Here is a 57,671-nt window from a genome sequence, read left to right on the forward strand (position 1 = left end):
ACCGTTTCAAATCCACGAGGATGTCTATATGACACCAGAATTAGGAAACACACTAGCCGAGAGACCAGAAGATGGAGTGGTGGGCCCGGCCGGGATTGAACCGGCGACCTTCGCCTTGTAAGGGCGACGTCATAACCACTAGACCACGAGCCCGCGATATGCCGTAGATGGACATCGTATATAACAGAATCCACAGACGCCGATGCACCGCCCACCCTCCGGCTCGAAGCCCCGTCATTAAATAGAAGAATGACATGGAGGGGACTGCGCGATTGTAGTCCAGCGGTTAGGACGGGAGCTTCCCAAGCTTCTGACCCGGGTTCGATTCCCGGCAATCGCACCATCCTTTCTCCAATCCACTGCATCCCGCCCGTATGGCGTTTATAAGGAAAACCCTAAAAGACAGGTCGCCTATCGTCCGCCCATGGATATGCTCGAGATAGACGGTTCCCGCGGAGAGGGCGGTGGACAGATGGTCCGCACATCGGTGGCCATGTCCACGGTCACGGGCATACCCGTACATCTGACCCGCATCAGGGAGAACAGGCCCACCAACGGACTGTCCAAACAGCATGTGGCCGCGGTACGTGCGGTCGCACAGATGGCCGGATCGGAGATAGAGGGGTGCACGATGGGGTCCGGAGACCTCCTGTTCTACCCCGGAACCCAACACGAGTACGACATAAACGTCAACATCAGCTCGGCAGGGAGCATCAGCCTCGTGCTTCAGGCGATGCTGCTGGCCGCACGCGGGCACAAGAAGCGCCTCACCGTCGACATATGCGGAGGGACCAACGTCATGTGGGCACCCCCGATAGACTCGTACTCCACCCTGCTCTTCCCGATGATGAGGAAGATGGGCATCGCCGCCGACGTGAAGATCATAGAGAGAGGATTCTATCCTCAGGGCGGAGGACGCGTGATCGCCGGACTCGATCCCATCGGGGACATATCCCCTCTCCAGCTGGACACCCTGGGTGACCTCAAGGCGGTGCGCGGGGTGTGCTTCTGCCAGCGCCTCTCGGACTGGATCCCGGACGCGATGGTCAAGAGCTGCACCCAGATGATCTCGCCTGTGGCCGACATAGACATAGACATACAGTACACCGAGGGGGATTCCCGCGGGGCCGGCATTGTCCTCGTCGCGGAATACGAGAACGGCATGCTGGGCAGCAATGCCCTGTCCGCCAGAGGCCAGTCCCCCGAGAGGAGCGGGCGCGATGCCGCGAAGGACCTGCTCAGCGAGATGAGGAGCGGTGCCACCATGGACGTGCACACCGCCGACCAGCTCCTGCCCTACATGGCCATGGCCCAGGGGGAGAGCTCGTTCAACGTCTCCAGGATCAGCAGACATCTCCTGAGCCAGATGGACACCCTCGAATCGTTCCTGGATGTGAAGTTCGGGGTCGAGAGGATACAGGACGTGTACCGTTTCACGGTCACACCGGGGGCGAGGCGATGAGGCCGTTCGTCCATGTCAACTGCGCCATGTCCGCCGACGGGAAGATCGCGGGCGCGGACAGGACCCAGGTGTCGATATCCTCTGACGAGGACAAGTCACGTGCGAAGAACCTGAGGAGGAAGTACGATGCCATCCTGGTCGGGGTCGGGACCGTCGTTGCCGACAACCCCCACCTCACCCTGAAGGACCTCGACTACGACACCAACCCCATCAGGGTCGTCCTGGACCCGCACGGAAGGACTCCAGACGATGCACTCGTCCTCGACGACAGGGCCCCGACCATCATGGTCACCCTGGAGTCCTGCGACCGCGAATGGGATTGCGAGGAGACGCTCCGTGCAGGGAAGGACTCCATCGACCTGGAGGCGGTCCTGGAGGAACTGGCCGACATGGGCATAGAGAATGTGCTCGTGGAGGGCGGAGGGAAGACGATATCGTCGTTCTTCAGAGCAGGGCTCGTGGACAAGTACACGGTATTCGTCGGCGGCCTGGTCATAGGCGGCCGTGACTCCCCCACACCGTGCGACGGCGACGGATGGGCATCGGAGGGAGGCATCAGGCTGAGGCTCGCATCCTGCGACGTCCTCGGGAACGGTGCGCTCCTGACGTTCGAGCCCGAGTGACTTCAGTTCTTGACCGATGGTTCCAGAGTGAAGCGGAAATAATTGTTCTCGGTCCCGAACACCTCGTCCGAGGTCACCGAATACACCTTCCCGGTGGCATCCTCGAGTATCTTGCAGAAGAACCCGGTCGCATAGTATCCGAGCGACCTGGCGGAATCGGGAGTGAACGGCAGGTCGTCCTTTATGATGATGGAGAGCGGACTGAGCGAGTACACGCTTGCCTCCCCCAGGCCCATCTTCTTGTAATAGTCCCGCCCGTTGGCAACGGTCTCCTCCAGATTCTTCCCAGTGAGCTTGCCGTTAAGCGCCATGGCGTGGATCGCGCCCAGGATGGTCGCCATGGGCCCGACCGAGAGCCCCATGCCGTCGAATCCAAGAAATATGAATCTGGACAGGGCGTCACGCGTACGGACCGGATCGTCCGCCACCTCCGAAAGGGCATGCATGGCCAGGGTCATGGCCTCATCGGAAGGGGGTTTGGAATATGCGAGCATGACGGAGACCAGGGAGTAGACCTTCCTCCTGCTGTCCTCAGGGTCGTCATGCACCGCGATGAGGTTCTCGCCAACCATCTTGTCCAGATGCACGGACAGTGTGGACTGTGCCTTTCCCGTGAGCTTCGCGAGCTCCGTGAGTGACAGGTTGCGATCCTCCAGCTCATGCAGGATCTGACGTCTGACATCGTTGGTAACCTGCACCAATCCGGTCTTGGTGTAGTACAGCTCAAAATCTATCAGAGGTCCATCCGTCATGGTATGCGGGCAGACATGCCGATACTCATTAAATAAATACTGTCTGAGCCCACGGACCGACACCGTCCGGCGGCAGACGTTTGGAAAGTGACAATCAGGTTAATAACATCCCCGTCGATGCGTCTGGCATTATGAAAGCTGTCGTAGACGGTGTGAGGAAGGACATCAAGGCTGTCTGGTATGAGGACGGAAAGGTGATGATGATCGATCAGAGGGAGCTGCCCTCCAGGCTCGCCATCGTAGGGTTCACCGACCACGCGGACGTGGCCGAGGCGATCCGCAACATGACCACCCGCGGCGCACCGTCCATAGGCGCCTCCGCCGCATACGGGATGTGCCTCGCCGCACTGAACGGATACGACCTGACGAAGGCCGCTGAGGAGATCAAGTCCGCCAGGCCCACCGCGTACGACCTGTTCCACGCAGTGGACTGGATGTGCGAGAGGCTGGAGAGCGGCGAGGATCCCGTGAGGTCCGCGGACTCATACGCACAGCTGACCATCGACAAATGCAGGCTGATCGGGCAGCATGGCATGAAGCTCATCGAGGATGACATGAGGCTGATGACGCACTGCAACGCCGGTGCGCTGGCCACCGTCGATGTCGGCACTGCGCTGGCTCCCATGAGGGCGGCCCATGACGCAGGGAAGAGGTTCTTCGTCTACGTGTCCGAGACCAGGCCTCGCCTCCAGGGCATGCAGCTCACCGCCTGGGAGCTCGGTCAGGAGGGCATCGACCACAGGATTATCCCCGACGGGGCCTCCGCATACTATATGAGCCAGGGCGTGGACTTCATAATCACCGGCGCGGACCGCATCGCGGCGAACGGCGACTTCGCCAACAAGATCGGTACGTTCGACAAGGCCATAGCGGCCAAGCACTTCGGCATCCCGTTCTACGTCGCCGCACCGGTCTCCACCTTCGACCTGAACATGGGGTCTGGGAAGGAGATCGTCATCGAACAGAGGTCCCAGGACGAGGTCAACGTCGTGGCGGGACACAGGATCGCCCCCGAGGGGTCCCAGGCGCTCAACCCCGCCTTCGACGTGACCCCCGCTGACCTGGTGACCGGATTCATCACCGAGAAGGGCATCCTCAGACCCGACGAGGTCGGCGTCATGAGGGATTGACATGGACGAGCTATCGATGAGGACGGAGCTCGTCGAGACCTGTGCCAGACTCTACGACAGGGGCCTGACGGTATCCGCCGGGGGGAACATGAGCGTCAGGATAGACGATGCGATCCTGATCACCCCGTCCGGCAGGAACAAGGGTCTGCTGAGACAGGAGGACCTGGTGAAGGTCTCGATGGATGGCAAGGTCATATCCGGCCCGAAACCTTCCATCGAGACGGGGTTCCACCTGGCGCTGTACAACGCGAACCCGGGGACGAATGCCGTGGTCCACTGCCACCCCCTGAACTGCGTAGCCCTGACCACCCGCGGGGAGAGGCTCAGATGCAACCTCACTCCCGAAGGGGCCCTGCTCCTGGGGAAGGTGCCCCTGATACCGTACGTGACGCCCGGCACACAGGACCTCGTCGATGCCGTCAGGGCGCATTCCGGGGCGGATGCCATGCTCATGGCGCGCCACGGGGCGCTGACGCAGGGCAGGAACCTGGAGGAGGCGTACAACAGGATGGAGGAGCTGGAGTTCCAGGCACGCCTGCAAATGATGTGCGGCGATGCGGAGGACCTTCCGGAGTCCGAACTGAAGAGACTTGGAGTGATCTGATGGTAATACTTGTGACGAAATGGTTCGGCTCGTTCATCCTGGACGAGAAGTCCGGGAGGATCCTGGACAAGAGGCTCATGCCGAAGGACGCACAGGAGGCGGCGGAGAAGCTGGCCCTGATGCAGAGGGGCGGGATCCTCGACGAGGAGAGGGAACTGGTGGCCGGAAAGGAGAAGCCCAACGTGTCCGACCGCAGACAGTCCGAGCTCGGAAGGCCCATGATGTTCGACTCCTCGTTCATCAAGGCGTCGGACTACGGGTTCGATGACAGGTTCATGCACGATGTTATGGTCGGCCTCGGGAAACTGAGGACGTCAGAACCGGTGCCGAGGGACAGGAACCTCGTACAGGCAATCAGGAGCCTGGACGACCAGATCTCTACCATCAACCTGTACAGCGAGAGGCTCCACGAGTGGTACGGCATGCACTTCCCCGAGCTTGCGGACTATGCCCATGACAAGAAGTACGCCGAACTGGTGGCCAGGTTCGGGGACAGGGACTCCATCAAGGAGGAGCTCGGCATAGACATCGAATCCATCGGTGCCGACCTCGACGACGAGGACCTCAGGGCCATAATGGACCTTGCCGACACCCTCGACCGCCTGTACGACGACGAGCTCCGCACGGAGGCGTACATCCAAGGGATAGTCGAGCAGACATGCCCCAACATGTGCGCGATGCTGGGCGGCCCCCTCGCTGCCAGGATGGTGTCCCTGGCGGGAGGCCTGGAGAGGCTCGCGTCCCTCCCATCGTCGACCGTCCAGCTGCTGGGCGCCGAGAAGGCCATGTTCAGAGCGATGAGGTCCGGGAAGCGCGGCCCGAAGCATGGGATCATCTATCAGCACCCCGACATCCACCGCGCGCCGTACTGGCAACGCGGCAAGATCGCGAGGGCGCTGGCAGGGAAGGTCCTGATCGCGGCGAAGATCGACCAGTACCACGGCGAGTTCGCAGGGGACAGGCTCAACGAGGAGCTCCGCGTCAGGGTCGCCGAGATCAAGAAGAGGTATCCCGACCCGCCCAAGAAGCCACAGAAGCCCAAGGGCGGAAAGCCAAGGAACAGAGGTGGGAAGGGCAGGCCCGGCGGAAAGCCGCACAGGCACTGAACCCCCGATGAAACGGCGACAGGATGGTTTCGAGAGACATCCTGCCGCCATTCCCCCGCCATGTATGACGGTGGTGTCCGCACCACATGCTGGCTATTTCTGTCCGCCTCCGTCCCAGAAGGGTTCTGCTACGAAAAACCCCATAAAAAATGCGGGTTTCACACAATATTAATATGCCGAATGTCCCTAAGGGGAGCCAGATAGCATGACAGCTACAAACATGCATATCGACGCTTCCTTTACGGGGGTGAACTTCCGGCCTTGAAGGCCAGGAAGCCATTCAACAGAAGAGTGTGATTCCAATGTGGGAGATGAAAGAGATCAGGGAACTGAAAGAGGGCAGATACGTCAACATCGACGACGAGCCCTGCAAGATCATCAAGATCACGACCTCCAAGCCCGGTAAGCACGGATCCGCGAAAGCGAACGTGGATGCTGCCAGCATCTTCACCGGTGCCAAGAAGTCCATCGTCGGACCTGTCAGCACCAAGGTCCAGGTACCCGTCATCGACAAGAGGAAGGGACAGATCCTCACCCTCAGCGACGACGAGGCCCTCATCATGGACCTGGAGACCTTCGAGCAGATCTCAATCCCCATCAATGCGGACCACGAGCAGCCTCTGGCCGAGGGCGGAGAGATCCTGTATCTCGAGGCCATGGGCAGATACAAGATCATGTGAGGCGTGAAAAGATGTCATACGGGATCGCATACGCCGGCGCGGAGTCCGAATACAACGATGCTGAGGCAGTCATCTTCGGAATCCCGTATGACCACACCGCCTGTTTCAAGGCAGGCGCAAGGGAGGGACCCACCGCCATAAGGCGGGCCTCCTACAATTTTGAGGAGATCCACTTCGAGCACGGCCTCGACCAGAGGCAACTGGAAGTGTGCGACTATGGCAACTGCGACGATTTCATCCTCCCAGAGGACATGTTCGCAGAGGTCGATTTCGCGGTCGGTCCGGCCATAAGGGACGGAAAGTTCACAGTCGCGATCGGCGGGGAGCACTCCATAAACATCCCCATAATCAGGGCGTTCCCCGAGGGGAGCATCGCCCTCATATCCATCGATGCCCACCTGGACTCCAGGGACGAGTACCTGGGGACCCCCAACAGCCACGCATGCGTGATGAGACGCGCCGCGGACCATCTCGGTCTTGACAACGTCTTCGTCCTTGGTGCAAGGGCGATCGGTGCGGAAGAGCTTGACAGGGACGATCCCGTGCCCTTCATCAGCTCCTTCGACATCATGGACATGGGCATCGCGAAGGCCGTCGAGAAGGCCCTGGACTCCGTGAAGGCCGAAAAGGTCTACCTCACGCTGGACATAGACGGCATAGACCCGGCGTACGCCCCCGGGACCGGTACTCCCGAGCCCTTCGGACTGACGCCCATGGACGTCAAGAGGACCATCAACATGATCGGAGACAGACTCATCGGATTCGATGTCAACGAGGTCTGTCCTCCGGCCGACCCTTCAGGGATAACATCCATCCTCGCGGCGAGGATGATCAACGAGGTCCTAGCTGTTCACGCGAAGAGCCTTGAGTGAAGCTCCCGATGAAATCGGTCACCTTCTCCTCCACCTGGCGGACGCGATCCTCCGAGATCTGCGGGTCCGAGGAATCGGCATAGATCCTGAAAAGCTGCTCCGTCGTCGACGCTCTCAGAAGGACCCATCCGTCGTCACAGTACACCTTGAGCCCGTCCGTGGTGTCGATTTTGTAATGCCCCCCGTCCAGCTCCTTGTAGAACCAGTCCAACAGCGGAGCCTTCGCCTCATCCGGACAAGGGACCTTGTGCTTCACGGTGTAATATCTCGGCAGCGATGAGACGAGGGCATTCAGAGGGCCCTCCTTGGCGACGATCTGAAGCATCATCGCCAACGACATGCCTCCATCCCTGCAGAACTGGTGCTCCGGGAATATCATGCCCCCGTGCTCCTCCACGCCCAGGACGGTCGTGCTCTCGAGCATCCTGTGCACGATCGCGTGGGACCCTACCTCGGTGTATCTGACCTGCCCTCCGGACGACTCGACCGTATCCTCCAGGACCATGGACGAGCTCACCGGGGTCACGACCCAGCCCTTCCCGCCGCCGAGCATGCTCCTGGCGACGATGGAACCGGACACGTCCCCGCTCAGGTAGTTCCCATCGCAGTCGACGAAGACGGAGCGGCCCCCGTCACCGTCATGGCCCACGCCCAGGTCCGCATGTACGACCGGAGTGACCGCCATCAGGTCCGCGAGGTTCTCCCTTGTGGGATCGCTCTCCCTGCTCGGGGCACCGGCGGTATCGCATCCCAATGCGACGACCTTCACGCCCAGACGCTTCAGGATCAGCGGCGTGGTCAGGCTGGCCGCCCCGCCGGCACAGTCCACGCACACCGTGAGGCCCGAGGCACGGATGGCGTCCGCGTCCACCTGGGACACGACCGCATCGACATAGTGCGGTATCGCGGAATCGTCCGCCCTCATGCGTCCGTGATCGGACGGAGATACAGGGTCGATGCTGCGTGTGAAGAAGGTCTCCAACGACAGCTCGTCCTCTCTCGTGGCCTCGATACCGTCCTGGAGGATCATCTTGATCCCGTTGTACTCGCTCGTGTTATGGGAGGCGGTGATCATTATCCCGCCGGACATATCGGGGTTGTCCCTCATGTACAGCTGAAGGGCGGGCGTCGGGACCACTCCGAGGTCCACGACATCCGTCCCGACGGCCATCAGCCCTGCCAGGAACGCTATCTTGACGGCATCCGCGGAGTCCCTGACATCGGTGGCCACGGCGACCTCCCCCGGGAACGTGCGTCCCACAGCCTTTCCTAGCTGGAGGGCCACCTCCGGGGTGAGGTCGCGGTTTATCACACCACGGACGCCATTGGCTCCGAAGAGGGACGTGCTCACACCTTCTTCGCAAAATGAAGGATGGCCACCGTGTCAGAACAGCCCTTGCAGGTGTCTGCGGCCATCTCGATCGCTTCGACGATGCGGGACATCATGATTATGGAAGGACTGTCCATGTCCGACTTGAATATAGCCTTCGTGATGTCGAAGTACGAACGGTCTATGGTCCTCTCAAGGTCCCTGACCCCGCGGACGCACTCCATGACGTCTGCGCCTTCGACCCCCATGATGCTGACCGCGTTCGAGAGGTTCCTCACCTCGGACTCGAGGTCCGACACGACCTGTGCAAGCATGTCCCAGATCTCGCGGGGGACCTCCAGTCCGATCTCCTCGACCAGCTTGACGGAGATCGCTGCCTCCTTGCTCCAGTTGGCTATCTTATCGGTCTTGCGTATGAAGTGCATAAGGTCCTCCCTCTCCTGCGCACCGAGCTCCCCGAGACTGATCTGGTTGCAGAGCTCATCCTCCTGCGCATCGGCCTCGTGCTCACATTGGAACAGTCTCTCGATGGCTTTCTGTGCAGATGCAGGGTCGGAATCCCCCATGGCGCGCATGGCGAGACCCAGTTCGGTCACACAGTCCTGAACGGACAGGAACATAGCGCGGAGACCGTCATTGACGACCCCCTCCTTTCTCTTTCCAAACCAACCCAAAAGGCTTGCAGCATCCTTACTCAAGTCTAATCTCCTCCTCTATCCCGCCCTCGGGACGGGGGAACACCACGGTCATCTTCTTGTTGAACACCAGGCGGACCTCGTCGCCCACCTTCGGCACCTCGTCCTCTGCAGGCACGTTGTACTCAATAAAATCACTGCTCTCCGCCATGGTCCTGACACGCCAATACGTGCCGCCGAACACGACGGAACGGACCTTCGCGACCATCCCGTCATTCGCGGGATACACGTGCTCGGGCCTAACGGAGATCACGACGGGGTCGCCAACGCGGAAATCGGTCTTGGACACACGGACCTCATGTCCGCCGCGGAGCCTGACCTTCGTCTTCCCGCTCTTCGACCAATCGGAGACCGTCGCATCCATGAGATTCGTCTCCCCGATGAAGTTGGCGGCGAATACGGACTTCGGGCGACGGTATATCTCCAGAGGGGACCCGGTCTCCGCTATCGCCCCATAACGCATCAAAACTATGCGGTCCGACACGGACATCGCCTCCTCCTGGTCGTGCGTGACATGGAGCACGGTGATCCCGAGCTTCTTGACTATCCTGCGGAGCTCGTACCTCAGCTCCACGCGGACACGGGCATCCAGGGCGGACAGGGGCTCGTCCAGCATGAGCATCTTCGATCCGGATGCCAGCGCACGCGCGATGGCCACCTTCTGCTGCTCGCCTCCCGAGAGCTCCTCCGGCAGGAGTCCTGCCCTCTGGAACATGCCCACCAGCGTGAGGTACTCCTCGGACAGCTCCTCCATCCTCTCCTTGCCCTGGTCCTTGACCCTCGGGCTGTACTCCACATTGTCCTTCAGGTTCATGTGTGGGAACAGGGCGATGTTCTGGAACACGTATCCCACATCCCTGTCCTCTATCGGAACGTTGGTCACGTCCTTCCCGTCGACATAGACCTTGCCCTCGGTGGGCGTCCAGATCCCGGATATGACCTTGATGAGCGTGGTCTTCCCGCATCCGGACGGTCCGAGGATCGTCACATACTCCCCGTTCCCTATGTCGAGGGAGATGTCCCTGACGGCGTAGAAATCGCCGAAACGCATGGAGATCCTGTCAAGCTTGATCCTTGCCATCAGTCCAACCTCATCTCTTCTTCGAGCCCGCACTCGGGCATCGGGAACACGGCGGCCTTCTCGGCGGGCCATGTTATCTGCACCGAGTCCCCAGGCTTGTAATCCTCATATCTCTTGTTGGGAAGTTTGGACGATATCAGGCCCAACCCGTCCACCGACACCTCGACGGTGATCGTCACGCCCTCGTACAGGACGCGCTCGACCCTTCCCTCGATGAGGCCGGTCCAATCCTCCTTCCCGGGCCTGGACAGCTTCGTGAACCCTACCTTCACCGCGATGACCGCCTCGTCCCCCTCGGGGATGTCCGAACCGCGGGCCAGCAGCCTGGCCCCGTTGGATGCCTCCACCTCGGTCAGGCCGTCGGGATGTCCTACTACCTTCCCGGTGAACACGTTGGACCTTCCGACGAAGTTGGCGACGAAAGGCGTAACAGGGTTGTCGAAGACCTCCTGAGGGGTCCCGAACTGGATGATCCTGCCCTTACGGATTATGGCGATGCGGTCCGCCATCTCCAGCGCCTCGTCCTGGTCGTGGGTGACGTGGATGCACGTGAGACCCATCTCCCTGGCCATCGAGCGGAGCTCCTTCCTCAGGTCTATCCTCAGGCGGGCATCGAGCGCCCTCAGGGGCTCGTCCAGGAGGAGCACCTTGGAACCGGATGCCAGCGCACGCGCGAGGGCTATGCGCTGCTGCTGCCCTCCAGAGAGCTCCGCGGGGATCCAATCGGCCTTCTGCTCCAGGTGCACCATGTGTAGCGTGCTCCTGACGACCTGCTTCGCATCCGCCTCCGGCCAACCCTTGGTCTTGGGAGCGAACATGACGTTGTTGTAGACCGTGAGATGCGGGAACAGCGCGTATGTCTGGGTCAGCATGGTGGCGTTCCTCGAATCAGGGGAGTCCATGGTCACGTCCTTCCCGTCCAGAAGGACGCGTCCCGACTCCGGATGCGTGAGACCGCAGATCATCCTCATGCACGTGGTCTTCCCTGCCCCGGTGGGCCCCAGGATGCAGACGTACTCCCCCTCGGCGATGGTGAGGTTGAGATGGTCCGCCGCGACCGTGTCTCCGAATTTCTTGCAAAGGTCATCGAGTACTATCTCAGGCATCGCGTCCCTGCCTCCTGTGGGTCAGTGCCCTGACCGTGAGCATCAGAATGAAACATATTATGATCAGGACGATGGAGCACATGGCGGCCTCGGTGTACTCCCCGGCCTTCACCAGGTCCGTGATGTACACGGGAACGGTGTTGACGGACGATGTGATGGATGTCGTGGCCCCGGTCTCTCCCAGGGACCTCGTGAATGCCAATATCCCTCCGGCCATCACGGAGGACTTGATTATGGGCATCAGGATCTTGCGGAACGCCTGGAACGGCTTGGCCCCGAGCGTCATGGCGATCTCCTCGCACTCCGGATTGACCTCCTCTATCGCACCGATCAGGTTCCTGACGACGAGCGGGTACGTGAACGATATATGGCCGAGGATCACCAGGAGCAGATCCATGCTGCCCTCCGCGACGATGCTGTTCCAGAACAGCGCGAGCGAGAATCCCAGAGCGGTGGTGGGGATGATCAGGGGCACGTTGACGAGCCCGTCCATGATGTTCGCCAGCTTCCCGTTGTGGTTCCTCGCAATGTACAATGCCATCGGCACCCCCAGGATTATGTCCACCACCACGGCGACGCCGGCGACGAATACGGATATCCCGATGGAGCCGAACAACCCCCCGTAGTCGATCTCGGGGATGGGCTGCGTCAGGAACGTGAATATGTAGAACGACGGGACCAGCACGATGAGGATGAGGAACGCGATCGTGAGCACGTCCTTGGTCTTCGGGAGGAATCCGCGGCTCACCTTGCGACCGATGTCCGGCCATACCTTCTTCACCGGCACCTTGAAGCGCTTTATGATCCACTTGACCACGACCAGCAACAGCAATGCCAGGATGATCATGACCACGCTGATCAGGATCATGGCCCCCATCATCTCTCCCGAATCCACCGCTGCGGAATCGTGCTTGAGCCAGCTGATGAACGAGGGCCCGGTGAAGAACGTGCTGTCCACGCCCAGCATGGACAATGCTATGTATGTTCCCCCGGTCTCTGACAGTGACCTTGCGAAACACAGGATGAACCCGGTCGCGAGTCCCGCACGGAACAGGGGGACCGTGATGGTCCTCACCGCCGTCCATTTGGATGCCCCGAGCGTCATGGCCGCAGTCTCGTAGTTCACGTCGATCTGCTCGAGGATACCGGACAGGGAACGCACCATGTACGGGTATGTGAAAAGGATGTGGAGAAGGATCATCATCACGTAAGGGGACAGATCCAGCCCCAGCCCGGGGATGGCCACCCCTTCGGGTGCTCCCCAGAAGATCACGACCGATATACCCAGGACGGCGGTCGGGAATGCCAGGGGGATGTCCAGGAGCGTGTCCAGCCATTTCTTCCCCTTGAAGTTCCTGCGGACCATGATCCAGGCCATCGGAAGGCCCACCAGGATGTCGATCATCGTGACGATGAATGCAATGCTGAACGAGTTCCACACCGCCCCCTCGATCATGGTCATGGTCGAAGGGTCGTTGAGGACGTTGGTGACAAGGTCCCACTCCGTGAAGATCTTCGTGACGACGAATATCGCCGGGATCACGATGACCACCAGGAATATGGTCATCGCAAAGGTCAACCATGCCTTGCGGACCTTGTAATTGCCGGAGAGGTCATCGAACTTCTTCATCAAGGACATGGATGCACCTCTCACAGAACCCGATTGCCGATGTGGCGGTCGATATGGACTTTGTCATCTTGCATGTTAATCGGATCGATCATCTGATTCAATAACCCAGATTTCTATGGAGATATAACCATTGTCCTCTTGAGAATGGGTCTCGATAAAATAATGCTTAAACTAGTGTTCTATATTATTGAGTTTTAACGGGACGATTATTTTTCAGAACATAGAGCGCGTACACCGGCTAACGTCCATGACGTTAGACAGGTTGCATAACACCACCCCCAGTTCAAAGGCTGTCCATCCCAGGAATCCGTCGCATCCTCCATGGATCAGGGATGAGCAATCGATTTTTCATTTACGTCGGAGATAGTGTCGACATCACATGCAGATTCTGGTACGACTTCTGAGATTTCATCCAACCCGTCATCAAAGACTATGACATGTGGGCACCCATAATTGTGTATGACCTTGCAATCCACCCCATATACATGCCTTATGTTCGATTCGGTGATTACTTCCTGAGGCGTGCCCATCTTGTAAACCGTTCCCTCACTCATGAGGATTATACGATCGCAATATCTCGAGGCAATATTCAGATCATGACAAACCATGACCGCCAGCATGTTCCTCTCACGGGTTATGCGCCTCAGCATCTTAGTAACCCCGTACTGATGCTTAATGTCCAGATTAGCTGTGGGCTCGTCCAGCAAAATCGCAGAAGGTTGCTGCACAAGACCCCTTGCAAGCATAACCTTCTGCTTCTGCCCGGCAGAGAGTTCATTGAACGGACGCATAGCGAGATCACTTAGACCCATAGTCGAGATGGTGTCATACACCAGGTCATAATCCTGCTTCGTGACACGCCAGTCGCTATGCGGATGCCTTCCAACCAGAATGGTGTCCACCACCGTCATGGGAAATGCGTCAGAGCCTGCACATGGAACATATCCAAGCTTCTTAGCAAGGTCCTTTAGACGATATTTATCAACATCCTCGCCATCTATCATGACGGTACCTCCTGCCGGTTGCAATATGCGGTTAATGCAGTGTATAAGTGTTGATTTTCCGACACCGTTCGGCCCCAGTATGCCATAAAGCTCTGGCCTACCCATATCCATCGTCACGTCATGGAACACGTCCACCCCTGGATATCTGAAAGACAGGTTCTTGATATCGATGTCCATTATATCACCAAATATTGTTTCTCTGCTTGATTAATAAATAGATGAAAATCGGGCTACCTATAAGGGCGGTTATCGCTCCGACAGGCAATCCGCTCTGAATGATTATCTTGGCCACAGAATCCGAAAACATCAGCATGATTGCTCCGACCAGCGCGCTACACGGAACCACATACCTATTATTGGATCCGACCAAAATCCTCGTAATATGCGGACACACAAGCCCGACAAATCCAATAGTGCCTGAGTAGGATACAACGATGCCCGTTACCGCAGCCACAGCGATCAGACAAACCATCCTAAACACACGGACATTGACACCCAGACATTTGGCCAGATTGTCACCTGCGGTAAGGGTATTGAGAGTCTTAGAAACAGCGATTCCGAAGACCAAGATACATACCGATGTGACTATCAGTATCCATACATTGTCCCATGTAACCCGCCCAAGGGTACCAAGAGTCCATGTGAATATCTCATGCGCGGCATCAGGATCAGCCTGATACCTCACCATGGAAGAGGTCGCCGAGAACAGATACATTACGCCTATACCTACCAGGATCATCATAGTCGGGGTTATGTTCCGCTTCATCACAGTGATCAACACAATGGCCATAGTGGGAATGAGTGAGAATATGAACGCATTCACCATCTGGGCCACATCCCCCTCCAGTCCAGGTATCAGACAGAAGCCCATGGAAATGTAAATGGACACTCCAAGAAGGGCCCCAGATGATATCCCAGTAGTGTACGGATCTGCAAGTGGGTTCTTAATCACAGATTGCATGATCGCACCGGATACGGCCAAGACTATGCCTATCGTTATGCCGCCCACAAGACGTGGAAGGTTCAGCTCAACCACTACATAGTCTTTCATCCATGAGTCGTACGTTCCGTCAAGGGGTACACCCATGATCCGATCCATAAGAACCTTGTACGCTTCAAAGAAGCCTATCTCATACTGGGACGTAGATACACCCCATATGAATATTACAACTGCCGCTGCAACCAAAGTTGCTACAATCACTACGAAACGCTTGCGCTGATTCCTCTGACCATTTGCCATCGAATAGATTTCACAGTTCAAGGCATCACCACATGGATTTCGATCTTCTCACAATCAAATACAGGAATATGGGGGCACCCACGAACGACACAACTACACCGACAGGTATCGCCTCCACATCTGATAACATACGCACGATTATGTCGCATGACAATAGGAAAGTGGCCCCAAACATTGCAGAACCGGGGATAACAAAGCGATTATCGCTGTCGATAAGCATTCTGACTATGTGTGGTGCAATCAATCCTATAAACCCGATTATACCTGCATATGCCACTACGGATGCGACTATCATTGATATGAGGATCAGCAGTACCATGCGCATACGTTCCACGCTGACCCCTAGACTGGTCGCCTGTTCATCGCCCAGTGAGATGATGTTGAGTTTTCTGGACAATACAGTCATAGCTATCGTGCCCAAGATGGTGATTACAAGAGGCACGGGGACACTTCCCCAAGTTATGTTTGTAAGAGTGCCAATTTGCCACTCATACACATCTGCCAGGGTCTCCGAGTCTGTGAAGGTCAGGATGATTGTCGTCATGGCGTTGAACAAAAACGATATGGCCACTCCTGCCAGTATAAGGGTTGCAGGAGACGTCCCGTCCCTAGGAGCGATGAGTACGATTACTAACATTGGAATTAATGCAAACACAAAGGCATTGACTACAGGCGCCAGTCCAGAGTCGCCCGACATCACCGAGATGCCCAGAGTCGCTACGATGGCGACGCCGAAGCATGCTCCCGATGATATCCCTGTAGTGTACGGATCTGCCAAAGGATTCTTCATCACACTCTGCATGGTCGCTCCCGCGACTGCCAAACCAGCACCTGCCACTATCCCAAATATCGCACGAGGAAGTCTGACGTTCCACACTATGTAGTCATCCATCCATTCGGTCGTTCCTTGAATGAAATCATGTCCCGCCAAATGGTTGAATATGGTCCTGTACACATCTATGATAGAGAGTTCACGGCCACCGACAGTGACCGATGTTCCAACCGCAAGAAAGCATATGATAAGACATGCAGAGATAAACAGAACCTTCCTACGAGTGTACTTCCCGTAATCCGCCTCCAGGACCCTTCTGTCAGAACCATCCTCCAATTGGACCACCCCTGCATGCGCACATCGGTAATTATCGCGCCCCCTCTGTAGGGGGCGCTTTGTTTTCAGAAGACGTCCTCCTCAGTCAGGACGTACTTCAGATTTTTGCACTTCTCCTCCGAGAATCCCCAGTACTCCTGATAATATTCCGATATGAACGATTCGGCCCATCCGTTATCGAACAACTCGGGGTAGACATACTGGGCAATAATCGCAGACTTAAGTGGCCCAGGCATCATAGAAGATACGATAAACGCATTCCCATTCTTATAACACTGGAGACTGCTGAAATTGTTCATATGGAATTGATAGCTGGACGAATTTGGCGATTTCGGAAGATCGTCCGAATCATACTTCTCATCAAACCAACTCCATCCGCTGGTACTTCCCTTCAAAATTATCAGATAATCGAGGTCCAAGTTATTCAGCCACGTGTCCGTACCGCCCGTATACTTCAATGTCGTTCCTGAACTGCTTGTATTAGAAACAGGACATGATAGACCCGCCTGCTCTATGATGTCTGTATTCGACGACCCCTTTACAGAGACGTACACACTCATAGACGAGGCAGCTCCTGATTTCTGCTCAACCTCCCCATCGTACACGGCAGACAACCTTTCCTGGGACTCGGTCCAAAATGCATCCATCCATTTCACATAGTTGACTGCGGTGTCCATATATCCCTTTCCGTCAGTATTGAACAAATATCCAAGCATTAACACTGCACAGTTGAACTCGTTAACATCAGACATACCATCCGGCAATTGCACACAGTCTATTCCAGCACCCTCCACCACATCCAAATTGGACAATGTTCTGCTCGAAGAGGAATATATGTATGCAGATACCCCATATTTCGTTACCAGGTTGGATGCTGTATCGACATTTACTCCGGTGGCCTCGTTCCCTATGCGACGATCCTCGGTCATTATGTCGAAGTAGTCCTCGTAGACGTACTTGTCAGACGAGGTGGGTGCAGAATCGGAGAAACTAGATCCGACAATCTCATCATCAATTCCTATCGTTTTGAGAAGGATAGCCGTTGTCTGAGCGGAACACATGACTGCAGATGTAATTGGATAAGTCGTACTGGCGATGTACCTCCCGCTGGGATTCCAATTATTGTGCCAAATGACCACAGGGTCACTAGCGGTGGCACTGATGATCTTCTTTACCTGATCTATGTCATTCTGATCTATCACCCCATCACAGTTTGCATCTGCAAACGGATGGTCAGTCTTCCAATCCGATTCATCTGAGATTATCTTCTCGATAATCCTAACGTCATTCTCGTCTATGTAATAGTCTCCATTCGCATTACCATAAACCTCGAGACTGCTCCCGAGACTTGCTATGCTGTCTTCACTGCCTTTGCTCATCGACGCATAGACGTAGACCCCCGCCGCTGCAACGATGATGACTGCGATGACAGCCACAGTCACAATCTGTTTCTGATTCATTAGCACACCACGGTTGGATGAATAATCCAATCAAATAAAATACATATGCACCATTTTCGCAGATTACCTTTCATTATTGAATAATGACAATGTTACGATTCTGTTACAATCGTCTCGGTTTTAACATTGAATTGTCATTCGTGGGCAAACTGCGATGATCCCCTCAGATCGCGGGTCGTTGCTCCGAGGTCCCGACCCTCCGAAATAGCTGTTCTCGGCCATCTCGCCAACCGACATTGTCTTGCACAGCTCCTCGACAAGCTCCGCATTGCGCTCATCCGTAGCCACGATTCCACCTTCGAGCATGTAGGGGGAGAGATCCATATCAAATGCCCCGTAATATGTGGCCAGAACGCAGTACTGGGCCACCATCCCTGCGATCAGCATGTGGGTGCATCCGAGGTCGCGTATCGTCTCCGCCAGATCGGAATCCCTGAAGGAGTTCATGCCCCTTTTATGAACGATCCGATCCCCCTCCACAGGACCTATGAGGCCCTCGGTCAGCGAGTCGCCGTCCTCCACCTTCTGCCCGTGGGAATCCCCGTCGAACATCACATAGACGATCGGATTGCCTGTGTCCCTGTACAGGCGTATCGCCTCGTTGACCCTCTCCAGATGCGCCTTCGTGTTCTCCCTCAGACCATCGGTCGCATCGGAGAACTTCTTCTGTATGTCCACCAACACCAGCGCGAAACGCTTGTCCCTGTATTCCATTGTCGATTTCATTCCAACATCCCCCTGGACCCAAGAGCCTCCATGTCACCCTCGGCCTCCAGATATAACTCCTTCAACCTCTCCAGAATGTCCTCCGGTGCATCCCAGAGATCACGATCGACGGCCTCCAGCATGTCCTCGATCATCTCCTTGAGGGCATAGGGATTGTTCTCGTTGAGCCACGAACTCCAATCCTCATCCAAGATGTACGCCTCGGACACCTTCTGGAACATCCAAGGCTCGATGCAATCCGATGTAGCACTCCATCCGAGCATGTACTCGGTGAGCTTGGACAGTTCCATTGCGCCCTTGTACCCGTGCGGCCTCAGTCCCTCCGCCCACTTGGGATTCAGAACCCTGCTACGCATCACGTACGCGGTCTCCTCGTCCAACGTCCTGGCCTTCAGACGGTCCACGTCCGAGCTGTCCCCCATGACGGTGAACGGCTTGTGCCCGCCGAACGTCCTCACTGCGGCATTCATGCCGCCCAGACTGTCGTAGTCATCATCGATGTCCAGCATGTCGAATTCACGATCGTTGTGGTTCTTGACGGTGACGTCAAGGGACCCGACCCTGCGCTTGAACGCCGCAGTGACCTTCTCGCCCTTCCACTTTCCTCCGTAGGCATAGGCTCCCCAAGTGGCGTAGGTCTCGGCGATCTGATCCAAGGTGTCCCATTTGGACGATGCTATCAGAACGGACACGCCATTCCCATGCTGCCCAGGAGGGTCTCCAAAGACCCTGATGGACGCCATATCCCTCGCCTCAGATTCACTCATGCCGTCGCTGATGTAGCGGCCCATATCCTCCCTGAGGTGTTTCCTGTAGTAGTTCTGGGTGTCGTCCTCGTCCAGTTCGGATATCATCTCCAGTGCCCTGACCAGCATATCGCTGAGATTGGGGAACGAATCCCTGAACAGGCCGGAGATCCTAGGCATGACGTCTATCCTGGGTCTCCCCAGCTCCCCGATGGGGATGACCTCCATGCCGGTCACCTTGCCTCCCACGGCACTCCATTTGGGCCTCACACCCATGAGGGAGAAGATGTACGCTATGTCGTCCCCGCCGGTCTTCATCGTGTCTGTGGCCCAGACCACTATCCCCACGCTCTCGGGATACTTCCCGTACTCATCCACATAGCGCTCGATCATCTGGTCCGCCATCTTCACCCCGATGCGCCAGCTGGCCTCGGACGGGATGGTGTTGGGATCTATGGAATAGAAGTTGGTGCCTGTGGGCAGGAGATGGGCGTTTCCGCGGGTTGGGGACCCGGAGGGTCCGGGCTCGACATAACGACCGGAATGCCCCCCGAGATAGTTGCGGACCTCGTTGGTCATCCCCTTAATCCCAGGGTAGATCTGGTCGCACACATAGGACACCGACGTCCTCATCCCATCAGAGACTGTTCCGAACATCTCCTCTGCCACGAGAAGACAGGCCTCCTTGTCGAAGGCCCTCTCGTCCATGGCATCTATGAGTCCGTTGAACCTCTCGTCTATCCTATCGATGAGCGTCCCGTTGACCACACATTGGCCTTCGATGGATCCCGATGGATCGTCCAGCAGGATGTCTATGTCCAGACCCATGGACTCGGCCACAGAAGCCCTCAGCGAGGGCACCGACCCGTTCCTCAGCCGACACAGGGAGTACACCATCTCCCTCAGCCTCTCGCCTTCCGGTACCAGGCCCAGGATGTGCAGTCCATCCTTTATCAATGCATCCTTGAGATCCGCCACGTAGTCGTAGATGAGGTCTATCCTCTCGTCGACCTCCTCTCTGGTGCAGTCCTCGTCCAGACCAAGCTCCTTGAACATGTCCAAACCGCGTACGAGCTCGTGGATCCTCTCGTCGAGCATCACCCTCTTGTCCTCCTGCATTGTGTTCCTGGAGTTGAGGTACTCCTGAAGGGTCCCGTCCAGGTCCATCAGCTCGTCGTACCCTCCTGCCCGGGTCATGGACGGGCACATGTATCCGATGAGGACGGAGTTGATCCTCCTCTTGCACTGTATCCCCTCTCCGGGATCGTCGATGATGTAGGGGTACACGTTGGGCATGGTGTCCAATATGACGTCGGGATAGTCGTCCTCCGACAGTGCGTTCCCCTTGCCGGGGAGCCACTCCAAGGTCCCGTGAGTCCCCATGTGGACTATCATATCCGCGCCGAAATCGTTGGCCAACCATCTGTAGTAGGCGAGGTATTGATGGGGCATGACCACACGAGGGTCATGGTACAGCGTCTCCGCCTGTTCATGCTGGCCCCTGTTGGGCTGTATCCCGATGAAGACGTTCCCGTTCCTGACCCCGGGTATTATGAAACGGCCATCATGGACCGATATGGGGCCAGGTGGATCGCCCCAGCTACGGACCATGCCCGCCCTGGCCGTGGGAGACAGGGAATCGTACCAGGCCATGTACTCCTCAAGGTCCATCATGTCGGCGGCACGTCCCTCGATCTCATTCTCTGGGACCCACTCCAAGTCACTGGTAACCCCGGCCAGGACCTCCTCGACGATCTCGTTCCCGTTCTCCGGGATCCTGTCCATGACATAGCCCTCGTCCATCATCGCCTTCAGGCAAATGCGGATGCTCTCAAAGGTGTCCAGCCCGGCAGCGCCGCCCACATGGTCATTGGTCGGCGGATACATGTTCAACAGGATCGCTATCTTCCTCTCCGAGGGGCCCTTCCTTCTGAGCTTTGCCCAGGATACGGCCAGGGAAGAGATGCGCTCCACCCTGTCCCTGACCGAGACAGACCTGTATCCCCCGTCGTCCCCCCTGCTGGTGAAACTGAGGGGCACGGAGATCACCTGACCATCGTACTCTGGCCATATGACAGAGGCCCCTATCTCGGAAGACGTCATGCCGATGATGTCATCCTGCCAGTCCGGAACGCCTCTGGATATGTTCTGCGCCTGGATCACAGGCACACCCAGGTCTATGAAGAAGTTCTTGGCGTCTGGATCCCCGTTCACATTGTTCATGTTGATCTGGGAGAATCCCATGGCCATGACGACGGAGTCGACTATCGGGACATCACCGTCCATGAAGTACCTCCTGATGACCTCCTCAGAGCCCAGACTCCTGGTCATGTCGTTGGGAGATGACACGCAGAACACGGGAATCACGTTAACATCCTTGGCCTCCAGCGAGCGCACGAGGTCGTGTATGGGTGCGACCCTACCCTTCGTGACTGAGACCTGATGGGTCATCACGCCAATGGTAGGCTTCAGAGGATCCAAGGATTCCATATATCCTGCTACGTCCGCATCCTCCGGCCAATCAGGATGACAAAATCCCTCGGTACGGGAAAGGACGGGGTCGGGGACCTCTATGTCAGCACCTCCGAGCTCCCTCTCGATCCACATAATCAGGGACCTGAAGTTCGCATCCCCGCCTATGTCCAAGAGCGCCCTCACCTTTGCATAGTCGGTGTCGGAATGCCTGAACAAACCACGGTTCTCCGCATTGGACTCGGGCAGGGACCCTTCATAGAGTATGTCTGTGCCCACCTTGAAGGCGACCTCCATCATGCGTTGGTACTTCTTGAAATGGGATTCGTCTCCATGAAGGTTGATGAACATAATGTCGCAGGCACGCACCTCCTGCAGAAAACACTGGAAGGATTCCTCGCTGGAGTCCAGATCCTCAGAGTCGGCACAGACTGCCCTTATCCCCACAAGCAAATCGTCCATCTGGTCCAGCGCCCTGCCCAATGACACGCCGTCCCTGTTCATCACACTCAGATACACCGTACGGACCTTGCTGTCTGCCGGTCCTTTCTCATAGATTTCGATCATCGTAAAAACCTCAGCTGTCGATGGCGAGCCGCACAGACCTCTCAATGTACTCGGCATTGAGATCCTCGAGCTTCAGGTAGGTGCCGTTTAGGGCCCTGCAGAGTTCGAGAGCGAGACCGAATCTCAGCTTGCCGCTCTCCGTATCGATCACAATGAATCTGATGCCCGAATCCGCCATCGCCCTGGCAGTGCTCAGCATCTCATCCACCGGCTTCATGCCCGGCGTAAAGGGGGCGTTGCATCTCCCGTCAGTGAGGATGACCATCACCGGACGGGACTCCTTGGAGGAGCGCCCCTTCATCAGGATCTCGTGACCCTTGATCAGGGCCTGTGTCAACGGAGTCCTACCGCCTGTAGGGATCTCGGACAGGACATGATACGCCTTCAGGATACTGCGTGTGAGGGGGAGGACCTCCTCCGCACGGTCGATCCTGAACACCGCCATCCCGATGGAATCCCTCTTCTGATAGGCATCCTTCAACATGGACAGGATCGCCCCCTTGACGGCGACCATGCGCTTCTGCGCCCCTATGGAGCCGCTACCATCCACCATGAACAGGATGTCCCTGCCCTGTCTCTTCTCCCTGACCTTCTCACGAAGATCGTCCTTCTCAAGTACGAGGGCGAGACGGCTGTGATCCCTCACTACCTGATAAGGTGCGGCCGCACGGATGCTGGCGACGAGTGCCACATCCTCGACCCTGCCGTTGGGGATCCTGTATCCGATGCACCTGCCATTGCGTTCATGGGATACGGCCCCATCATGCCTTCCCGAACGGGTCGCTGGATCTGGGTGCCGCTCGTTCGAGATGTAGTCTATGACCTTGAACGTCTCGCCGATGGCGAAGACCTCCTCCCTTGAGACATCGGGGTCCTGCGATAGAGGAGGGGACGGGAGCTCCATGTCCGAAGCGTCATCGCTCTCCGAGGGGTCATCGGACCGGTCGCCTTCCCGGTCGTCGTCAGGACTGTCATCCTGATCGTTCCCGGATTCCTCCCGGTCGTCCTCCGGAGGTTCCGGCGGCTGCCCTGGGTCGTCATCTGCGTCATTCCTCCTGTGCTCGAGACACAGCATCGCAGCCTCCTTCAGGTCGTCCAAGTTCGCGAAATCTCTGCCATCCAGGGCAGCCAGTGCACAAGAGACGTTCATCATCGCGATGTCCCCGCGATGTCCGGAGACGTTGAGCCTGGTGCAGACCTCCGATATCGCACCACAGTATCCTTCGGGCACGCGGGCATAGCGGACCCTAGCGCCTGCGACCGAGACCTTCGCCGCCATCTCCGCATCCTGCTCCGAGAAAGACCTGCGGAACGATATGGGATCCGATTCGAAGGAGAGCCTCCTCTCGACAATGGTCTCGCGGATGGCCTCGTCCTCTATCTTCTCCATGAACACGCATATGTCAAAACGGTCCAGCAGATGGTCGGTGAGTCCCCCCTCCTCTGCATCCATTGTCGCTATCAGCAAGGGTGCGCATGCCAATGTCTCCGAGATCCCGTCCCTCTCGACGACGTTCGTCCTCGTCTCCACCACATTCAGGATCTGATGGACGATGCTCTGAGGGAACAGGTTGATGTTCTCCACCAGCAGTATGTTGCCGTCCGATCTGGATAGTATACTCAGCGATGAGCGCTTCTTCCCATCGCGGATGGTGTCTTCGATGTCCATCCCGCCGAATATCTGATCCTCAGTGGCGTTCAGCGGAAGGCTGACCATGCGCCTGTCCCCACAGATGGACGTGACAGACCTGGCCAGTACCGACTTCCCGGAACCGCTCGGACCACAGATCAGCACCGAAGCTATCTCCGGACAGGACAGTGCTGACACCAACGCCCTTTTAGGCCTCTCGTTGCCAACGACGGCCGAGAATGGGAAGACCCTCAATTCTTCCCGAACGTGCTCTGGAGCCATGCGTCGAGTTCCTCCGTGTTCAGAGTGGAATCCTGGAATGGATTTCTCCTCATGCGGTGGGGCATGACGACCTTGGACACGTGCACCACATCGTGAGGGGTGACCGTGTCGCGGCCCCCGTAAGCTGCATAGGCACAGGCTGCCTTGATGAGTGTAAGATCCGCGCGGTGCCCGTCCACACCCAGATAGAGTGGGATCCTCACGGCCGCATGAATCACGTCCCTTCCGGGCTCTATCTCCCTGACGACGGAACGCGCATCCAGGATCCTGCGGCGCATGACGTCCTGCTCCGGTTCATGATCGTCCCTGAACCCATCGGGATCCTTCTCGAAATCCATGCGGCGCATGACGATCTCCATCCTCCTGTCCTCGTCGTGTTCAGCCTCGACGTCGACGGCCAGACCGAACCTGTCCAAAAGCTGTGGTCTGAGGTCCCCCTCCTCGGGATTCATCGTTCCAACGAGGATGAACCTCGACGGATGGCTGTACGAGATTCCCTCCCTCTCTATGTAGTTGACACCCATCGCCGCAGCGTCGAGAAGAAGGTCGACGATATGATCGTCCAGCAGATTGACCTCATCCACATACAGTATGTTCCCGTTGGCCCTGGCCAGTACACCGGGCTCGAACTTCTTGCGACCGGTGCTGATGGCATGCTCGATGTCCAGCGTCCCGGCCACCCTGTCCTCGGTGGAACTCAGGGGAAGCTCTACCACCCTCATGGGGACCATGGCCTTCTCGAAACGGGATGTGCCCTCCATCTCCAGACACTCAGGACAGAGATCGTCACGGCGGCCCCATTCGCATCCACAGGCACAACCGGCGACAACCTCTCTCTCGGGAAGCAGGTCCGCCAGCGCCCTGACGGCAGTGGACTTCGCCGTACCTTTCTCGCCTCTGATCAGAACGCCTCCGATGAGAGGATTGATTGTGTTCAGGATCAGGGCCTCTTTCATGGATTCCTGACCGACTATCGCGGAGAACGGATAAACTGGCCGCTTCTTTTCTGACATCGGAGGTTCGATATGTTGGAGTATATATCCAGTTGGCTCCGCCCCCGTTATTCATTACCTAACAATCTTTATTCAGTCCGAGAGATCGCTCGGTCCACCTCATGCGGGGAGAACGGCCGGGATCTGTCCGCTCCTGGGCTGGCAACCTGTTGACGGAGACGTGCCTGAGACCCAGATTGCCCAGTATGATGTGAATCTGCTTAATGCTGTACTGGAGGTCGTATTTCTCCGCCAACCAGTCCCTCGCCTCCACTGTGGACATGTGCCCTCTGGATACTGCATCCTTGAGATCGGCTCTCTGACCATCCGTCATACGGGACTCCCTGCCGCCGGCGTAGTTCGGGAACACCGACTCCAGACCGCCATCGTTCCAAGAATTCTGCCAATTGTATCCCGTCTGTATGCTAACGCCCATGATCTCGGCGGACTTCCTCACCGAGAAACCCTGATAGCGCAACTGTACGAACCCTATGCGCTTTATCGCCTTGACGACAGCTGGCGTCTGCTCCCCCATGCGAAGGCTCTGGATGCGGATGGATAGCGTCTCCATCGGTACGCTCATGTCTATCATGTCACGCTCGGCATTCATGCGATGCCCCTTTGACGAGACTCTTCGAGGACCCCCTCAGTCTCCAGATAGACCTCTTTGATGACCTCAAGCTCGTATTCCGTCGGATCCCACAGGTCGGCTTCGGCGGCCTTCATCATATCCTCCAAGGATTCCAACAGGGCATGGGGGTTCGAATACATCATCCAACACCTCACAGGACCATCCTTCACGTATGTGTTCAGCACCTCGCGATACATCCACGGACGAGTTGCCCGAGTGGCATTGCCCCATGAAAGGAGGCGCGACGTCATGACTGGGACCATCGACGCGCCAGAATATCCGTGCCTCATCAGCCCATGTATCCATCTGGGATTCAAGACCCGGGTACGCATCGTAGATATGAGACTTTCCTCTGCCGTTCTAATCCTGAGGTCCCCATTCCCATTCTCGGACAACATGTACACACTGGCTCCAGCACCAGACCTGCGGACAACCTCCAGAAGCAGGTCTGTCCTATCATCGTCCCTCTCGATTGCCGACGCACGACCGACGATTAGATCGGATCCCCCCAGGTCGGACAGAGACCCGATCATCCTTCCCATCATGTCCCTGTCTGACATGGAATCGTATATGTCCTCGGCGATGAATCTCGTAAGGCGCTTCCTGTAAGCGTTGGATTCCTCGCCCTCATTCAGAAGAGAGACTTTCCTGGCCCCGTTCTCTATGAGCCTCATCGCTTCGGGGAATGTACTGGTGAAAAGGGAGCTACATCCGATCCTCACATCCACCCTGGGTCTACCCAGGTCCTCCAACGATATTACGGACGTGCCCGTTATGCTCCCGCCACGGGTCCCCCACACCGGTTTGAGGCCCATAAGACGAAGGACGCATGCGACCTCGCTACCACCGGTGATTATCGTGTCTGAAGCATGCATGACCATGACGACCTTGTCGGGATACTTCCCGTTCTCCTCCACATATCTGGAGATTATCTCCTCTGCCATGGCACTGCCATGCTCCCACCCGATCTCGTCTGGAAGCCTCATCGGGTTGGGACCGAACATGTTCCGGCCGGACGGAAGAAGATGCACGTTCCCCAAGTACGGAGACCCTCCAGGGCCCGGCGGAACGAACTCGCCCCTCAGGGCACCCATCAGATGGTCCATCTCCAATCCGCATTCACAGAGTGATGAGAGGACCGTCCCGCGCACGAACCCCATCAGCGCACCCCACCTGGCATCATCACCCCTCTCTTGGATTCTGCCGATGCGTGAGTCTGAACTGGATCCGGACGACAGCATATCGGAGACCATGGCGATTGCCTCCCTGTAACCTGCCCCCTCTGGGAGGATGCTCGTAATACCGGGCATCTCCCCGTTGGGGCTACGGACCATCTCGCATACCGTCTCCACCAGACGATCGCCATCCGGAGGAGACCCGAGAACGTGCAAGCCGTCCTCCACACTCTCATCCTCCAACTCGGTCAGATGATCGAAAACCGACGGAAGACGTTCCCTGAGGAGAACATCATCCTCTGTGCCATCCATCCCCAACTCCTGCCACATTGACAGTCTATCGATCAGGGCCCTTACCTTCCCGAGCCTTAGCCTGGTGTCCTCTGGAGAGGGGACCTCGGACATCAACTCCTCCTGTATCATCACTCTGAGCTCGGCCATATCGCCATACATACCCGCTCTTGTCACCGCGGGGACCATGTATCCTATAGCGACAGAATGGGCGCGGCGTTTGGACTTCAAGGCTCCTGCGGGGTCGTCCATGGCATGCGGATGTATATGGACCGCCGTCCTCAGCACTATGTCGGGGAGACAGTCGGACGAAAGGGCACACTCCTTGCCCTCGAGAACCTCCGGACCGTCCCCTGACCCGAGACTTATTATGGCATCGGCCCCGAAGATCTCCTCGATCCATCTATAGAATGCGAAATAGTCCCCGGTCACGGATGTGTGACCACCTTGACGGATGCGTGGCTGGAAGCCTATGAATACATTGCCGTTACGGATGCCCTGTATGTGAATCTGCCCATCGTCCTGTACCGTACCCGGGGATGCCGCATAGGCTCCGATCGCCGAACGAGCGGAGCGGGGAACGCTATCGCACCACATATGGAACATCCCCGGTTCTATACGGTCCGCACACCTCTCCGCATATCCATCACTCAGACCCCGGGACAGCACTTCGGTCGCCCAATCGCAGGTCCCAGGGACATCTGGAATCAGGTAACCCTCCCGATCCATACGCTCCAGGATCGCCCTGAGGCTCTGCATCGTATCCAGACCCCTGGCGGATCCCACACGGCCAGCAGACTGCACGCTCAGGACAATCGCCACACGTACATCCTTCCTGCGTAACATCCTGAGCCTGCACCACGCAAGGGCAGAATCCGCTATGGCGGCGACCCTGTCGGGGACGGTATCCACGGAAAGCCTCCCTGTATGGGAGTCGAAAAACGCCAGAGGAGGGGCCAGAACCTGCCCGTCTAACTCCGTCTGAACCACCGACATGGACAGATCGCTAGACCGGAGCCCTTTTGGGTCCTCCTCCCATTCACGCACCTGGCGATACACGGTAGGTGCCTGAAGGACAGGGACGCCCAGTTCCTCGAAGATGCATCCGTTCAGGTCCTTCTCATTGGACATCGCGGTCTGGGAGAACCCCATGCACATGATCACAGCTCCGACACGGGGCCTACGACCCTTCATCAGATACTTCCTGATGGTCCCCCTGATTCCCAGAGACCCTATGGACTCATTGGCCGATGACGTGAAGAAAATCGGGACGGCGTTTGCACCTCTGGATTCGATCGCCTCCACGAGACGATCTATGTGTCCTGTGACGCCTCTGGTCCATAATGACTGACTGAACATCACCGCCACAGACGGCTTGGACCAGTCCAGAGAGTCGAGGTACACGCGCTCCCTGAACCCCGCACTAGCATTCGGACGGTATACGCCCTGTGCACGGGGGATGTCAGCGTCCGGGACGCCCAGTTCGAGACCGCAGAACTTCCTACAAGCCCATATCACAGCGCCTGTCAGGTTCCTCTCGCCACCGATGTTTATAAAATCGTGCAACTGGAGATACTCGCCATCGGAATAGGGGAACATGGATCTGGAAACGCGGCTCTCGATCTCATCCGTTGACCCGCTGCTGATCATCGTCGGTACCCCCACACGGGACACGAGATCGATCATCCGATCGTACTTCCTGAAATATGCAGAACCGCCGTGCATCCTCACAATCAGCAAGTCTGCCGCACGCAACTCGTCAGCCAGCTCCATGAAGGATGCCTCGTCGTCATCCAATGTCTCGGCGTTGGCCGAGAATGCGGATATGTCCGCATTTATCCAGCTGAGGTTCCTGCAAAGTGCAGTGAATGAATCCGCATCCATGTATCCGGATGATACATAGACCATCGAGAGTCCCCTCCCGGTACCGTGTACCCCGTTAGTAGAGCGCAACGGATCACTCGACCCCCGATCTAGCACGAACCGCCAGGGCCTCTGCCATCGCAGATACGAGATCGTCCCTCAACGGTATCTCCATCCCCAGGGCCGATCCCATCATGGAGCGACCCATATCCATGCCCTCATCCTCTGGCAAGAGGCCCCATCTGATGGCGTCGGATATGGACACCATCGCTGCCGCAACGGCCCTGATATGCTCATCGGACGACAACCGCTCCAATTCCTCGAGGTATGATGAGGTGTCGACCGATCCGCGCGAGGACATCATCTCCATCGCATCCGCCCCAGCACGCTCCAGTCTGCTGATGGCGCCCCATCTCGACGGGGTAGAAAGACCGTTGGCAAGAGCGGATTCACGCACCGCCTGATATACAGACTCGCCGATGACCTGTCCCAGCACCGAATGCTTCCCCGCCCCGCGCAGATACGTGCCACTGCCACGGTTACGGATCACAGCTATGGAGAGATTGGAGCATCCGGAGCAGACATTGCCTTCTGAATCCCTCACATCGAGGTCCTGAAGGACACAGGTCACGGCCTCCATCGACGTGATGGCAGCGCGGACCATAGAGGTCATGGGCATGTCCGCATCCACCTCCAGGATCACGGAGGTCCCTCCCCCTGGCGATCCTGAACCGTGACCGGCGCAGACTGCCCCCTGGGACATGTCGGATACGGCAAACGCCCTGACGGAGTTGCGCCCGGAAGATATCGCCTTGCAGACCATCGTTGATTCTGGAGCGTAGACTGGTATTGACACCCCCTCACCGGTGTGGACGCCCAGAGACACGCAGTTTACAGATTCGAAGAATCCCCCCGAAGGGGAGGATACCACGACATCATGTGCGGAATCTGTATATGAGATGACATTCACAGTATCGCCTCCGCCTCACCGCAGATACGATTGAGATATATCGCCATGGCCAGACAGAGATAGTCTCTCATGGTCTCGCACGCATCCAGCAGGACCATTGAGACAGGACCCACATCCTCCTCCGAGATCAACGGACCCTCGAACAATGATCTGATCACTCCCAATCCTGTCTCTTCGGACACCTTGCCGCGGGCGACCTCGTCGATCACACCCAAAGCGGCCTGCACAACGGTCGCTGCGCGAGCATCCCCGTGGAGCTTTGAATCCGCTTCCAGGATCTTTGCCGCGGTATACGGATAGCGGAATGTGTTGTGGACATCGGTCGGCTCGATACCCACACGGGACAGCAACACGTATGGATCACACTGCGTCCCCAAGTTCATTCCCGACTGCAGGTCGAGAGCCTCGAACAACGCCTCTCTGACACACTCGCACACTGCATCACCCACATCGGTCGCGACACCTGCGCGGTCCACCGTGGCCTCCTGTCCTCTGAGGCACGCTATGCCCACCTGGTCCGTACCCGACCCCGTGGCTATCCTATGGGTGTAAAGACTCCTGGCCTGCAACTCCTGGAGGACACAACTCTTCGCCTGCGTGGCCGCGAGCATCGCGTCAAGCATGGCCCCGTCAGTCAGGACCGCCTCGATGGCGACTATCAGGACTATCGTCCCGCTCTTCCAGCTGTACTCCCTCTCGGCCTCGTCGAAGGATGCGGGATCGCCGGCGCGTCCTCCGTTCCCCCGGACACCTCCGGTGACAGCGACGGACACCCTGACCCCCTCGCGAGAGACCTTGCTCACGATACTGGCATTCTCCATATGTGCCGCTGTGCCGAAAGCAACGGTGGAATCGGGATCCAGGCCCGAGTGTTCCAAAGAGCAAGCGGTGAACTCATCGTTGACCGATAGCGGCTTCCCCATGATGCCCATCTCTACCATGCCCCCCATACTGGTGGTGTTCACAATCGCCGTCGGACTATCGACGAAACCGTTGTTGTAGTGACAGGAGGGCAGTACACGGAGATCCGTGCCCGGACGCAGGATCAGAAATCTGTTAGCCCTATATACCTCGATTCCACAACACATGGAATCGAGATGCCTCCACTTCTCAACTTGTTCGGCCTCCACACATTTTCTCCAATCAACCGACATAATACCAATGATGGATGTATTCTCCAACTACATTATCAAGTATGCGTCCACTCTCAAAAGATGAAACCGCCCTCCATAAACAACTCCCTCTATATCCAATCAATTAAGTAACGTAATACCCTGGATGGTCTATCTTTTTGAATGGTCGGTTGGATTATACATCCAGGTAGAACATGTTCCAAATAGCTATCTACGGTAAAGGTGGCATCGGAAAATCCACCGTTACCGCCAACATATCGTACATCCTCTCCATGGAAGGGAAGGGTGTCGTGCAGATCGGATGTGACCCTAAACATGACTCCACGAGGCTCCTGCTCGGAGGGAGGACCCAAAACACGGTCCTGGACTATCTGCGCGAGACACCGAAGGAGGACAGAAGCCTGGACGACGTCGTCTTCGAAGGGTCGGGAGGGGTCAGATGCATCGAGGCGGGCGGTCCCGAGCCCGGTGTCGGATGCGCCGGGAGAGGGATTCTCACCATGTTCGACTTCCTTGATAGCGGAGGCCTGGACGAGAGCGATGCCGACTACAAGATATACGATGTCCTAGGGGACGTGGTATGCGGAGGCTTTGCAGTCCCACTGAGGAAAGGCTATGCCGACGCGGTGTACATAGTCACATCCGGGGAGTTCATGTCCCTGTATGCGGCGAACAACATCCTCAAAGGTCTCCTGAACTACGATGATGGCAGACCCCGCGTGGGTGGCCTCATATTAAACAGCAGAGGCATGAACGGGGAATATGAATATGTGAGAAATTTCGCCAACGGAGTAAAACTCCCGATTGTCTCCGTCATCCCACGTGACCCGCTCTTCGCCGATGCGGAGGCCTCGGGAAAGACGCTTGCCGAATCATATCCCGACTGTGCGGCAGTAGAATCCCTTCGCAGGATCACCGAGGACATCGTCTTGAGATCCTCCAATCCGGAGACTCTCAGATACCCCCGCCCGTTAAGCGATGATGCCATGGACATGGTGGCCAAAGGCATCCCCGTCTCCGGGGAGGCCATGATGGAGTATAACAGGGTACGAAATCCGGTGAACGACTGCTGGTCCCTGAAGACATGTGCGGGGATGGGTGCGGTCGCATACTCCAGGATGGTCCGCGGAGTACACACCATAGTGCACGGGCCCACCAGTTGCGCGTACATGATGACCTGTCGCACGGACCTCAGAACTGTATTCAGAGACCATTATGGGGACGGGCGCCTGGTGAGCCAGGATGTGTCGTGCACCGACCTGGACGATTCCGCCTCGGTCTTCGGTGGGATGGACAAACTCCGTGACCTGATACGCAAGAGGGCCTCGTACGGCGATGAATGGATAATGGTCATATCCATGTGTGTTCCCGGAATCATAGGAGACAACCTGGTGGATGTCTGTGCGGAGATGTCCAAGGAGCTGGGAGTCCATGTCATGCCCCTCACTGTCGACGGGATAGGGGCAGGGGGTGCTTCCGATGGCATCAGGGCGGTCGTCCTGAAGCAGACGGAACTCGTGGATCCGCATAATGACAAGGATGACAGACTCATCAACATCATGGGGGAGTTCAGATCGGCGACCGGCCACATGTCCTATCTCGATAGATCGGTCATATCGCTACTGAAGGATGCGGGGTTCGAGGTCAACTCCATCTTTCCAGGCCACTGTAACCTCGAGGATGTCAGGCGCTTCGGAAAGGCCGCATTCGCGGTCAGGAGCTATGATGAACGCAACAACAGGATCACCTGCGAGATGGTCTGCGGTCGCCTCGGCATAAAACTGATGGACAATACCCTGCCCAGGGGAATGAGAGCGACAGAGAAGTGGCTCGATGAAGTGTCCGAACTGACAGGACGCAACCTGGAGGATGTGAGGTCCAAGATGCGTAACGAATATGCCGCGAGACTGTCATCCATCAGAAAAAGGACCGAAGGGAGGACTGCAGTGGTCGTGACCCACCCATCGTCGGACTACGGATGGCTATTCGAACTACTGGACGACCTCGGAGTAGAGGTTCTCAGAACCAGGCAGACCACATTCAACAGGTGGTTGGTAGGCCAGGCCGCCTGTGAGGACAAGAAGCCTTACAGTTCTAGCACCACGGAGGCCGATGCCCAGGAACTCTCCCCGGACATAGTAATATCGGATAACATGGCGGATATCGGCCTGGGCGTCAAACATTGGAAGATCACCCAGCCCAGTCCGGGCCTGGAGGGAATCATCGATCTGGCAGAGCGTCTCGGACGCGCCATGGATGCCCCGGGGAAGGAGGCCTGGAGATGACATTGGACACTATCAGGATGGATGGCTTCTGGGGGGCTCTGCTCGCCGCAGAGAGCGTAAGGGGGTGTGGAGCAGTACTCCACGGACCGGGAGGATGCAGGTCGATGCTCGATGGGGAATCGTCAAGGTTCATCATCCGCAGGTTCGCGATCGATGAGGGACCGTTCTACTTCAACCAGCCCCGCATACCGTGCACATATCTGGACGAAGAAGACTACATCAACGGGGCCGATTACAAGCTCTCAGACCTCCTGTCAACGATGAGTGAGGAAGTTGCCTTCGTGGTTCAGTCCCCAGGCACATCACTAATAGGAGACTACATCAACGGGGCCGCACACAGGTCCAATTTCCAAGGGACCGTCATCGTCCAGAAGGAGAACCACATGTCGGAACCGTTCCACATCGGATACGACGCTGCCACCTCTGAACTTGTCGATAGACTCTGTGTGCAGAAGGACCGCAAAACATCGAAGGTCATAGTCTTGGGCATCCCGATCTCCATGGACGGATGGGAGGAGACCGTCTCCGAACTGGACTCGTACATCGCCGCCATGGAGTTGGAGGCCGTGTTCGTCGGGTCCGGATGCTCGGTGCAGGACATCGTTAACTCTGGGGATGCTTCGATATGCATCACCGTCCTACCGGAGTACTGCACCCGCACATCCGAAGCCTATCTCAGGCATGGGATCCCTACGATCAACGGTGGAATCCCCATAGGTTTCGATGGAACATCCCGCTGGATCGAGAACCTGGCCAAAGCCGTCGGTGCCGATCCGGATCGGGCCCTGGAAATCCTGAACCGGAGCTCAGAGAGGGCATCGACCATTCTGAGGAGCGCGATGACCTCCGGACTGGCGATGCGCTGTGCCACGTATTCCATGGATCTTGACTCCATCGCCACACTCCCGTTGGCCAAATGGCTCTACGAATACCTTGCGATGTTTCCCGAGGAGATCGCTGTCATGCCCTGGTGGGACAAGGATTACCTGGACGAGTTCAAGGAATTTCTAACCGGGATCCGTTCCGAGAGTGCGCTCGTGGACGGGCTTACCCCCAAGAGGTGTGATGTCATGTTTGCAGGAGGGCAATCAGCCGCACTGATGCGCAAGAACGATGTCTGCTCCGTGGACATCGCCGTGCTGGGGCCCTCCACCCACCTGCTCAGGTTCGTCGGCAGACCGTTCCTCGGAGCGAAAGGTGCCATGCTCATGTTGGACAGGATGTTCGAACTCAGGGAGAGAGATTGAACACTATTCAATAAAGATTGGTAATGAATTCCGGGAATCAGTTTGGAATATATATGAAAAATGAAGTTGGATTATACATCCAATAAATAGGTGTGACAATGGATAAGAAATGGATTACAGCCATCGTTCTCGCCATCGTGGTGCTCGCCGCAGCTGTCGCAGTGGTAGCCATCACTGGCGATAAATCCGGAAACGGGGACGATGGAGATGGGACGATCACCGTAACGGATGGAATCGGCCGTACGGTGACACTGCCTGAGGACATTGAGACTGTTTCATCTTGCTCCAATGTGGTCGCCTCGATCCTCTGTGGAATCGGAGCCAGTGACAACATAGTTGCTGTCTCGGTGGACGAGGGAGCATACACAGACTTTGATTTCGTCATCGGACTGGTCGATGACGACTACCCACAGGCCATCATAGATGGCCTCGCCGACGGTTCGATCAAGAACCTCGGAGGAATGTACAACATGTCCTCGGAGTCGGCCCTCTCGGTTACATCGGACCTCAAGATCTTCACAGAATACGGATACGACCCCGACACAGGCGCCGCCCTTGACAAATTGGGAGTGCCGTACATCGTCCTCAAGAATGAGGATTCGATCGAAACCGTGTACTCGAACATTGCCCTCCTAGGAAAGGTCATGGACAGGGAGGATGCCGCATCGGAACTCGTCTCTCAGATGAAGGACATCGTCAACAAAATCAAGACCTGGTGCGCTTCCGTCAGCTCGGGGAACAAGGTCTCTGCGGCCACCTTCATGGGAACGAGCTATGCATGCGGAGACCTGTACATCAAAGGGGCCATCCTCAAAGACATCGGTGCTGTCAACCCCTTCTCCGATCTCGGCAAATATGCACAGGTGAGCAGCGAGGCGATTGCGGACAAGGACCCCGATGTGCTCATATATACGAACGTTAGCATGGGGTCCGGGAACGATTCATCGACATTCCTCGATGAGTTCCTGAACGACCCTGTTCTCGGGTCCACGACCGCTGCGGAGAACAACAATGTATATGTCGTCGACGGGGAGAAGACGGACAGGGCAACATGCACCAACTCCCATCAGATGCTGAACGCGTATGCCCTGTGGGCCATGTGCATCTACAGCGACTATCTTCCTTTCGAAATGCCCAACATCATCACGGATGATGTCTTCGAAGATCTCATCGATCAGTTCTGGGAGACAATAAACTAAACTGGTGATACCCTCGCCCGTCTGCCATTGCGAATTCTGGCAGACGGGTGAGCCTTCCATTCTAACAGAGGCAAGATATGAGCTCTGAATCACAGAGTACTGCGAATATGGGACTGGAGGACGTGTCAAGATCCACCAGGTGGAAGAAAAAACGCGCCAACGAGAAGCTCGCGGCCATTCTCGCGGTTGGAGTCGTCGGCATCATCATCCTTTACATCTACTCCCTAACTCTTGGCGCATACCACATTTCATTCCAAGATTCAGCGAAAGACATCTGGAACATCATTACCAATCTCGGACCCGATGAAAACGTCATGGACGAGAAGGTAATATTCTATCTGAGGATGCCCCGTTCACTGATGGCCCTATGCGTGGGAGCGGGACTGGCTGTTGCGGGAGCCGTCATGCAGGCCCTCATAAGGAATCCCTTGGTCGACCCGTATCTGACCGGTGTCTCGTCCGGAGCCTCGTTCATGGTCGTGCTCGTAACACTAGGGGGTTTCAACCTGGGCATGGCTGCCACGGCCGCAGTGCCGTTGGCTGCCATAATCGGTGCCATTGTGGCTTTCGGTGCCACCATGTTCATCGCCGAGGTTGCGGGCGGCAGGACCATGAACTATGTCCTGGCAGGAGTTATAATATCAACGGGACTGTCGTCGGCCATCACACTTGTCACATATTTCAACGTAGATAATTATGAAAGTGTGACCAAATGGCTGTTCGGATCGTTCATGGACCAGGGCTGGGAGAACACACTGGTCGTGATTATGGGGACCGTGATCCCGATGATCGTCGCATTCTGCTTCTCCAAGAAGCTGAACATCATGCTCCTCGGAGAAGAGCAGGCCCAGTATCTCGGAATTGACGTAAAGGTCCTGAAAAGAATGATGTTGGTACTCATCGCGATATTGACCGCCTTCTGCGTGGCATACTGCGGAGTGATAGGATTTGTAGGTCTGATCGTCCCCCATGTCTGCAGGATGATCCTCGGCGGAGACCATAGACTGCTGATACCGGCATCCGCAGTGGTCGGTGCCTTGGTCATGCTGATCGCGGACATCTTCTGTAAGACCATAATCGAACCATCCGAACTGCCTATCGGCGCAGTGGTAGCGGTCATCGGTGTGCCGTTCTTCCTGTTCCTCATGGTCAAGGAGGGAAAGAGATATGCCATGTGACAACGGAAGCCAGGAAATCCCGCAGGACGATTCCATCGCATTCCTGACGATCGACGGCCTGACATTCGGATACACCGTCGAGAACAACCTGGACGGATTGGACCTTCGTGCGAACAAAGGGGAATTCATAGGTTTGCTCGGACCCAACGGTTCCGGGAAGACCACGTTGATGAGATGCATCAACAAGGTCCTGAAGATCCGCGAAGGGACGGTCTTCCTCGACGGAGAGGACATGGGCGATAAGACCAGGAAGGAGATGTCCAAACTATGTACGACCGTCCCCGCGGACATACCGACGGATTTCTCCCTCAGCACCAGGGAGTTCGTCACACTCGGGAGAGCTCCGTATGTCACAGGGATGTTCTGGGAGACGGACGAAGACCTGGAGATCGTGGACAGGGCGATGTATGACTTCGGGATCGCCCAATACGCTGACAGACGCCTCCACGAGCTGAGTAGCGGAGAGCGCGCCCGCGCATTGCTTGCCAAGGGCGTGGTCCAGCATCCGAAGCTGATGATGGTCGATGAACCGAGCGCCCACTTGGACATCAAATACAAGATCCAGGTGATGGAGATGCTGAAAGGCCTTGCACGCTCAGGACTCACCGTGATCATGGCATCTCATGATCTCAACCTTGTGACAAGATACTGCGACAAGGTCATGCTGCTTCATGACGGGAAGATCATAGACTATGGACCCTGCGACAAAGTCGTCACGGAACAATCGATCCGCGAGGTCTTCGACATATCGATCAAGATCGTCTGGGACAACGGTGTGCCGTACATCATCCCCAGACCACCTGTGGATGACGATAGCGATCTGTTCAGCATCGAATATGACGATTTCTCCGGGGCACGACCCGCTCGAGCCCGGAATAGGATGTGTGGACGAGGGAATCAAACCTATTCCCCTGACCCTGGGCGCTGTCCATAATGTCAGGAGCCTGTCTGGGGCGAGGATGCTCCGACGAACGGGGCCGATGCCACGAAATGACCGTCCGGATCAAGACGCTGCCCGGGCATCGGACGGCCTGATACCAACTTATCTTCCCTCGGACACCTCCTCCAGCATCCCTTCCACCTCCAGGTAGACTTCCTCCAGCCTCTCACGCATCTCCTGATCTGCATCCCACAGCCCGCGCTCGACCGCCTCCAACAGATCGTCCAAGATGTCCCTCATAGCATAGGGATTGTCCTTCTCGATCCATTCACGATTCCCATCATCGAGGACGAAACGCTCCGCGATGGCATCATACATCCATTTCTCTATGACGTCCGACGTGCAGTCCCACCCATATGTATGATTGATGTTATCATGGATGAGATTCGCTCCAACGAAGCCGTGTTCCTTCAGCCCTTCAATCCATTTAGGGTTCAACACCCTCGATCTCAGGATGTACGCCACCTCTCCCTCCAGATCCCTGGTCTTGATCCTATCCGGATCGGAGCTGTCGCCCACATAGTTCACGGGCTTACCCTTCCCGGCCGCACGGGCTATGGCGTTCATCCCTCCCAGATATGAATAGCCATCATCGACATCCACCAGGTCGAACTCTCTATCCACTTGATTCTTCACAGCTACGTCCACAGCCTCGATCCTGTGCCTGAAGAGCTCTGGCTTCTTCTCCCCCCTCCATCTCCTGCCATAGGCGCTACACCCACATGTCACGTATATCTGAGCGAGATCCTCGATGGAATCCCACTTCGAGGACTCCACCAGGATGTTCACCCCGGCCCCATGGGTCCCTGGAGGTTCCCCGAACACCCTGATCATGGCGTTATCACGAGCATCCGCGAGGGACATCCCCTCTTCGATCATCCGGGCCATATCCTCCCTGAGATGCTTGCGCAAGAAGTTGTTGTCATCATCCTCTTCGAGATCGCAGACCATGGACACGGCCTCGTCGATAAGCTCGAACAGATTCGGAAACGTGTCCCTGAACAGACTGCTGATGCGGACGGTCACATCGATCCTGGGCCTCTCCAGCTCAGATGTCGGGATGATCTCCAGCCCGGTGACCTTTCCTCCTACGGAACCCCATGTGGGCCTCACACCGAGAAGCCTCAAGATATATGCGACATCATCCCCGCCGGTCTTCATGGTGTCCACGGACCAGACGACGATCGCTATACTCTCCGGATATCTGCCCTCCCGCTCCACATACTTGGAGACCATGTCCTCAGCCATGCGGGACCCCGTCCTCCAACTCTCCTGAGTTGGTACGGTCTCCGGGTCCAGAGAGTAGTAGTTCTTCCCCGTCGGTAGCAAGTGGGCGTTACCCCTGGTAGGTGAGCCAGAAGGTCCCGGCGGGACAAACCCGCCGTCCATCCCGCGGAGCATGTTCGTGACCTCATCGGCAATTCCTCTGATCCTTGGGACCAGGTCCTCCGTGATGTACTGCGCGAGGATCGAGGCCCCTTCTGAACCTGGGAAGGCCTCCCCCATCAGAGATGCGCATTCATCGGGATCGAAGTCCACAGCCTGCATGGAACAGATCACCTCCGTCATCCTGGAGTCTATCCTGTCCACGATGTTGCAGTTCAACTCTCCTGCCGATTGGGCAGAGCCAGATGGATCGTCCAACAGGAGATCCAGGTCGAACCCCATACTCTCCGCCACAACATGTCTCAAAGACGGCATCCTCCCATTCCTGAGACGGGTCAGACAGTAGACCATCTCAACCATCCTGCGACCCTCGGGGACTTTTCCCATGATGTGGAGTCCGTCGGTTATCAGGCCATCCTTCAGATCGGCGATGTAGTCCATGATCTCCTCGCTCTTACCCGCGACCTTCTCAGGGGACGAGCCCTCCTCCAGCCCCAGCTCCTTCCACATGGACATCTCCGATACCAGCCGATGGATCTCTGTGGCGACATCCTTCATCTTGGCATACTGCAGGGTCTGCTTGCAGTACAGGTACTGCTGCACCTGCCCCTCCAATTCGCCCAAACCCTCATATGTACCGGCACGTGTCAAAGCGGGCATCATGTGGTCGACCAGCACGGCCTTCTTCCTGCGCTTGGCCACTATCCCCTCGGAGGGGTCGTCTATGACGTAGGCATACAAGTGGGGCATGTCTTCCATCATGATGTCTGGGGAGCATCCTGCGGACAGACCGTTCCCCTTCCCCGGGAGCCACTCGCATGAGCCGTGCGTTCCCATGTGGACATGGACATCCGTTCCGAAGACCCGGGAAATCCACCGATAATATGCGAGATACTGATGGGGTGGCGAAAGGTCTGGATCATGTATCAGCTGCTCTGCCTTGTCGTGCTTTCCGCGGTTGGGCTCCAGGCCCAGATAGACGTTTCCGTTCCTCACACCCGGCACTATGAAACGTCCGTCATGGGTCATGATATCTCCCGGAGGCTGTCCCCAGTCCTTGCATACCCAGCCATAATGCCTCTGTTCCGTGTCCTCCGCCCACCCCTCATACGTTCCGCAATCGATCAGATCGGTCGCCCTGGAAGAGATGTCGGATTCCTCCACCCATTCGAGATTGTTGGTGATCGCTGCGAGCATCTCGTCGATGATCTCGCGGCCGGAGGAGGGGATGCGGTCAATGGTGTATCCCGCGTCAGCCATACGTCTCATGATCGAGCATACGCTCTCGAATGTGTCCAGACCTCCGGCGGCACCGATGGACCCGTTGCTGAGGGTTCCTCCATTGAACAGGATGGACACCTTCCTCTCGGATACAGGAACGTGGGATACCCGGGCCCAACGAACAGCCATGGCGGCTATCGTCCCGATCCTGTCCTCCCTGAATGTCACGATGTCGCGACCGTCCGCATCTGTCTCATTGAACGTGTAGGGAACTGTGGTCAGCTGGCCGTCCAGCTCCGGAAGAGCCACGGATATGGCCAGCTCCCCGCCCTGCATGCCTATGCCATCCTCTTCCCAATCCTTCTGCGGACGGAAGATGCCCAGCGCACCTAGTACGGGGACGTTCAGATCCTCGAATATCCCACTCCTCCCGCCGGAACCGTCCCCCGGACTGCAGAGGGTCAGGAATGAAAATCCGAATCCTGCAAGAACCACGGAATCGACCCTTCTGCGACCCTCGTCCATGAAGTACCGCCTGATGACGGTCTCCCCTCCTTCGGAACCAGAGATTGCATCAGGGGCCGCCGCCAAGAATACCGGAATCACATTGGCGCCCATGGACTCCATCGCATGGATGAGCATGGCGTGATGTCCAGTCCTCCCGTGGATCACCGACGGTTGAGGGATCAGGACCCCGACGGTCGGCTTCTTGGGATCGATACGGGCCAACATGGAATCCCTATCCATATCCGGGATGTCCGGATGCCAGAGGCCCTGCATGCATTCCCTGACTGGCTCCATACACGCGATGCCGGGATCGCCACATATTTTGACAAGATATGCGGCCAACCTGCGCATGTTCTCCGGACCACCGAGACGAAGGTATGAGACGATGGCGCGATACTCGCTGTCATCACCATGAAACAACCTGCGAGTCTCATCCATTGCCTCGCGTATGTTGCAGAGGACGAAGGTGCTGATGTTGCCATCCGTCAGCTCCTCAAGGAATCTGTCATACAACTTGTATCCCGACGGATCGCCATGGAAGTTCATGATCATGAGGGCAGAATCACGAGCGGATCTGATCATGTCCCTGAACTCCTTCGGGTCACGGATGGTATCCTCCGACATGTATGTCCTCAGGATGACCGAGGCCGCATTCGAATCCAAGCCCTCAAGGGCCCGCCCGATATCCACGGACACGTTGCTACCTCCGATTGTCAGATAGGTTATCTGAACCTTTCTACCGCCCACGCCGCCAGTGTACTCCCTCATTGATCCACCTGGCCCCTGTCTGGACTCCCACCGCCTTATATGCTCTGAGATCCCCGAAGCTCGTTACCGAACATTTGCGAATGACCTCGGCCGTCCTGGCAATCGTAAATAACCTATGGTAATGTAGTCTCGATCTCCCACTACTAATAACTCCATTCCCGGGAAAACGCCTTTAATGAACGAATCAGACAGTGATGTGATAGTCATTCGCAACCTTGTCAAGCGTTTCGGCGAGAAGATGGCAGTGGACCACCTCGATCTGAACGTCCACAATGGAGAGATATTCGGATTCTTGGGTCCTAACGGAGCCGGCAAGACCACCACCGTCAGATGCATCTCCACCCTCACCGACTTCGACGAGGGATCCGTGGAGATATGCGGACATGACACGTCCAAGGATCCGATAGCCGCCAAGAACTGCATAGGGGTCATCCAGCAACAGGTCTCCTTGGACAAGGACCTGACAATCAGAGAGAACATGATCTCCCACGCCATGTACCATGACATACGGAAGGATGAAAGGAGTGCCCGGATCGCGGAGCTAACCGAATACTTCGGACTCGCGGAATATCTGAACAAACCGGTGGACTCCCTGTCTGGAGGATGGAAGAAACGGGCAGCGATCGTCTGTGCCATGCTCCATGATCCCGAGGTCCTGTTCCTGGACGAACCGACCTCGGGCCTGGACATAAACGCCCGCCGTCTGCTCTGGGACATCGTGAAATCGCTGCACAAGCGCGGTACCACGATCTTCCTCACGACACACTACATCGAGGAGGCGGAGGCTCTATGCGACAGGGTCGGAATCATCGATCACGGGAAGCTCATCGCCTTGGAGGAACCGAAGACCCTTTGCGATTCCATAGGTTCAATAGCAGTGGAGTATGCCGATGGCGAGAAGACCCTGTATCGCTACTTCAGGAACCGCCAGGAGGCCCAGGATTTCGCTTCATCGCTGGAGACGGAATCGGACATCAGGATCCGCAAGACCAGTCTCGAAGACGTGTTCGTCGAGCTCACCGGCAGATCGGCGGAGGCGATGAGATGACCAACCTGCTCAGACAGACATACCATGTCGCCTGGGGCGACCTGATGTTCATGAGACACAACTTCTGGAACATCCTGATCATGAGCCTGATGAGTCCCATCCTCTACCTGATAGCGTTCGGGTACGGGCTGAGGACTGGGTCCGCAGAGCTGGGACTCTCGTATGTGGCCTTTGTCATCCCCGGCATAGTGGCGCTGTCGTCGCTGAACACATCGTTCTCCGCAACATCCACCAGGCTAAACGTCCAGAGATTGTATTACAAGAGCTTCGATGAGATGACTATCTGCCCTCTGAGCCTACATGCCATCGTTCTGGGAAAGAGCACCCTGGGAGTGGTCAGAGGACTGCTGGCCTGTGGACTCCTGTACATATTGGGACTCACTCTGGCACCTGAGCTCCAGGTGACGCCCCTATTCGTAATCTGCGTAGTGATGAACTGCGCCATGTTCTCATTTCTCGGAGTGGCAGCCGCCCTGATCGCCAAGTCTCATCAAAGCATGGCGACATTCAACAGCCTTGTCATCCTGCCCATGACCTTCCTGTGCGGCACATTCTTCTCCGTATCCTCACTACCTGCGATATTCCAAGCGGTCCTGTATTGTCTTCCGCTCACCCATTCCAGCGAATGCATCAGGGCGGCCGCGCTACCAGGCTACTATGAGTTCCCATGGGTATCTCTGATAGTCATGATAGCGTTCATGACATTGTTCTACGGCATCACCTGGTGGCTGCTGAAGAACAAAAAGATGTGAATGCGATAAACGAACGGAGATGGTGGATCGTAGCCGTCCCGTCGAAACAACATTGCCGAGGTCTCCAGGAATCCCCGACCCCGTGAGACCTCGTGCATCTCGGAGATCCGGCATGGTGATGATCGCACCGGACGGCTCGTACGTGTATGATGTCGACCGGACCCATGATTTATGGCATCGATCTCCGGCCTTGACGGACGGACGCGGATTCAGCAACGGTTCGTCTTGATCAGCCACCAGCAGATGGTGAAAAATGCTATCGCATAGACTATCAGGATCACGACCGAATCCAAAGGGATCCCCGTGTCGAGCATTATCCCCCTCATGAGCTCACTGACGTGGGTCAACGGAAGCATGTAGACGACCGCAAATGCGACCGAAGGGAGGGATTCCGCACTGAACAACGTACCGCATAGGAAGGTCATGGGTACGATTACCAATGCAGAGAACATGTTGAGTTTCTGAGTGTTGTTGGTAAGCATCCCGGCCAGCAGCCCCAACATGGAGAATATGAGTCCAGCGAAGATGATTACGACGATAGCCAGCGGATTAAATGTTACTGCAGGGGATATCAGGTGTCCGACGATCATAAGGGCCGTACAACTCAATGTGGCGCGTATGACACCGGATAGACATTTTCCCAGAATTATCGCAGAGACATGGACAGGACACAGGAGAAGTTCATCGAAGCTCATGTAGAACAGTCTTTGGATCAGTATCTTCATGGATATCGTGCTGAACGTGGCAGACAGTGTGGTCAGGGCGATGATGCCGGGTACTATGAACGCCAGATACATCTCAGGATCGCTGGAGATGCTCCTTCCGATCCCGAAACCGAAAGCCAGAAGGTATAGAAGAGGACCTATGAGACTTGTGACAAGTATCTCTATGATGTTCTCCTTCGTGTAAACGAGATCTCCCCAGGCAACCCTGTATGTCTCATCGACCACAGACCGGATGCTCATGACAACCGTCCCCTGTCCTCACCGGTCAACTCCAAAAAGACGTCTTCCAGGGTGGTCCTTCTGATGTTGACGTATTCATCGCCCAGGGTACCGGCATATTCCTTCGCCTCCTCCCTGGACCGGAAGTATCTGATGATCGATCTTCCGCCGCTGGAAACCTCCACGGCGACACGTCCGATGGTGTCCCTGAGCTCATCTATAGTCCCCATGGCGACCATCTTCCCATGATTTATGATGGCCACCCTGTCGCATAGGGACTCCGCCTCGTCCATGTAGTGTGTGGTCAGGAATATGGTGGTCCCTCTGTGGTTCAGCTCCCTGACGAGATCCCAAAGAATGTGTCTGGCTCTTGTGTCCAGACCTGCAGTTGGCTCATCCAACAGAAGTAGGTCCGGACGATGCACTATGGCACAGACTATCGATGCTTTCCTCTTCCATCCGCCCGACAGGTTCTCCACCTTATGATCCAGGTACTCCTGCAAACCCAGAAGGTCGGATGCGTATTCTACCCTCGAATCCAGCTCCGACTTGGGGATCTTATGGAGAAGAGCGTGTTGTTTGATGTTCTGGCGAACGGTCAGATCCTTGTCCAATGAGATATGCTGCTGTGCGATGCCGATGCGTTTCCTAGCCTCGAGATAATCATTGGACGAATCGAATCCATCGATGGTGATCCTACCGGAAGTCGGTCTCTGGATTGTTGTTATTGAGCGGATGGTCGTGGTTTTTCCAGCACCATTAGGCCCCAGGAATCCGAAGATCTCCCCGCGCCTGACATCGAACGTCAGACCGTCGACCGCCGCATGGTCTCCGAATCTTACCACGAGATCACTCACTTCGGCAATGGTGTCATAGTCTGCACGATCGCCTTGAATTCGTCCCTGTGCGGGGGATGACAGATCTTGGACGGACATGGTCGAGCCGTATACGTCCAGAATATATAATGGATGAATATGCCAACTATGTTTGTAATCCAGTGCACTTATGATGTCTCCATTTTATGATTTGTGACAGTTCCATTTTATGATTTATGAAAAAATATGACCCGGCCCGTCAGGACCCGACGAACATGATGTGCGGACCCGGGGGCGATGCCCCGGGACAGGAGGTCATTCGGACCCTTCGGACCTCTGGTCCTTGGAGTTGGAGGCCTGCGACTCGATCCACTTGCGGATGTCGGCCTTCCTGGTGGACCCTATGCCGAAGTACTCCGAGAACTTCTTGGTGGTGGTGAGCTCGAGGGTCTGCCCCGAACGCTTGCCGGACACGAAGTCCATCTCCACCAACCTGTGGACGTCGTCGTACGCACGGGGTCCGCGGGTCTTCACGAGCTCGGACTGGAGGACGGGCTGATTGTACGCTATGGTGCTCAGCGTCCTCATGAGACCGCCGGACAGCTCCGCCTTCCCGAACTTCCCGGTGAAGTCCGAGTACTCGGAACGGAGCATCATCCTGAACTCGTTCCCTATCTTGGCTATCACGATCGCCGAATCGCGGTTGTCGTAATCGCGGCGGAGGTCCAGGATCGCGGTGCGGACCTGGTCCTCCGGCATCCCGATGCGCTCCGCTATGTCCGAGATCTTCAGGTTCTCCGAGCTGGAGAACAGCGCGGCCTCGACGGCGGCCTTGGGATCCAAATCGGTTCACCGCCTCGGGGATCATCGCATCGGGATTGTCCTCCAGCGTCCCGGAGGTCCACTCAGTCTTGATCTCGAGGAATATCGTCCCGTACGGGAGCTCGTCCTGCCAGATGGCCAGCCTGCCGTCCCTCACGAGATGGAGTATGGACACGAACGTCGTCAGGTTCTCCTTCATGTCCGCGGTGTACAGGTCGCGTATGTCGATCTGACCGGTGCCGAGCTTCTCGATCCTCTGCCAGACGGACTCCACGTCCCTCTCGTCGTCCTCGTCATGGGCCTTGTTGTCGAAGGTCCTGGGCTCCCTGGCCTTCAACTCCCTGCGGACGCGCTCGCGCTCCCTCTGGATCTCCACCTCGCGGCGGGCATCCTCGAAGGCATCGATGAGCTCGTAGACGGTGACGGGGCGTTCGGGCTGCCTCTGGAACGCCTCGCGGAAGCTGACCTCCGGGACGAACATCGTCTCGTCGTCCGAATAGAAGAAGCTGTCATCCAGCTCCTCGACGACGTCCACGGGCGGCTCGCTCCTGACCCTGGTGGACTCGGACTGCAGCCTCAGGATCTTCCATGCCATCAGCAGGAGCTTCCCCGCCACGATCATGTCGAACCTGTTGGACGTGACCTTCTCCTCATACATCCTGGTGAATTCCGAGAGGTTGACCTCCCAGGGATCGATGCCGTTGTCCAGCACGAGGCTGAACACGGCACGGATCGACTCGTCTATCGGGTCCTGGAGCCTCTCCCCCGTGCCTGCGCGGGAGAGGATGTCCATGTACCCCCCTATCCTCCTGAAGGCCTCGTCGTCATCGGCGAGGGCCCTGTGGAACAGCAGATGCTGCTCCAGATCCTCCATCCTGGTGTTCCCATCCATCTCAACTCAACTCCTGACCCTTGTCCGCAGCCTGCTCCTCGTAGCGGGATACCTCCGCCAGGTCCGGCTGCATGATGACCTTGCTTATGCCCGACGGCGGCCTCGTCACCCCTATGAGGTGATCGGCCAGTGCCAGCGTGACCTTCCTCAGCGATACCTGTATGAACTGCGCCTTCGAGGAGCTCTCCCTGACCCTGCGCGCGACCATCTCCGCATTGACCGAGTCGAGGAACATGTCCACCTCGTCCAGCACGTAGAACGGGGAGGGCTGGTGCTCCTGTATGGCGAATATGAACGACAGTGCGGTGAGGGACTTCTCCCCTCCGGAGAGGGCCTCGAGCCTCAGAAGCTTCCCGTTCTTCGGCTTGGCGTTTATCATCAGCCCGCCCGCGAAGGGGTCGTCCTCGTCCTCCAGGCCCATGTATGCCTCCCCTCCGCCTGAGAGCTCCGCGTAAATCTCCTTGAAGTTCTCGTTTATGGCATCGTAGGACTTCATGAAGAGTCCCTTCTTCTTCGCGGAGAGCGATGACATGAGGTCCGAGAGCTCCCTGATGTGCCTGTTGAGGCTGCCGACCTCCATGTCCAGCGAGTCGTAGCGGGCCTTCTTCTCCTCGTAGTCCTGGATCGCCCTGAGGTTGACGTTCCCGATGCGCGCGAGTGTGTTCTCCTGGGCCCTGATGGCCTTGCGGATCTCCTCCTCCGAGGGTATCGGCTCAGGCACCTCCACGGTGATCGCCTCGACCTCGGCACGGCACTGCGCCACGGATTCGGCCGCGGCTATCGACTGCGCGCGGAACGACTCCAGGGAGGCCTTCGAGTTCTCTATGTCCTTGGCCTTCTCGCGGATGTCTGCATCGAGCCCGTACCTCTCCTCGTTGAGGGCGTCCTTACGGTTGCGGAGGTCGGCTATCCCGCCCTCCATCTGCGACTCTATGGACCTCAGGGCGTTGAGGTCCAACCTGGAGCGCTCCATCTGCTCGGTGCCTTCGCGTATCGCCTTGGCATCCGCGTCTATCGACCGGACGACGGAGTCCAGCTGGACCTGCAGGGACTCGTTCTGCTTCCCGAGGCCGTTTATCTCGGTCTCGGCACCGTTGATCTGCATCCTCAGGTCGTTTATGCCGTTGCGCAGGTTGTAGAGCCTCTCGCGCACGGCCTGTATGCGGGTCTGGAGCTCCACGGGCGCGATCTTCGCCATGCGCTCCTTCACGCGCGTGCGCTCGTCGGTGACGGCGGACATCCTCTCGGATGCCGCACCGAACTCCGACCTCGCTTTCTCGAACTCCGCGTCTGCGGACGCCATCCTCTCGCGTGCGACGCGGATGTCCTCGGACGAGGCCCTGCGGGCCTTCCTGAGCTCCTCCACGCGTCCCTTGACCTGTGCGATCTGCTCCCTCTGCTGCATCCCCGACGAGGAGGCCCTGCGCATCTCGTCGTCGATCGAGCGGATCTCGTCACGGACTCCGCGGAGCCTCGAGCGGACGTCCGCCAGCTGCTCCTGCACGTGGCGGAGCTTCTCGCCGAGTTCCGTGAGCTTGTCCTCGGACGCCGCACCGAACTTCGCCAGGTTCTGCTGGCTGATCGTCCCTCCGACCATGGCCCCGGAAGCCTCGACGAGCTCTCCCGACCTGGTCACTATCCTGATCCCGCCCATTATCCTGCGGGCGGCATCCATGTCCCGGACGACCAGCGTGTCGCCGAGGACGTACCAGAACACGTTCTGGTACCTCTGATCGAAATCTATGAGGTTTATGGCGTAGCCCTCGGAGTCCTTCTCGGAGATTATCGCCTTGGCGCGGGGCTTGCCCCCCATCATCTTGGTCAGCGGGAGGAACGTCACGCGCCCCAGCCTCTCCCTCTTGAGGTACGATATGCAGTCCGCGGCCACCTGGTCGTCGTCGACCACCACGGCCATCATCTTCCCGCCTGCAGCGACTGAGAGGGCGGTCTCGTACTCCTTGTCCACGGTCGCGAGCTCCTGCACCGTGCCGTGTATCCCGCGCATCTCCCCGCGGTTCCTCAGCGAGAGTATGGCCTCCACGGCCGCACCGCCGCGGTTCATCCTGTCGGAGACGCGCTTCTCCGCCTGCATCGAATTGTATTCGGAGTCTATCCTGCGGTACATCGAGTCGAGGGCGGCCTCCTGCCTCTCCAGTTCGGCCTCCCTGCGCTTGGCCTCCAGGATCCTGTTCGAGAAGTCCTCCGTGCTCGGTCCCGCCTCGGCCTTCATCTGGTCGAGGCTCCACTCCGCATCCTTTATCTCGAAGTCTATCCCCTGGATCTTCTCGTCCAGTGACGCGACCGCGGAGTGCGCCTCGTCGGCCGCTGCCTCCGCCTTGGACAGACGTCCCTGCGCCGTCCTGAGGGCCTCCGACCCCTCCGAGAACTCCGCATCCAGACCATCCAGCCTCTCCTGGAGCTGCCTCTGCTCCCCTCCGGTCTGGGATATCGCCTCGGAGATCTGCCTCTCCTCGGCCTCGGCCTCGACCTTCGACGATTCGGACGATGCCAGCCTCTCGGCCAGCTCCACGGACTTCTGCCTGAGCACGTTGATCTGCTCGTTGTTCTCCGCGATGGATTCCTCGAAGGTCTGTCTGAAGCCCTCCTGCTCCTCCATGTCGGACTGCGCCGACTCGACCATGTTGCTCTTCGTGGCGAGGTCGATCTTCGCGTTCTCGATCCTCTTCTTGAGCTCGGTGTACTCCGGTCCGATCTTCTCGGCTATCTCCCTCTCGGTGTCGGCGATCTCCCTCTCCTTGGCCTCGCGGTCCGCCTCGAGTCTCGCCTTCGTCTCGACGCAGGACTCGATCCTCCCCTCGAGACGGTCCACATGCTCCGCGATGGACGACTGCTTGGACAGCTCCATCTGCAGGCGCCTGTGCGCGAACTGGGCCCTGGCGACCTCCAGTGCCGCCTGGGCATCGATGTACCTCTGGGCGTCCTGACGGTCCCTGTCTAGCTTCTCGATCTGATGGGACAGCTCCTCCATGACTATGCCGATGCGGTCAAGGTTGGTCTCCGCCTCCTGCTTCTCGGACCTGGCCCTGTCGATGTCCGCATCGAAGCTGGATATCCCGGATATGCCGTCGATGATGCGGCGGCGCTCCAGGTTCCCCATCTGGACGATGCGCGTGACGTCCCCCTGCTGCACCAGGTTGTAGCCGTCCGCGGATATCCTGGCCTTGGTCAGGAGGCTGTCAAACTCCGACATCGTGGACTTGCGGTCATTGACGTAGAAATACGAACTGTAGTCTGAACCGTTGTCCGATATCTTGACATGACGGGTGAGACGCACCTCGTCATCGTCCCAGGGCATCACGCGGTCCCTGTTGTCGAACACGAGGGAGACCTTCGTGAACCCGGCCTTGCTCCGGGACTTGCCCCCATCGAAGATCAGGTCGGTGAGCTTCCCTGCGCGGACCGCTTTGGAGCTCTTCGGACCCAGGACGAACAGGATGGCATCCGTGATGTTGGACTTCCCGGAACCGTTCGGCCCCGTCACGGCAGTGTACCCATCCATCAGCGGCACTGTTAGCTTACCGCCGAACGATTTGAAATTCTCCATCTCGACCGCTTTCAAATGCACCTGTCAAACACCCCTTTCGGGCTAAGGCCTCCCATAGGCCCTTCGCATCCCATGCCGCATGTGTTACGGTCCGGTCGGGACCCCTTCAATTCCCGCCCGCGCACGCGACAAATACACAACGCATGCGCGGTATATAAAGAAAAGCAGGTCCGCGGCCTCAGGACAGCCTATCGACGAGCGAGGGTATGTCCGCGACGGAACCGAGCGTGACGGTCGGCCTGACGTCCGACGATTCCAGCATGGCGCGGTCTGTCTCACCGGAGAGCACCAGTATGGACTGCGTCCCGGCACGGTCCGCCATCGCTATGTCCGTGTACAGGCGGTCCCCGACCATGACGGTGTCATCGGGCCTGACGCCCATCTCGCGCGCGGCCATCTCCAGCATGAGACGGTTGGGCTTCCCTATGACGACTGCGGTAGTCTGGCACATCTGTTCGAACATCCTTATGAACGGCCCGATGTCTATGTCGTAGGAGTCCTCCGTCGGACACAGGTCGTCAGGATGCGTGGCTATCAGCTCCGCACCGTTCCTGACGAAATGGAACGCCTTGTTGATCTTCTCGTACGTGATCGTGGTGTCGAAGGTGAGCACGACTATGTCTGGATCCTCGTCCACGATAGGGACTCCGGCATCATCCATCTCCCTCACCACTCCGGGCACGGCGACCGGGTACACCGTCCTGCCGAAACGCTCGGAGATCAGGAAGCGGATGGTCGCGGTGGTGGATGTGAGCACGTCCTTCTCGGAGGCGTCGAAGCCCAGACGGCGCAGCTTGTCGCTGTAGAAGCCACGATCGTGGCTGGAGTTGTTGGTCAGGAACACGAACGGTATCCTGCGCTCCCTGAGGAACGATATGAACTCCCTCGCTCCCGGGATGGGCTGCCCGCCCTTGTATATCGTGCCGTCCATGTCCAGCATGAACCCGCCGAACCTCATGTCCGGTGCAATGCGTTCCGCGACCATTCCCATCGCCTCATCCAGCTTCGCACGGGCTTCCTTGTTGTATATCGTCGCCGCGGGATGGTACGTCGGCATGAAGTCGACCTGCCTTCCGCCGACGTCTATGCTGACGATCCTGTTGGCGACCTGCGCCATCGGACCGTCGTAGCCCATCAGGTCGCGACATGCGGACTTCCCCAGCCCCACGACCAGTCTGGCACTCTGCAGTTCGGATTGCAGGAAGGGCCTGCAGGCCTCCATCTCGGCCGGGCTCGGGTCCCTGTTCCCGGGGGGCCTGCACTTGACGGTGTTGGTGATCATGACATCGGAACGGGAGAATCCGTGCCTGGACATCATGTCCGAGAGGATCTTGCCGGAACGGCCTACGAAGGGCCTTCCCTGCTCGTCCTCGTTCTCACCGGGGGCCTCCCCCACAAGCACCACCCCGCCGGGCCTCCCGTCCGGGTAGACTACCTGTGTGCGTCCTTCGCAGAGTCCGCAGAGCCTGCAGTCCGGTTCCGGCCTCATCTCTCTCCCAGTAGCTCGGATCCCTTGACCAGGGGTATGAAACGGACGCCCTCGGCCTCCAGGGCCTCGGCACCTCCGGCCTCGCGGTCTATGACGGAGAGGACCCACTTCACGTCCGCCCCCGCCTCCCTCAGGACCTGTATGCCTTTGACGCAGGACCCTGCCGTGGTCACCACATCCTCGACCATGAGGATGGTCTCCCCTGCATTGAGGTCACCCTCGATCTGCTTCCCGGTGCCATGGTCCTTCTTCTCCTTGCGGACCATCACGAACGGAAGGCCGGTCTCGAGGGCCAACGCGGCCTCGAGAGGGACCGCACCCAGAACCACTCCTGCGATCCTGTCCGCCTCGATGCCGTTCTCCCTGACCTTGTCGGCCATGAGGCGTGCTATCAGGCCCAGCACCTTCGGGTCGGTGCTCGCCTTTTTGATGTTGATGTAATAATCGCTCTTCGCGCCGGACGCGAGGGTAAACTCGCCGAACTGCAGTGCGCCGCACTCTTTCAAAGCATCCGAAAGCTCACTCATATGAATCACCAGGGCTCCTTCTTCAAGCCCATCCTGTATCCGATTATGTTCGCCGTCCTGTGGATAGCGAACATGATCACGAGGATGAATATGAGGGCCGCTATGTGCCAGCCCTCTATGAAATGCGCATAGATCCAATCGGGGTAGAACAGGGCGGTGACACAGAACGCCCCGATGACGAAGTCGTATTGATCGAGTACCGGCGCCTTCTGGCCCCTGGCCAGTCCCAGCCTTCTCTTGATGAACGCTGCGCACAGGTCCCCCAATATGGCCCCGAATGACAGGCAGGCGATCACGCCGACGTTGCCCCAGAATCCTCCGAAGCCCCAATAGTCTTCGGACCCGAAGAGTGCGGCGATCCCTATGAGGATGAGACCGAGCGCGATACCGGACAGCGCACCGCCGAAGAACCCTCTCCACGACTTCCCGTCACCGAAGATCCTCTTGCCCCTCCATGACTTTCCGAAGTCTATCTTAGTCTCTCCCCCGAAGACCACGGCCGCGGAATTGGGCAGCATCGCCGGAAGAAAGAGCCAGAGCCCGTTGAGCATAATCACGATGACTCCGAGAACATCCATGCTATCGACTCCCGTACGGAAGGGACACGTAAATACCTGTGCAGGGAACCAGGATTAATACGACCATGATGATACGAGTTCATGCTCGTTCTGGATACCTCGGCGCTGTTCACTATGGATGCCCCGCCCGACGAGGACTACGTGTGTCCCACAGGGGTCATAAGGGAGCTTCAGAGCTTCGACGATCCGCGCCTGAGCCTCTGGGGCGACCTTCTCAGGACCTCGGACTGCTCCAAGGAATCGCTCGAGAGGGTTGACGAGGCCGCCCGGAAGACGGGAGACATAGGAAGGCTGTCCCCGATGGACAAGACGGTCCTTGCATTGGCTCTGGACGTCGACGGGACCATCCTGTCAGACGACTACTCCATCCAGAACGTCGCACGCGTCCTGGGACTGGAATTCCGTGCGGTCGGCACCAAGGGCATCAAGAAGGTGGTCAGATGGAACTATCAGTGCATCGGCTGCAAGAAATGGTACAAGGAGAGGTCCGACGAGTGTCCGATCTGCGGCTCTCCGATGAGAGCCTGCAGAAAGAAGCGATCACGGGAATATGCGCTTGCAACGGATCAGATTGCCCATCCTGCGGGCCCCCAGGATCTTCATGCACAGGACGGTGCTCTTCTCAGACCTGAAGGCGAACATGTCCGCGAGCTTCTTGTTGAATGCCGCGGTCTTCAGGGGCTTCTCCATGATCCTGCGCCACTGCTCCTCGTAATCCGAGAGCGGGGCCGATGCATTCACGTTCCCTGCCGCCACCTGTCCGCAGACGCGGCCAGCGATCATCGCCAGAGGTATGCCCCCTCCGTTTACTGATATGACCTGTCCGGCGGCATCGCCCACGACCATACCGTTCCCGGAGACCGTCCTGGGTATGGGACCCTCGCTCGGGACGTACTTTCCCTCGAGCTTCGAGTAGCCCGTGAACCCGCGCTTCTGCGCGAAGGTGTCGAAGAATCCCGATAGGGACCCCTGTGCGAACTTCGGCGAGAATCCCACGCCGACATTGGCACGTCCGTCCTTCGGGATGATCCATCCGTAGGCCCCCGGGGCTATGCCCCCGAAATACATGTACATGTACGGCTCGAAATCGCCCTTGACCTGAGCCGTCACTGCGGGATACGGGTTCTGATTCCTCTGAAGGCCCAGACTCCTGGATACCCGGGACCCGGGACCATCGGCGCCTATGATGACCTTGTAGCGTATGTCCCCTGAGGACGTCTTCGCGACCCCGTCCCTGATGGAATCGAAGCTGCAGTTCATCTCCAGGTTCGCGCCCGCCTCGACGGCCCGTCCCGCGAGATATTGGTCGAAGAGGTCGCGATCCGTCGTGTACCCGTCGAAGTCCAGAAGGGTGATCTCGTCCTTCGGGTCCACAAGCTTGATCCCTTTGATGTCGAGGCAGCGTAGGCTGTCGGGGATGTCGAAGAGGGACTCTGCATCCTCCAGGTTCGGGAACATGCCTCTGATCTCAGCCAGACCGGGCATGAACTCCCCGCACCTGACCGGCACCCCTACCTCGGGACGCCTCTCGATCATCATGACCGATGCTCCGGCCTCTGCCGCGAATCTTGCGGCGGTGCTGCCTGCAGGTCCAGAGCCAACGACGAGAACATCCACACTGTCCATGGGATCACCTTTCACGGCGGATCACATAATCCGCCACATCGAGAAGGGCGTCCTTGTATTTCGAATCTGGCAGGATCCCGAGCTGGTCGCGCGACTCCATGGCGATATCGTTCGCCTTCTCCATGCATCTTGCGATCGCATCGGTCCTCTGTATGAGTGCCAGCGCGTTGCGGACATCCTCTTCGGTAGGGAACTCCTTCACGAAGATCTCGCGGATCTGAGGCCCTACCTCCGGATCCTCCATGGCGTAGATCACGGGAAGGGTGGGCTTTCCCTCGATGAGGTCCGTCCCCACGGCCTTTCCGGTCTTCGTCGGGTCCCCGGATACGTCCAGGGTGTCATCGACGATCTGGAACGCCATCCCGATCTTGAGTGCGAACTGGCCCACCGCCTCGAGGTTCTCGCCGCTTGTGTTGGCGACGGCCGCCCCAGACTTCGCAGACGCCTCGAAGAGCTTGGCCGTCTTGCTGGAAATGATGTTGAGATAATCCGCCTCGGTCACGGATGTCTTGTGCTCGAAGTCCTTCTGCACGAACTCCCCCGCACCCATGGAGGCAGAGGCCTCCACGATGTAGTCCACGATGTGCGGTGCGACCTCCGCAAGGAGTCTGAATCCCATGGCGAACATGTAGTCCCCGGCAATGATCGCCTTGCTGACAGAATATTCGCGATGAAGGGTCTTCCTCCCGCGCCTGACCTCGCCCTGGTCGTTGATGTCGTCATGGACGAGCGTGGCACTGTGGATGATCTCGAACCCTGCACCGATCTTTATGGGCTTCTCGGCATCCTTTCCCCCGCACGCATAATATGACAGGATGCACAGAGAGGGCCTGAGACGCTTGCCTCCGGCGCCGACGACATATCTGCACATCTCGGTGAGCTCGGGGTTCTCGGACTCGAGATCCCTCTCCATGAGCTTCTCGAGAGTCTCCAACTCCGATGCAATATACGAGTGCCAGGGTACGGACATTGCGTCTACATACGCGTTCCCTATTTAAGAGATATCAAGAGAGAAGCACCCGCAGCACGAAGCTACGGGGCGAAGTGGTTTCTAAAAGGTTTGAAGGGCCGTCAGCCCAACAGGACGGACGCTGCGGTCTCGCAGAGATCGAAGAGGAGAGTGGGGTACACTCCCAGGACGATCACGAAGACGACGCAGATCACGATGGCGGCCAGGAAGGTCTTGGGGATCACGATCTTCTCGGTGGAGCTTCCCTTCTCGATGTACATCGCCTTGACGACCCTCGCGTAGTAGTACAGCGAGATGGCCGAGTTCAGGATGGCGATGAATGCGAGCCAGACCCACTGGGAAGTGACTCCGTCGACCCCGCCGATGGCGGAGTTGAACAGGAAGAACTTCGAAGTGAATCCTGCGAGCGGGGGAATTCCTGCCAGAGAGAACAGGAACAGGAGCATCGCGGCAGCCAGGAACGGTGCCCTCTTTGCAAGTCCCTTGTAATCGGAGATCTTCTCACCGATGCCGGCGCAGATGAGCGCACCGACGATGAGGAACGCTCCGCCCTTCATGAACACGTGTGTGAACATGTGGAACATACCGGATGCGACACCGTACTCGGTCATGACCGCCATGACGATCAGGATGTATCCTGCCTGGGCGATGGACGAGTATGCGAGCATCCTCTTGATGTTGTTCTGGGCGATTGCGACCACGTTTCCGATGGTCATGGTGAACGCCGCGATGATAGCGAAGAGGTACTGGACCTCCTCCCCGCAGATCGCACTGAGGGACGATCCGGCGACGAACAGGACCAGGAAGATCTGGAAGAAGACCCCGAGTCCCATCTTCTTGGATCCCGTTGCCAGGAACAGAGAGACGGGGGAGGGGGCTCCCTCGTACACATCGGGCGCCCACATGTGGAAGGGCACCGCTGCGATCTTGAACCCGTATCCTGCGACCATGCACACGAGACCGACCGCGAGCATCCAGGTCATGTCGGTGACAGCCGTGGACGCGGCGATGGTCGCGATGTCGGTGGTTCCGAAGAGTCCGTAGATCATCGAGATACCGTAGATGGTGAGGGCTGTGGACAGTCCTCCGACGATGACGTACTTGACACCTGCCTCCGCGGCCCTGGAGTCGTTCCTCTTCATGGTCACGAGGGCGTACGAGGAGATACTGGTCAGCTCGACACCGACGAAGATGGTCAGCAGATCCGAGGACCCGGCGACGAACATCATACCGGTGGTTGCACCTATGATCAGGGAGTAGAACGCTCCGACGTGGAGCCTGGTGGTCTCGGTGCTCGCGTTGGAGACGAGGACCGCCAGGAACAGCACGATCTGGAAGAGCAGCACCATCAGCCCGGTGTACGCGTTGTAGTCGTACATTCCGAGAGTGCTTCCGGTGAACTCCTCAGTGAGCATGTACAGGTTGATCAGCAGGGATGCGACGACGAACACGAGGGCTACCGCCCAGGTGGCCGTCCTCTTCTTTCCGAGGATATGGACCGCGGGGATGATGAGGGCTGCGATGAGCAGCAGGATCATCGGTGCCACTGCG

44 protein-coding genes, 2 tRNA genes and 1 pseudogene (1 of these 47 running past the window's edge) are annotated in these 57,671 nt (G+C 57.6%); 17 read left to right on the plus strand and 30 right to left on the minus strand.

From position 1 onward, the window contains the following. Positions 1-77: 77 nt before the first annotated feature. A tRNA-Val gene (locus V5D86_RS03720) sits at positions 78-153 on the minus strand. A gap of 115 nt (positions 154-268) precedes the next feature. Here V5D86_RS03720 and V5D86_RS03725 point away from each other — a divergent pair. The 3 genes from V5D86_RS03725 to V5D86_RS03735 all read left to right on the plus strand — a co-directional run bounded on the left by V5D86_RS03725 (position 269) and on the right by V5D86_RS03735 (position 2,085). Continuing rightward, a tRNA-Gly gene (locus V5D86_RS03725) sits at positions 269-343 on the plus strand. Between the two features lie 81 nt (positions 344-424). Next, entirely contained in the window at positions 425-1,462 is a 1,038-nt protein-coding gene (rtcA, locus tag V5D86_RS03730) for an RNA 3'-terminal phosphate cyclase (protein ID WP_414595359.1), read from the plus strand. Further along, entirely contained in the window at positions 1,459-2,085 is a 627-nt protein-coding gene (locus tag V5D86_RS03735; RefSeq protein WP_414595360.1) for a RibD family protein, read from the plus strand. The genes rtcA and V5D86_RS03735 overlap by 4 nt, the downstream gene beginning before the upstream one ends. Positions 2,086-2,087: 2 nt before the next feature. Here the strand turns inward: V5D86_RS03735 and V5D86_RS03740 are convergent, their stop codons facing one another. Continuing rightward, positions 2,088-2,837: an ArsR family transcriptional regulator gene (locus V5D86_RS03740; RefSeq protein ID WP_414595361.1), complete on the minus strand. Its 750-nt coding sequence runs from the start codon at positions 2,835-2,837 to the stop codon at positions 2,088-2,090. A 131-nt stretch (positions 2,838-2,968) separates the two neighbouring features. Here V5D86_RS03740 and mtnA point away from each other — a divergent pair, with 131 nt between their 5' ends. The 5 genes from mtnA to speB all read left to right on the plus strand — a co-directional run bounded on the left by mtnA (position 2,969) and on the right by speB (position 7,229). Further along, positions 2,969-3,967, plus strand: a complete 999-nt coding sequence (gene mtnA, locus V5D86_RS03745) for an S-methyl-5-thioribose-1-phosphate isomerase (protein WP_414595362.1) — start codon at positions 2,969-2,971, stop codon at positions 3,965-3,967. Position 3,968: 1 nt separating this feature from the next. Next, positions 3,969-4,571 (plus strand): class II aldolase/adducin family protein, encoded by a 603-nt coding sequence (locus tag V5D86_RS03750; RefSeq protein WP_414595363.1) that lies wholly within the window; start codon positions 3,969-3,971, stop codon positions 4,569-4,571. Continuing rightward, positions 4,571-5,677, plus strand: a complete 1,107-nt coding sequence (locus tag V5D86_RS03755) for an NOP5/NOP56 family protein (RefSeq protein ID WP_414595364.1) — start codon at positions 4,571-4,573, stop codon at positions 5,675-5,677. The genes V5D86_RS03750 and V5D86_RS03755 overlap by 1 nt, the downstream gene beginning before the upstream one ends. A 302-nt stretch (positions 5,678-5,979) precedes the next feature. Further along, positions 5,980-6,357: a translation initiation factor IF-5A gene (locus V5D86_RS03760; protein ID WP_414595365.1), complete on the plus strand. Its 378-nt coding sequence runs from the start codon at positions 5,980-5,982 to the stop codon at positions 6,355-6,357. An 11-nt stretch (positions 6,358-6,368) separates the two neighbouring features. After that, positions 6,369-7,229, plus strand: a complete 861-nt coding sequence (gene speB, locus V5D86_RS03765) for an agmatinase (protein ID WP_414595366.1) — start codon at positions 6,369-6,371, stop codon at positions 7,227-7,229. Here speB and glmM read toward each other — a convergent pair. The 17 genes from glmM to V5D86_RS03850 form a co-directional block, all read right to left on the minus strand. Continuing rightward, positions 7,189-8,580: a phosphoglucosamine mutase gene (glmM, locus tag V5D86_RS03770; protein WP_414595367.1), complete on the minus strand. Its 1,392-nt coding sequence runs from the start codon at positions 8,578-8,580 to the stop codon at positions 7,189-7,191. The genes speB and glmM overlap by 41 nt on opposite strands. Then, positions 8,577-9,257 (minus strand): DUF47 domain-containing protein, encoded by a 681-nt coding sequence (locus V5D86_RS03775; protein WP_414595368.1) that lies wholly within the window; start codon positions 9,255-9,257, stop codon positions 8,577-8,579. Before V5D86_RS03775 ends, glmM begins: the two co-directional genes overlap by 4 nt. After that, the gene (locus V5D86_RS03780; RefSeq protein WP_414595369.1) at positions 9,250-10,335 is read right to left on the minus strand and encodes an ABC transporter ATP-binding protein; all 1,086 of its coding nucleotides are present in this window, start codon (positions 10,333-10,335) and stop codon (positions 9,250-9,252) included. The genes V5D86_RS03775 and V5D86_RS03780 overlap by 8 nt, the downstream gene beginning before the upstream one ends. After that, the gene (locus tag V5D86_RS03785; protein WP_414595370.1) at positions 10,335-11,441 is read right to left on the minus strand and encodes an ABC transporter ATP-binding protein; all 1,107 of its coding nucleotides are present in this window, start codon (positions 11,439-11,441) and stop codon (positions 10,335-10,337) included. The genes V5D86_RS03780 and V5D86_RS03785 overlap by 1 nt, the downstream gene beginning before the upstream one ends. Next, positions 11,434-13,080, minus strand: a complete 1,647-nt coding sequence (locus V5D86_RS03790) for an ABC transporter permease (protein WP_414595371.1) — start codon at positions 13,078-13,080, stop codon at positions 11,434-11,436. Before V5D86_RS03790 ends, V5D86_RS03785 begins: the two co-directional genes overlap by 8 nt. A 317-nt stretch (positions 13,081-13,397) precedes the next feature. After that, positions 13,398-14,252 (minus strand): ABC transporter ATP-binding protein, encoded by an 855-nt coding sequence (locus V5D86_RS03795; RefSeq protein WP_414595372.1) that lies wholly within the window; start codon positions 14,250-14,252, stop codon positions 13,398-13,400. Between the two features lie 4 nt (positions 14,253-14,256). Next, positions 14,257-15,336: a FecCD family ABC transporter permease gene (locus V5D86_RS03800; RefSeq protein WP_414595373.1), complete on the minus strand. Its 1,080-nt coding sequence runs from the start codon at positions 15,334-15,336 to the stop codon at positions 14,257-14,259. 4 nt (positions 15,337-15,340) lie between these two features. Continuing rightward, positions 15,341-16,423, minus strand: coding sequence for a FecCD family ABC transporter permease (locus tag V5D86_RS03805; protein ID WP_414595374.1), 1,083 nt, complete (start codon positions 16,421-16,423; stop codon positions 15,341-15,343). A 65-nt stretch (positions 16,424-16,488) separates the two neighbouring features. After that, positions 16,489-17,883, minus strand: a complete 1,395-nt coding sequence (locus tag V5D86_RS03810; protein ID WP_414595375.1) for a dockerin type I domain-containing protein — start codon at positions 17,881-17,883, stop codon at positions 16,489-16,491. Positions 17,884-18,003: 120 nt separating this feature from the next. Continuing rightward, complete coding sequence (locus tag V5D86_RS03815) at positions 18,004-18,609, minus strand: isochorismatase family cysteine hydrolase (protein WP_414595376.1); 606 nt, start codon at positions 18,607-18,609, stop codon at positions 18,004-18,006. Then, positions 18,606-22,394 (minus strand): cobaltochelatase subunit CobN, encoded by a 3,789-nt coding sequence (gene cobN / locus V5D86_RS03820; RefSeq protein WP_414595377.1) that lies wholly within the window; start codon positions 22,392-22,394, stop codon positions 18,606-18,608. The genes V5D86_RS03815 and cobN (V5D86_RS03820) overlap by 4 nt, the downstream gene beginning before the upstream one ends. A gap of 10 nt (positions 22,395-22,404) precedes the next feature. Beyond that, positions 22,405-24,306 (minus strand): VWA domain-containing protein, encoded by a 1,902-nt coding sequence (locus V5D86_RS03825; protein ID WP_414595378.1) that lies wholly within the window; start codon positions 24,304-24,306, stop codon positions 22,405-22,407. Then, positions 24,276-25,319, minus strand: a complete 1,044-nt coding sequence (locus V5D86_RS03830) for an ATP-binding protein (RefSeq protein ID WP_414595379.1) — start codon at positions 25,317-25,319, stop codon at positions 24,276-24,278. The genes V5D86_RS03825 and V5D86_RS03830 overlap by 31 nt, the downstream gene beginning before the upstream one ends. Positions 25,320-25,377: 58 nt before the next feature. Next, entirely contained in the window at positions 25,378-25,908 is a 531-nt protein-coding gene (locus V5D86_RS03835; RefSeq protein WP_414595380.1) for a helix-turn-helix domain-containing protein, read from the minus strand. After that, positions 25,905-29,303, minus strand: a complete 3,399-nt coding sequence (locus V5D86_RS03840; protein WP_414595381.1) for a cobaltochelatase subunit CobN — start codon at positions 29,301-29,303, stop codon at positions 25,905-25,907. Before V5D86_RS03840 ends, V5D86_RS03835 begins: the two co-directional genes overlap by 4 nt. A 49-nt stretch (positions 29,304-29,352) precedes the next feature. Beyond that, positions 29,353-30,114, minus strand: a complete 762-nt coding sequence (locus V5D86_RS03845) for an adenosylcobinamide amidohydrolase (RefSeq protein ID WP_414595382.1) — start codon at positions 30,112-30,114, stop codon at positions 29,353-29,355. A 110-nt stretch (positions 30,115-30,224) separates the two neighbouring features. Further along, the gene (locus V5D86_RS03850) at positions 30,225-31,382 is read right to left on the minus strand and encodes an adenosylcobinamide amidohydrolase (RefSeq protein WP_414595383.1); all 1,158 of its coding nucleotides are present in this window, start codon (positions 31,380-31,382) and stop codon (positions 30,225-30,227) included. A 173-nt stretch (positions 31,383-31,555) separates the two neighbouring features. On the opposite strand from V5D86_RS03850, the gene V5D86_RS03855 reads away from it, so the two are divergent. The 5 genes from V5D86_RS03855 (at position 31,556) to V5D86_RS03875 (ending at position 38,204) form a co-directional block, all read left to right on the plus strand. Further along, entirely contained in the window at positions 31,556-33,646 is a 2,091-nt protein-coding gene (locus V5D86_RS03855) for a nitrogenase component 1 (protein ID WP_414595384.1), read from the plus strand. Then, complete coding sequence (locus V5D86_RS03860; RefSeq protein ID WP_414595385.1) at positions 33,643-34,893, plus strand: nitrogenase component 1; 1,251 nt, start codon at positions 33,643-33,645, stop codon at positions 34,891-34,893. Before V5D86_RS03855 ends, V5D86_RS03860 begins: the two co-directional genes overlap by 4 nt. Before the next feature lie 98 nt (positions 34,894-34,991). Beyond that, positions 34,992-36,092: an ABC transporter substrate-binding protein gene (locus tag V5D86_RS03865; RefSeq protein WP_414595386.1), complete on the plus strand. Its 1,101-nt coding sequence runs from the start codon at positions 34,992-34,994 to the stop codon at positions 36,090-36,092. 77 nt (positions 36,093-36,169) lie between these two features. Beyond that, positions 36,170-37,270: a FecCD family ABC transporter permease gene (locus tag V5D86_RS03870; protein WP_414595387.1), complete on the plus strand. Its 1,101-nt coding sequence runs from the start codon at positions 36,170-36,172 to the stop codon at positions 37,268-37,270. After that, a complete protein-coding gene (locus V5D86_RS03875; protein ID WP_414595388.1) occupies positions 37,260-38,204 on the plus strand; it encodes an ABC transporter ATP-binding protein in 945 nt (314 codons plus the stop codon). The genes V5D86_RS03870 and V5D86_RS03875 overlap by 11 nt, the downstream gene beginning before the upstream one ends. Before the next feature lie 108 nt (positions 38,205-38,312). On the opposite strand, the gene cobN (V5D86_RS03880) is transcribed toward V5D86_RS03875, so the two are convergent. Then, positions 38,313-42,092, minus strand: coding sequence for a cobaltochelatase subunit CobN (gene cobN, locus V5D86_RS03880; protein ID WP_414595389.1), 3,780 nt, complete (start codon positions 42,090-42,092; stop codon positions 38,313-38,315). 175 nt (positions 42,093-42,267) lie between these two features. On the opposite strand from cobN (V5D86_RS03880), the gene V5D86_RS03885 reads away from it, so the two are divergent. Next, a complete protein-coding gene (locus V5D86_RS03885; RefSeq protein ID WP_414595390.1) occupies positions 42,268-43,140 on the plus strand; it encodes an ABC transporter ATP-binding protein in 873 nt (290 codons plus the stop codon). Beyond that, positions 43,137-43,892: an ABC transporter permease gene (locus tag V5D86_RS03890; RefSeq protein ID WP_414595391.1), complete on the plus strand. Its 756-nt coding sequence runs from the start codon at positions 43,137-43,139 to the stop codon at positions 43,890-43,892. The genes V5D86_RS03885 and V5D86_RS03890 overlap by 4 nt, the downstream gene beginning before the upstream one ends. 209 nt (positions 43,893-44,101) lie before the next feature. Here V5D86_RS03890 and V5D86_RS03895 read toward each other — a convergent pair whose 3' ends face one another. The 3 genes from V5D86_RS03895 to scpB form a co-directional block, all read right to left on the minus strand. Then, on the minus strand, positions 44,102-44,857 hold the full coding sequence (locus tag V5D86_RS03895; RefSeq protein ID WP_414595392.1) for an ABC transporter permease: 756 nt from the start codon (positions 44,855-44,857) through the stop codon (positions 44,102-44,104). Next, the gene (locus V5D86_RS03900) at positions 44,854-45,771 is read right to left on the minus strand and encodes an ABC transporter ATP-binding protein (RefSeq protein ID WP_414595393.1); all 918 of its coding nucleotides are present in this window, start codon (positions 45,769-45,771) and stop codon (positions 44,854-44,856) included. The genes V5D86_RS03895 and V5D86_RS03900 overlap by 4 nt, the downstream gene beginning before the upstream one ends. Positions 45,772-45,966: 195 nt before the next feature. Further along, entirely contained in the window at positions 45,967-46,494 is a 528-nt protein-coding gene (gene scpB / locus V5D86_RS03905; RefSeq protein ID WP_414595394.1) for an SMC-Scp complex subunit ScpB, read from the minus strand. Between the two features lie 139 nt (positions 46,495-46,633). Here scpB and V5D86_RS03910 point away from each other — a divergent pair, with 139 nt between their 5' ends. After that, the gene (locus V5D86_RS03910; protein WP_414595395.1) at positions 46,634-47,440 is read left to right on the plus strand and encodes a hypothetical protein; all 807 of its coding nucleotides are present in this window, start codon (positions 46,634-46,636) and stop codon (positions 47,438-47,440) included. On the opposite strand, the gene smc is transcribed toward V5D86_RS03910, so the two are convergent. From smc to V5D86_RS03930, 4 genes are all read right to left on the minus strand, one after another. After that, positions 47,367-50,951 (minus strand): chromosome segregation protein SMC, encoded by a 3,585-nt coding sequence (gene smc / locus V5D86_RS03915; RefSeq protein ID WP_414595396.1) that lies wholly within the window; start codon positions 50,949-50,951, stop codon positions 47,367-47,369. The genes V5D86_RS03910 and smc overlap by 74 nt on opposite strands. Positions 50,952-51,108: 157 nt before the next feature. Further along, positions 51,109-52,419, minus strand: a complete 1,311-nt coding sequence (locus V5D86_RS03920; protein WP_414595397.1) for an HAD-IIA family hydrolase — start codon at positions 52,417-52,419, stop codon at positions 51,109-51,111. Continuing rightward, positions 52,416-52,946 carry an orotate phosphoribosyltransferase gene (gene pyrE / locus V5D86_RS03925; RefSeq protein ID WP_414595398.1) on the minus strand — a complete coding sequence of 177 codons (531 nt, stop codon included), beginning with the start codon at positions 52,944-52,946 and terminating at the stop codon, positions 52,416-52,418. The genes V5D86_RS03920 and pyrE overlap by 4 nt, the downstream gene beginning before the upstream one ends. Positions 52,947-52,951: 5 nt before the next feature. Further along, positions 52,952-53,524: a CDP-2,3-bis-(O-geranylgeranyl)-sn-glycerol synthase gene (locus tag V5D86_RS03930; RefSeq protein ID WP_414595399.1), complete on the minus strand. Its 573-nt coding sequence runs from the start codon at positions 53,522-53,524 to the stop codon at positions 52,952-52,954. Positions 53,525-53,638: 114 nt separating this feature from the next. Between V5D86_RS03930 and V5D86_RS03935 the strand changes: the two are divergent. Next, positions 53,639-53,797: pseudogene (locus V5D86_RS03935) on the plus strand (nucleic acid-binding protein); the annotation flags it as partial. A 267-nt stretch (positions 53,798-54,064) separates the two neighbouring features. Here the strand turns inward: V5D86_RS03935 and V5D86_RS03940 are convergent. From V5D86_RS03940 to V5D86_RS03950, 3 genes are all read right to left on the minus strand, one after another. Further along, complete coding sequence (locus V5D86_RS03940) at positions 54,065-55,150, minus strand: geranylgeranyl reductase family protein (protein ID WP_414595400.1); 1,086 nt, start codon at positions 55,148-55,150, stop codon at positions 54,065-54,067. 4 nt (positions 55,151-55,154) lie between these two features. Next, positions 55,155-56,120, minus strand: coding sequence for a polyprenyl synthetase family protein (locus V5D86_RS03945; protein ID WP_414595401.1), 966 nt, complete (start codon positions 56,118-56,120; stop codon positions 55,155-55,157). Between the two features lie 101 nt (positions 56,121-56,221). Continuing rightward, positions 56,222-57,671 carry the 3' portion of an NADH-quinone oxidoreductase subunit N gene (locus tag V5D86_RS03950; protein WP_414595402.1) on the minus strand. It continues 32 nt past the right edge of the window, so 1,450 of the gene's 1,482 nt are visible here — the last part of the coding sequence; its start codon lies beyond the right edge, outside the window — the gene reads right to left on this strand; the stop codon is at positions 56,222-56,224.

The sequence above is a fragment of the Candidatus Methanoprimaticola sp. MG2 genome (assembly GCF_047501175.1).
GTDB lineage: Archaea > Thermoplasmatota > Thermoplasmata > Methanomassiliicoccales > Methanomethylophilaceae > Methanoprimaticola.

Coding starts and splice junctions, on each gene's coding strand:
- V5D86_RS03810 (WP_414595375.1), bottom strand. CDS start 17,883: ATGAATCAGAAACAGATTGTGACTGTGGCTGTCATCGCAGTCATCATC.
- V5D86_RS03940 (WP_414595400.1), bottom strand. CDS start 55,150: ATGGACAGTGTGGATGTTCTCGTCGTTGGCTCTGGACCTGCAGGCAGC.
- V5D86_RS03910 (WP_414595395.1), top strand. CDS start 46,634: ATGGAGTATGGACACGAACGTCGTCAGGTTCTCCTTCATGTCCGCGGT.
- cobN (WP_414595389.1), bottom strand. CDS start 42,092: ATGAGGGAGTACACTGGCGGCGTGGGCGGTAGAAAGGTTCAGATAACC.
- V5D86_RS03790 (WP_414595371.1), bottom strand. CDS start 13,080: ATGTCCTTGATGAAGAAGTTCGATGACCTCTCCGGCAATTACAAGGTC.
- V5D86_RS03850 (WP_414595383.1), bottom strand. CDS start 31,382: ATGTCGGTTGATTGGAGAAAATGTGTGGAGGCCGAACAAGTTGAGAAG.
- V5D86_RS03920 (WP_414595397.1), bottom strand. CDS start 52,419: ATGAGGCCGGAACCGGACTGCAGGCTCTGCGGACTCTGCGAAGGACGC.
- V5D86_RS03895 (WP_414595392.1), bottom strand. CDS start 44,857: ATGAGCATCCGGTCTGTGGTCGATGAGACATACAGGGTTGCCTGGGGA.
- V5D86_RS03755 (WP_414595364.1), top strand. CDS start 4,571: ATGGTAATACTTGTGACGAAATGGTTCGGCTCGTTCATCCTGGACGAG.
- V5D86_RS03785 (WP_414595370.1), bottom strand. CDS start 11,441: ATGCCTGAGATAGTACTCGATGACCTTTGCAAGAAATTCGGAGACACG.
- cobN (WP_414595377.1), bottom strand. CDS start 22,394: ATGATCGAAATCTATGAGAAAGGACCGGCAGACAGCAAGGTCCGTACG.
- V5D86_RS03890 (WP_414595391.1), top strand. CDS start 43,137: ATGACCAACCTGCTCAGACAGACATACCATGTCGCCTGGGGCGACCTG.
- mtnA (WP_414595362.1), top strand. CDS start 2,969: ATGAAAGCTGTCGTAGACGGTGTGAGGAAGGACATCAAGGCTGTCTGG.
- V5D86_RS03930 (WP_414595399.1), bottom strand. CDS start 53,524: ATGGATGTTCTCGGAGTCATCGTGATTATGCTCAACGGGCTCTGGCTC.
- V5D86_RS03835 (WP_414595380.1), bottom strand. CDS start 25,908: ATGAATGCCGAGCGTGACATGATAGACATGAGCGTACCGATGGAGACG.
- V5D86_RS03760 (WP_414595365.1), top strand. CDS start 5,980: ATGTGGGAGATGAAAGAGATCAGGGAACTGAAAGAGGGCAGATACGTC.
- pyrE (WP_414595398.1), bottom strand. CDS start 52,946: ATGAGTGAGCTTTCGGATGCTTTGAAAGAGTGCGGCGCACTGCAGTTC.
- V5D86_RS03735 (WP_414595360.1), top strand. CDS start 1,459: ATGAGGCCGTTCGTCCATGTCAACTGCGCCATGTCCGCCGACGGGAAG.
- V5D86_RS03875 (WP_414595388.1), top strand. CDS start 37,260: ATGCCATGTGACAACGGAAGCCAGGAAATCCCGCAGGACGATTCCATC.
- V5D86_RS03830 (WP_414595379.1), bottom strand. CDS start 25,319: ATGTCAGAAAAGAAGCGGCCAGTTTATCCGTTCTCCGCGATAGTCGGT.
- rtcA (WP_414595359.1), top strand. CDS start 425: ATGGATATGCTCGAGATAGACGGTTCCCGCGGAGAGGGCGGTGGACAG.
- V5D86_RS03885 (WP_414595390.1), top strand. CDS start 42,268: ATGAACGAATCAGACAGTGATGTGATAGTCATTCGCAACCTTGTCAAG.
- V5D86_RS03750 (WP_414595363.1), top strand. CDS start 3,969: ATGGACGAGCTATCGATGAGGACGGAGCTCGTCGAGACCTGTGCCAGA.
- V5D86_RS03795 (WP_414595372.1), bottom strand. CDS start 14,252: ATGGACATCGATATCAAGAACCTGTCTTTCAGATATCCAGGGGTGGAC.
- speB (WP_414595366.1), top strand. CDS start 6,369: ATGTCATACGGGATCGCATACGCCGGCGCGGAGTCCGAATACAACGAT.
- V5D86_RS03900 (WP_414595393.1), bottom strand. CDS start 45,771: ATGTCCGTCCAAGATCTGTCATCCCCCGCACAGGGACGAATTCAAGGC.
- V5D86_RS03825 (WP_414595378.1), bottom strand. CDS start 24,306: ATGGCTCCAGAGCACGTTCGGGAAGAATTGAGGGTCTTCCCATTCTCG.
- V5D86_RS03870 (WP_414595387.1), top strand. CDS start 36,170: ATGAGCTCTGAATCACAGAGTACTGCGAATATGGGACTGGAGGACGTG.
- V5D86_RS03840 (WP_414595381.1), bottom strand. CDS start 29,303: ATGGTCTATGTATCATCCGGATACATGGATGCGGATTCATTCACTGCA.
- V5D86_RS03945 (WP_414595401.1), bottom strand. CDS start 56,120: ATGTCCGTACCCTGGCACTCGTATATTGCATCGGAGTTGGAGACTCTC.
- V5D86_RS03865 (WP_414595386.1), top strand. CDS start 34,992: ATGGATAAGAAATGGATTACAGCCATCGTTCTCGCCATCGTGGTGCTC.
- V5D86_RS03740 (WP_414595361.1), bottom strand. CDS start 2,837: ATGACGGATGGACCTCTGATAGATTTTGAGCTGTACTACACCAAGACC.
- V5D86_RS03815 (WP_414595376.1), bottom strand. CDS start 18,609: ATGAAATCGACAATGGAATACAGGGACAAGCGTTTCGCGCTGGTGTTG.
- V5D86_RS03860 (WP_414595385.1), top strand. CDS start 33,643: ATGACATTGGACACTATCAGGATGGATGGCTTCTGGGGGGCTCTGCTC.
- V5D86_RS03855 (WP_414595384.1), top strand. CDS start 31,556: ATGTTCCAAATAGCTATCTACGGTAAAGGTGGCATCGGAAAATCCACC.
- V5D86_RS03780 (WP_414595369.1), bottom strand. CDS start 10,335: ATGGCAAGGATCAAGCTTGACAGGATCTCCATGCGTTTCGGCGATTTC.